46 protein-coding genes and 2 tRNA genes (1 of these 48 running past the window's edge) are annotated in these 57,671 nt (G+C 65.9%); 28 read left to right on the forward strand and 20 right to left on the reverse strand.

Going from position 1 to position 57,671, the window contains the following annotated elements; genetic code table 11:
• Both AAF604_15625 and AAF604_15630 read right to left on the reverse strand, forming a co-directional pair.
• The coding region (locus AAF604_15625) for a hypothetical protein (protein MEM7051099.1) at positions 1-360 on the reverse strand (360 nt) is incomplete at its 3' end.
• A complete protein-coding gene (locus tag AAF604_15630; GenBank protein MEM7051100.1) occupies positions 357-1,358 on the reverse strand; it encodes a hypothetical protein in 1,002 nt (333 codons plus the stop codon). The genes AAF604_15630 and AAF604_15625, both read right to left, overlap by 4 nt.
• A gap of 477 nt (positions 1,359-1,835) precedes the next feature.
• On the opposite strand from AAF604_15630, the gene AAF604_15635 reads away from it, so the two are divergent.
• On the forward strand, positions 1,836-3,629 hold the full coding sequence (locus AAF604_15635) for a carboxypeptidase-like regulatory domain-containing protein (protein ID MEM7051101.1): 1,794 nt from the start codon (positions 1,836-1,838) through the stop codon (positions 3,627-3,629).
• A gap of 294 nt (positions 3,630-3,923) precedes the next feature.
• Here the strand turns inward: AAF604_15635 and AAF604_15640 are convergent, their stop codons facing one another.
• Positions 3,924-5,348: a hypothetical protein gene (locus tag AAF604_15640; protein MEM7051102.1), complete on the reverse strand. Its 1,425-nt coding sequence runs from the start codon at positions 5,346-5,348 to the stop codon at positions 3,924-3,926.
• A gap of 158 nt (positions 5,349-5,506) precedes the next feature.
• Here AAF604_15640 and AAF604_15645 point away from each other — a divergent pair, with 158 nt between their 5' ends.
• Positions 5,507-5,959, forward strand: a complete 453-nt coding sequence (locus tag AAF604_15645; protein ID MEM7051103.1) for a hypothetical protein — start codon at positions 5,507-5,509, stop codon at positions 5,957-5,959.
• Positions 5,960-6,205: 246 nt separating this feature from the next.
• Here AAF604_15645 and AAF604_15650 read toward each other — a convergent pair whose 3' ends face one another.
• On the reverse strand, positions 6,206-6,514 hold the full coding sequence (locus AAF604_15650) for a hypothetical protein (protein ID MEM7051104.1): 309 nt from the start codon (positions 6,512-6,514) through the stop codon (positions 6,206-6,208).
• A 320-nt stretch (positions 6,515-6,834) separates the two neighbouring features.
• A tRNA-Ser gene (locus AAF604_15655) sits at positions 6,835-6,926 on the reverse strand.
• A 107-nt stretch (positions 6,927-7,033) separates the two neighbouring features.
• Between AAF604_15655 and tkt the strand changes: the two genes are divergently transcribed.
• The 3 genes from tkt to AAF604_15670 all read left to right on the forward strand — a co-directional run bounded on the left by tkt (position 7,034) and on the right by AAF604_15670 (position 12,146).
• Positions 7,034-9,073, forward strand: a complete 2,040-nt coding sequence (tkt, locus tag AAF604_15660) for a transketolase (protein MEM7051105.1) — start codon at positions 7,034-7,036, stop codon at positions 9,071-9,073.
• Between the two features lie 13 nt (positions 9,074-9,086).
• The gene (locus AAF604_15665) at positions 9,087-9,719 is read left to right on the forward strand and encodes an MOSC domain-containing protein (GenBank protein ID MEM7051106.1); all 633 of its coding nucleotides are present in this window, start codon (positions 9,087-9,089) and stop codon (positions 9,717-9,719) included.
• Between the two features lie 114 nt (positions 9,720-9,833).
• Positions 9,834-12,146 carry an acyl-CoA dehydrogenase gene (locus AAF604_15670; protein MEM7051107.1) on the forward strand — a complete coding sequence of 771 codons (2,313 nt, stop codon included), beginning with the start codon at positions 9,834-9,836 and terminating at the stop codon, positions 12,144-12,146.
• Between the two features lie 19 nt (positions 12,147-12,165).
• Here the strand turns inward: AAF604_15670 and AAF604_15675 are convergent, their stop codons facing one another.
• Positions 12,166-12,675 carry a DinB family protein gene (locus tag AAF604_15675; protein MEM7051108.1) on the reverse strand — a complete coding sequence of 170 codons (510 nt, stop codon included), beginning with the start codon at positions 12,673-12,675 and terminating at the stop codon, positions 12,166-12,168.
• 372 nt (positions 12,676-13,047) lie between these two features.
• On the opposite strand from AAF604_15675, the gene AAF604_15680 reads away from it, so the two are divergent.
• On the forward strand, positions 13,048-14,157 hold the full coding sequence (locus tag AAF604_15680) for a serine hydrolase domain-containing protein (GenBank protein ID MEM7051109.1): 1,110 nt from the start codon (positions 13,048-13,050) through the stop codon (positions 14,155-14,157).
• Positions 14,158-14,164: 7 nt separating this feature from the next.
• On the opposite strand, the gene AAF604_15685 is transcribed toward AAF604_15680, so the two are convergent.
• Positions 14,165-15,013 (reverse strand): hypothetical protein, encoded by an 849-nt coding sequence (locus AAF604_15685; GenBank protein ID MEM7051110.1) that lies wholly within the window; start codon positions 15,011-15,013, stop codon positions 14,165-14,167.
• Between the two features lie 358 nt (positions 15,014-15,371).
• On the opposite strand from AAF604_15685, the gene AAF604_15690 reads away from it, so the two are divergent.
• The 11 genes from AAF604_15690 to AAF604_15740 all read left to right on the forward strand — a co-directional run bounded on the left by AAF604_15690 (position 15,372) and on the right by AAF604_15740 (position 26,714).
• Positions 15,372-16,877, forward strand: coding sequence for a PAS domain-containing protein (locus AAF604_15690; protein MEM7051111.1), 1,506 nt, complete (start codon positions 15,372-15,374; stop codon positions 16,875-16,877).
• Between the two features lie 13 nt (positions 16,878-16,890).
• Positions 16,891-18,243 carry a sigma-54 dependent transcriptional regulator gene (locus AAF604_15695; protein ID MEM7051112.1) on the forward strand — a complete coding sequence of 451 codons (1,353 nt, stop codon included), beginning with the start codon at positions 16,891-16,893 and terminating at the stop codon, positions 18,241-18,243.
• Between the two features lie 148 nt (positions 18,244-18,391).
• Positions 18,392-19,555 (forward strand): response regulator, encoded by a 1,164-nt coding sequence (locus tag AAF604_15700; GenBank protein MEM7051113.1) that lies wholly within the window; start codon positions 18,392-18,394, stop codon positions 19,553-19,555.
• Position 19,556: 1 nt separating this feature from the next.
• Positions 19,557-20,018: a hypothetical protein gene (locus AAF604_15705; GenBank protein ID MEM7051114.1), complete on the forward strand. Its 462-nt coding sequence runs from the start codon at positions 19,557-19,559 to the stop codon at positions 20,016-20,018.
• A 27-nt stretch (positions 20,019-20,045) separates the two neighbouring features.
• A complete protein-coding gene (locus AAF604_15710) occupies positions 20,046-20,723 on the forward strand; it encodes a hypothetical protein (GenBank protein MEM7051115.1) in 678 nt (225 codons plus the stop codon).
• Between the two features lie 57 nt (positions 20,724-20,780).
• Positions 20,781-21,530, forward strand: a complete 750-nt coding sequence (locus AAF604_15715) for a bacteriorhodopsin (GenBank protein ID MEM7051116.1) — start codon at positions 20,781-20,783, stop codon at positions 21,528-21,530.
• Positions 21,531-21,646: 116 nt separating this feature from the next.
• Positions 21,647-23,116 carry a phytoene desaturase family protein gene (gene crtI / locus AAF604_15720; protein ID MEM7051117.1) on the forward strand — a complete coding sequence of 490 codons (1,470 nt, stop codon included), beginning with the start codon at positions 21,647-21,649 and terminating at the stop codon, positions 23,114-23,116.
• Positions 23,113-24,018, forward strand: coding sequence for a phytoene/squalene synthase family protein (locus tag AAF604_15725; GenBank protein ID MEM7051118.1), 906 nt, complete (start codon positions 23,113-23,115; stop codon positions 24,016-24,018). The genes crtI and AAF604_15725 overlap by 4 nt, the downstream gene beginning before the upstream one ends.
• Positions 24,015-25,187, forward strand: coding sequence for a lycopene cyclase family protein (locus AAF604_15730; GenBank protein MEM7051119.1), 1,173 nt, complete (start codon positions 24,015-24,017; stop codon positions 25,185-25,187). The genes AAF604_15725 and AAF604_15730 overlap by 4 nt, the downstream gene beginning before the upstream one ends.
• Entirely contained in the window at positions 25,180-26,115 is a 936-nt protein-coding gene (locus AAF604_15735; GenBank protein ID MEM7051120.1) for a Brp/Blh family beta-carotene 15,15'-dioxygenase, read from the forward strand. The genes AAF604_15730 and AAF604_15735 overlap by 8 nt, the downstream gene beginning before the upstream one ends.
• 59 nt (positions 26,116-26,174) lie before the next feature.
• Positions 26,175-26,714, forward strand: a complete 540-nt coding sequence (locus tag AAF604_15740; protein ID MEM7051121.1) for a hypothetical protein — start codon at positions 26,175-26,177, stop codon at positions 26,712-26,714.
• Positions 26,715-26,741: 27 nt separating this feature from the next.
• Here AAF604_15740 and AAF604_15745 read toward each other — a convergent pair whose 3' ends face one another.
• Both AAF604_15745 and AAF604_15750 read right to left on the reverse strand, forming a co-directional pair.
• Positions 26,742-27,224 (reverse strand): DinB family protein, encoded by a 483-nt coding sequence (locus tag AAF604_15745; GenBank protein MEM7051122.1) that lies wholly within the window; start codon positions 27,222-27,224, stop codon positions 26,742-26,744.
• 56 nt (positions 27,225-27,280) lie between these two features.
• Positions 27,281-30,112 carry a hypothetical protein gene (locus AAF604_15750; GenBank protein ID MEM7051123.1) on the reverse strand — a complete coding sequence of 944 codons (2,832 nt, stop codon included), beginning with the start codon at positions 30,110-30,112 and terminating at the stop codon, positions 27,281-27,283.
• Between the two features lie 168 nt (positions 30,113-30,280).
• Between AAF604_15750 and AAF604_15755 the strand changes: the two genes are divergently transcribed.
• Complete coding sequence (locus tag AAF604_15755) at positions 30,281-30,679, forward strand: VOC family protein (protein MEM7051124.1); 399 nt, start codon at positions 30,281-30,283, stop codon at positions 30,677-30,679.
• Between the two features lie 497 nt (positions 30,680-31,176).
• Entirely contained in the window at positions 31,177-34,920 is a 3,744-nt protein-coding gene (locus AAF604_15760; protein MEM7051125.1) for an IPTL-CTERM sorting domain-containing protein, read from the forward strand.
• A 98-nt stretch (positions 34,921-35,018) separates the two neighbouring features.
• On the opposite strand, the gene AAF604_15765 is transcribed toward AAF604_15760, so the two are convergent.
• Together AAF604_15765 and AAF604_15770 are read right to left on the reverse strand one after the other, a co-directional pair.
• Entirely contained in the window at positions 35,019-35,867 is an 849-nt protein-coding gene (locus AAF604_15765) for a class I SAM-dependent methyltransferase (GenBank protein MEM7051126.1), read from the reverse strand.
• A 52-nt stretch (positions 35,868-35,919) separates the two neighbouring features.
• The gene (locus AAF604_15770; GenBank protein MEM7051127.1) at positions 35,920-36,678 is read right to left on the reverse strand and encodes an AraC family transcriptional regulator; all 759 of its coding nucleotides are present in this window, start codon (positions 36,676-36,678) and stop codon (positions 35,920-35,922) included.
• A 131-nt stretch (positions 36,679-36,809) separates the two neighbouring features.
• Between AAF604_15770 and AAF604_15775 the strand changes: the two genes are divergently transcribed.
• From AAF604_15775 to AAF604_15790, 4 genes are read left to right on the forward strand one after another with little or no spacing between them, the layout of a single operon-like run.
• Positions 36,810-37,757, forward strand: a complete 948-nt coding sequence (locus AAF604_15775) for a dihydrodipicolinate synthase family protein (protein ID MEM7051128.1) — start codon at positions 36,810-36,812, stop codon at positions 37,755-37,757.
• 15 nt (positions 37,758-37,772) lie between these two features.
• A complete protein-coding gene (locus AAF604_15780) occupies positions 37,773-38,702 on the forward strand; it encodes a proline racemase family protein (GenBank protein ID MEM7051129.1) in 930 nt (309 codons plus the stop codon).
• Positions 38,703-38,704: 2 nt separating this feature from the next.
• Positions 38,705-39,958, forward strand: coding sequence for an FAD-dependent oxidoreductase (locus AAF604_15785; protein MEM7051130.1), 1,254 nt, complete (start codon positions 38,705-38,707; stop codon positions 39,956-39,958).
• 29 nt (positions 39,959-39,987) lie between these two features.
• Positions 39,988-41,502 carry an aldehyde dehydrogenase (NADP(+)) gene (locus AAF604_15790; protein ID MEM7051131.1) on the forward strand — a complete coding sequence of 505 codons (1,515 nt, stop codon included), beginning with the start codon at positions 39,988-39,990 and terminating at the stop codon, positions 41,500-41,502.
• A 70-nt stretch (positions 41,503-41,572) separates the two neighbouring features.
• Here AAF604_15790 and AAF604_15795 read toward each other — a convergent pair whose 3' ends face one another.
• Entirely contained in the window at positions 41,573-42,070 is a 498-nt protein-coding gene (locus AAF604_15795; protein MEM7051132.1) for a peptidylprolyl isomerase, read from the reverse strand.
• A 209-nt stretch (positions 42,071-42,279) separates the two neighbouring features.
• On the opposite strand from AAF604_15795, the gene AAF604_15800 reads away from it, so the two are divergent.
• On the forward strand, positions 42,280-43,896 hold the full coding sequence (locus AAF604_15800; GenBank protein ID MEM7051133.1) for a hypothetical protein: 1,617 nt from the start codon (positions 42,280-42,282) through the stop codon (positions 43,894-43,896).
• Positions 43,897-44,027: 131 nt separating this feature from the next.
• On the opposite strand, the gene AAF604_15805 is transcribed toward AAF604_15800, so the two are convergent.
• The 3 genes from AAF604_15805 to AAF604_15815 form a co-directional block, all read right to left on the reverse strand.
• On the reverse strand, positions 44,028-45,524 hold the full coding sequence (locus tag AAF604_15805; GenBank protein MEM7051134.1) for a reverse transcriptase domain-containing protein: 1,497 nt from the start codon (positions 45,522-45,524) through the stop codon (positions 44,028-44,030).
• Between the two features lie 423 nt (positions 45,525-45,947).
• Positions 45,948-46,037, reverse strand: a tRNA-Ser gene (locus AAF604_15810).
• 24 nt (positions 46,038-46,061) lie between these two features.
• A complete protein-coding gene (locus AAF604_15815; GenBank protein ID MEM7051135.1) occupies positions 46,062-47,549 on the reverse strand; it encodes a hypothetical protein in 1,488 nt (495 codons plus the stop codon).
• A gap of 87 nt (positions 47,550-47,636) precedes the next feature.
• Between AAF604_15815 and AAF604_15820 the strand changes: the two genes are divergently transcribed.
• The 4 genes from AAF604_15820 to AAF604_15835 all read left to right on the forward strand — a co-directional run bounded on the left by AAF604_15820 (position 47,637) and on the right by AAF604_15835 (position 51,824).
• Positions 47,637-48,806, forward strand: a complete 1,170-nt coding sequence (locus AAF604_15820) for a glycosyltransferase family 2 protein (protein ID MEM7051136.1) — start codon at positions 47,637-47,639, stop codon at positions 48,804-48,806.
• A gap of 108 nt (positions 48,807-48,914) precedes the next feature.
• Positions 48,915-49,880 (forward strand): lysylphosphatidylglycerol synthase domain-containing protein, encoded by a 966-nt coding sequence (locus AAF604_15825; protein ID MEM7051137.1) that lies wholly within the window; start codon positions 48,915-48,917, stop codon positions 49,878-49,880.
• A complete protein-coding gene (locus AAF604_15830) occupies positions 49,877-51,049 on the forward strand; it encodes a glycosyltransferase family 4 protein (protein ID MEM7051138.1) in 1,173 nt (390 codons plus the stop codon). The genes AAF604_15825 and AAF604_15830 overlap by 4 nt, the downstream gene beginning before the upstream one ends.
• Positions 51,042-51,824, forward strand: coding sequence for a class I SAM-dependent methyltransferase (locus AAF604_15835; protein ID MEM7051139.1), 783 nt, complete (start codon positions 51,042-51,044; stop codon positions 51,822-51,824). The genes AAF604_15830 and AAF604_15835 overlap by 8 nt, the downstream gene beginning before the upstream one ends.
• A 20-nt stretch (positions 51,825-51,844) precedes the next feature.
• Here the strand turns inward: AAF604_15835 and AAF604_15840 are convergent, their stop codons facing one another.
• The 5 genes from AAF604_15840 to AAF604_15860 form a co-directional block, all read right to left on the reverse strand.
• Positions 51,845-52,420, reverse strand: a complete 576-nt coding sequence (locus AAF604_15840) for a class I SAM-dependent methyltransferase (GenBank protein MEM7051140.1) — start codon at positions 52,418-52,420, stop codon at positions 51,845-51,847.
• Entirely contained in the window at positions 52,417-53,961 is a 1,545-nt protein-coding gene (locus AAF604_15845; protein ID MEM7051141.1) for a hypothetical protein, read from the reverse strand. Before AAF604_15845 ends, AAF604_15840 begins: the two co-directional genes overlap by 4 nt.
• Before the next feature lie 346 nt (positions 53,962-54,307).
• A complete protein-coding gene (locus tag AAF604_15850) occupies positions 54,308-54,805 on the reverse strand; it encodes an SRPBCC family protein (GenBank protein MEM7051142.1) in 498 nt (165 codons plus the stop codon).
• The gene (locus AAF604_15855) at positions 54,802-55,740 is read right to left on the reverse strand and encodes a SelL-related redox protein (GenBank protein ID MEM7051143.1); all 939 of its coding nucleotides are present in this window, start codon (positions 55,738-55,740) and stop codon (positions 54,802-54,804) included. Before AAF604_15855 ends, AAF604_15850 begins: the two co-directional genes overlap by 4 nt.
• Positions 55,741-55,808: 68 nt before the next feature.
• Positions 55,809-57,671, reverse strand: the 3' portion of a protein-coding gene (locus AAF604_15860; protein ID MEM7051144.1) for a VWA domain-containing protein. It continues 666 nt past the right edge of the window; the window shows 1,863 of its 2,529 coding nt (coding positions 667-2,529); its start codon lies off the right edge, out of view; it ends in the stop codon at positions 55,809-55,811.

The raw sequence follows: 57,671 nt of genomic DNA on the forward strand, positions 1-57,671 counted from the left end.
ATGTTTCACAATTTCCCAGTCAAAAGCTTCTACCTTCTTCCTGGCTGCCCTCGAAAGTGCTTCACCCTTTTCGGCCTGTGCACAAAGCGCTCTCACGGCACTCACGATCGCTTCTTTGTTATCGGGAGGTACCAATATACCTCCGCTCGCCATGCGGAGCCAACGCGGGACGTTGAATGGAAACCCCTTGATCTCCGCGGTATAGGCATTGTAAGTGGTCGCCGCGCCGTAGTCGTCTTCCAGTTGCTCATCGGCGGTGACCTTGATGGCGAGTGGTTTGACCTCGACATAGCTGGCCTGTGCCGCCGTGGCGATCAGAAAAAGAAGGGTCGAAAGGCGGGTCTTTGTTGAGCGCCTCATGGTGTATGACCTTCCCGGGCTGCGTTGACAAAAGCTCTCTTGAGTGCCGTTGCAGCCTCGATGCGCGCCGATCGGTTCATGACCAGGAGAGTGGTCGGGGATAGCGGGAGGAACTTCTCGACCACTGATTTCAGGAGCGCCTCGAAGGGCGTGAGGTCACCGGGATAGTCATAGCGCCATAGTCGTCGTCGAAGCTCGTCGATGGCCGCATTGAGGGCTGCGGTGTGTGCGATCTCGTCCGAGATCTCGAGCTCTTCGTAGGCGTCGAGGTCGAAGGTTGCCCCGTGGTTGAGGCCATGGGCCTGGAGGATGGGGACAACGATCTGATCGCGATGGGTTTCGAGAAGCCGCTCATAGTGCTCGAGCCCTGCTTCGACTTCCTGCAGGAACGCTGCCGCTGTCAAGGGGTTCTCTGGCTCCTGGAAGAGCGGACGGACCATCGCCGGAAAGAGCTCCAGGAACAGCCCGATGTCGGGCTCGCCGCTGTCGTTGGTCGCTTGGTAGAAGCTCTCCAAGAGGCTGAGAAGGGTCCTCTTGTAAGACACCAGGTCAGGTCGCATTCTCGGATCGAGCGAAAGGACGAGGGTGCGATTCTCGCCGCTGTCCGGGGCCTGGACTTCGACTCCGAAGAGCGCTGACGAGCTCCTGAGAGCGTTCTGGGTGGCGCCGAAATTGAAATGCAGACCGCTGAGTCGATAGATTTTGGCGGTGGTCTGCTGAGCCATCTGTTCGCGCGCCGGGTCTGTCCACCAGGTGAGGTCCGTCGTTCTCCAGTGGCGGGTGCGGTCGAGCTGCTCCTCGCTCAAGGCGAAGCCGAAGACCGCTTCGGCGGTGCGGCGGATGTCGTCCTCGCCTTGGGGGAGGAGTCCCCCGGGTTCGCCGGAGTCCGACAATGGGTGAGGGAACGAGACCTCGGTTTCGGCACTGATCGTTGCCGTGAGGAATGTCGTCGCGAAGAAAGCCGCGGCGATGGCGAGTCGCTTGCTTCGGAAACTCATACTGTTCTCCCAGGTTGACTTTCGATCCGGCGACCTTGAGAGGAAGGCGGATCCTCAGTGCGTTCTGTCGCGGGCGCCGAGCCCGCTGCGGAAACTCTAGGAGCGAAAAACGGGTGCGGAGCGGGTCTGGGAGACAGGCCATGGATGGCAAGTCTTGGCAAGCTGTCGAGGAGAGATGAGGACTAGATGATGAGATCGACTCATCTTCAGTTCGCGAGGCCAGGGCGTAGGAATGCCGATCGAGATGGCTCGTATGGTCTAGGGACGGCGCGTGCGGCTTGGCCTTGGCGAGTCGGTCGATAAAACGCTAGACGGAGGTGCTGAATGTTCGGTGACAAGTTGCCCCAATGGGGCATTTCGCTGACGACGGTCCTTGTGTCCTCGATGGTGTGCGCTGGCGCTGCGATGGGTGCGAGCGAGACCTCGCTCTCGGGGCGAGTTCTTTCACTCGCGGGAGATCCCGTTGAGGCCGCCGCCGTGGCAGTTTCGGTAGGCGACGCGGGGCCCGACTTCGCACTCGACCCACCCACGGTTCAGATCCATCGGCCCTTGATCGGCACCGATGCCGAGGGCCGGTTCATGCTCGAGGGCGTGCCCGAAGGCACCATCACCGTTTGGGCTGAGCACCCCGACTTCGGGGAAGCCGTCACGGTGCTCGACGCGGCGGCGCGGCTCGGCGGCGACCTGGAGCTGATCCTCGATCTCGATCGCCGAATCCGGGGCTACGTGAAGTCTCCGAACGGAGACCCGGCGATCGGCGTCAACGTCATCCTCGAGCGTCTCGACCCAGCGGGGAGCGCAACCCAGTGGGAAAAGCCGGGGCCGCGGGGAGGCTTCTCCTACCCCTGGCAGACCCCGGGCTCCTACCGTCTCTCGATTCGGAAGGAGGGCTATGAGCTGGTGGGCGGTCCGGTGACCTTCGAGTTCTCCGCTCGAGGCTCGCCGCTCTATGGCATGACGGTGCGGAAGTACCGCGGCGAAGAGCTCTTTGGTCGGATCCTCGGCTTGTCTTCGCCCGATCTGGAGAGGGCCGAGGTCCGAGCCGTACTGCTCGATGATTCGAGAAACCTGAGCTCCTCGTCGGTTGTCGAACCCCAGAAGGGGACCTTCCACCTGGAGGGCTTGATTCCCGGCAAATGGCGCATCGATGCTCGGGATCGTGCGACCGGCACCAGTTGGTCGCGCGAGCTCGAGGTGGTCGAGGGGGGAAGCCCCTATCGCGTGAACTTGAAGCTGGGTGGGGGATTCGAGCTGCGCGGCGTCGTGCGGGCCAACGGTCGTCCCTTCGCCGGGGCGACGGTTCGCCTCGACGGTTTGACCGTGGCGATGGCGCCGCAGGTCGAAGCCGGCCTCGATGGCTCCTTCCGGCTGCGTGGCCTCGAGCCTGGGCGGTACGTGTTGCGGGTCCAGTTCGGCATGCCCCTCGACTTCCACCAGCGGGAGATCACCGTGACCGGCGATCGCGAGATCGACCTCGATGTCGCTGCCGCCTTTCTCGAAGGCAAGATCTCGGAAGCTCCCTGGACCGGTCGGGCCGAGAGGGCGGTGCTGATGATTCATCCGCTCGACCGCGGGCAACGGGGGCGCCAATTCGGTGTCACCTACATCAGTCCTGAGGGAGAGTTCCTGATCACCCGGATTCCCCCCGGCGCCTACCGGATTGCGAGCCTCCGGAACGGCTTCCCGGCCGCCAGCGGAACAATCCAGCTCGCCGCTGGCGACAAACGACAGATCGAGCTTCAGCGTCCGGCCGGAATCGACTTCGAGATTCAGGTCGATCTCGCCGAGGTTCCGGACACCCGTGGTCTGCAACTGCTTCTTTTGGGCGAAAACGGTGAGACCGTCTACACGGCTCGGGTTGCGGTCTCTTCCGGGGGCAGAGTGCCCCTCGCCGACGTTCCGGCCGGAACCTGGACCCTCGCACTCTCTGGCGAATCCACCGCCTGGGCCGAAGCCCGGGTGGAAGTCCCCGGCCCGGCGCCCCGCATCAGCCTGCAGGCCGAATCCCGGCTGCAGATCGAAGCGCCGGCCCTCGCCAACACCGCCTACGCCCATGTCTTGGTCGAGCGCCTGGATGGTGAGACTCCCCAGACGATCACCACCGCCGGCCATCACCTTCTGCGTGGCAAGGCCACCCTCGGCAACCTGCCGTCGGGACGGTGGGAAGTGCGCACCGAGACTCCGAACGGAAAGGCGTTGGTCGGGCTCGTCGAGCTCGAGGGTGGCCAGCTTCGAACGCTGGAGATGAAAGCGTCCCGAGGGCACTTCTAGCCCGGCCTTCTCACGAGCTTTCCGCTGCGCGTCCGTATGTCCCCGAATCTGCTGCGTTATCCGTCGCCTGCTCTCCTCGCAGTACATCGAGTACGGCTGCGTCGTGGCAGCGACGGATGCCTTGCATCTTCAGGAACCTACGGCCTCTCGCCAGGAAACCTCGTGAGAAGGCCGGGCTAGTCCGGCCTTCTCACCAGATCTCCGCTTATCGTCCGCAAGCTACGAGCTGTCTCTCGAAGGTCTGGTGAGAAGGTCGGGTTGGATATGGGATTTGTTGATGTGTCCGAGGCCGCTTCAGGCGGCTCGGTTGCGCAGGGGCAGCGGGTTCTTCCGCAGGTCTTCGACGATGATCCGGGCGACCTCCCGTGCCAGTACTTCATTGCCTAGCTGATTGAAGTGGCAGCAGCTGTCGATGTAGAGAGGCTCCTGAACCTGTCGAAAGGCGAGGGTGAGGTCGAAGAAGGGAATGCCGTCGTCGCGGAGTCGGGCGCCTTCGGCCTGGAGGAGTGGGTAACCCGTCTGCGCTGGTTCCATGTAGAGATTTCGTGCATCGATGGCCGTTTGCCTTTCGGCGGCGGACATCGGTTTCGAATCCGCGACATATTGATTGGGTTGGAGCAAATGGTAGTAGCGACTGCCGGCGGAAGTCGCCAATCCGTGCATGACTTCGGAGGACTGGGCCCAGAATCCCACCGCGGCCCGTAGCGCATGGTCGCGGTTCGGGAACGAGTAGGCTGGACCCGAGGCGACGTATGAGCGATTGGCCTTCTGCAGTGCGAGAAGCTTCTGCTGAGCTTGGTAAGAGTCGCTCTGGATTCGCCGGTCGCGCCAGCGCCAGAGGAGATTGTGGCTGACGCTCCAGCGCAGCGGTGAGCTCGCCGTTCGTTCGGCGAGCCGCAGTCTTCGGTTGTGGTGGAAGGCTCTCTCGCCCGCCAAGGTTTGGCGTTCGAGATCGGGAACGCTGCGTACGAAGTGCTCCCAGGCGCGAGGGAAGAAAGGGTAGGTCCCGGCGGGGAGGTTCTCCGCCATCGGCAGGGCGACATCGTTGAAGCCATCGAGGTTGATGACGATGTCGGGAGTCTCGTCATGGCTCATCAGCCAGGCCAGGGTCATGAGCTGCTGGGGCTGCTTGAAGCCGGGTTGAGCATGGCTGCTGATCCGCACCTCCCGTCCGATCGCCCGAGACAGCTCCTGGGTCAGGATTTTACGCCCGCCGAAGCTGAATCCGAAGGCCACGGATCCGCCGAAGACACTCACCCGCACGGCGTGGTCCGGAATGTCCGTCTGGTGGCGATAGCGCCAGAAGCCGTCTTCTCCCACCACCACGTGGGAGTCCTGGCGCTCCGGCTCCTCGTTCAAATCGGTGCTGTAGACGAAGCCGAGAAAGGGATGGACCACCTGCCCACCCATCCGCATCTTGGCGAGCACTGGCGACCGTTCCTTGATCTCCACCTCGGGCGCCGGCTCGGCGCCGACGGCCGCTCGCAGGGCCGCGGCTCGACCGTAGGTGAAAGCGCTGCCTTCCATGACGGCCCAGCCGAGGAAGCTCGTGCCTTCGATCGTCAGAGCCAGGAAGGCCAAAGACAGCAGTGAGAGGATGATGCGGAAGCCTCGAGAGCGGGTTGGCCGAGGCGAGGCGCGGTCGGCATCCGACGAATCGAGGGCAGGCAAGGCGAGACCAGTGACGGAGAGGGATGTTTTGATGGCATGAAATTTCATGGCATTGGACCATATCACTGATGCTGATCTGACATTATGGGATCTGCAGACTCTTGCTTCGAGAGCTGGTCATCGACCGAGAATCCGCCGGCCCCGGGAGGTCAGTCGAGCTCCGGAACAGCCTCGGGAGCTGACTGCGACGACGAAGGTCCGAGCCAATGCACAGCAACAGAATCGAGATCAACGGACAGCCAGTTTCCGCCTCCGCGGTGGGCACCAACGACGGGCTCAACTTCGGCCGCTTCGACCACGGCGAGATCTCCGTCCATCCATACCAAGCCTGGATTTCCGGTCAGTCCGTTCTCAGCGCTCTCGAGGCCAGCTACGCTCGCCTCCTTCGCGAGCTCCAAGAGGACGATCCCTTCGAGCCCTCCAAGCTCAGCGAGATCGGGTACCCGGTCCTCGAAGAAGTCCTTCGGAGCTATCCAGGCCACCTCTCCGAGGTCATCGACCACCTCGGCCGCGAGCTCTTGTCGACCGTCTTCCCGTTCGGGGCCCAGAGTAGGTACGTGATCAACAGCCTCGACGGCTACGAGGTCGAGGCAAAAGGTTTGCGGATCCGGGGGCGGTGCTTCGAGTACTCAAGAGGGCACCGGAAGGTCCCTGGGTGATCGAGAGCTTGTTCTTCTCCGACCGGTCGACAAGGTGCCAGGACTGCTCGACAGGGGGCGATCGGATTCAGAGCGTGAAGATCCAGATCGGCCGCCAGGCCGGCGCGTGCCTCCCCCTGCTCGGTGGGAATGAGCCGGGACTGCATCGAGAGCCGCCCGCCGAAGCAGGCTTCGACGGGCTTGGCCCGAGTACGACACCCGCTGGGAGACAGCGGGTCACTTCATGGACTGGAAACCAGAGTTGCCCTAGCCCTCGTCCTCCGTCCGCTCACCATCTCCAAGGCCACCACCACCGCTGCACGGGCAGGTCACCGACTGGGTGGTGAAGTAAGGCGTTTGAACCTGATTCCCGTCGGGACCCACGTCCCACTCGTCCGGAAAACCGGGGCAGCTCACCTTCGTTCCGACCAGCACCACGCAAGCTGAGGTCGCGTAGAAGTCATAGAGAACACCGGTACAGCTCGAGGCACCGCTCTCAACAGCCAACGGCCCACCAGCCAACAGCGCCAAGGCCACCAACGCAGTCCATCCAAACAACCGAGTCCGAGAGGTCATAATCTTCCCCCAATGGCTAAAGATTTTTGATCCTGAAATTCACATAACCAAATATAATTGATATCTCTCATCGGGAACAGGCTAGCGAACACCAAGGCCAGCGATTCACCTAGCCATAGCTCGGGGAGAGATCTGGGAGAGCGTCAGCGATTCGCCCAGCCCAACTGGGGTAGAAGCTCCAGAGAGCGTCAGCGATTCGCCCAGCCCAACTGGGGTAGAAGCTCCAGAGAGCGTCAGCGATTCGCCCAGCCATAGTTCGGCTGCTTCAGCCGAACTATGGCTGACCGAATCCCGACCGAACCGACTTGAGCGAAGCGAAATGGCGGAGAGGGAGGGATTCGAACCCTCGGTCCAGGTTACCCCGGACAACTGCTTAGCAGGCAGCCCCGTTCGACCACTCCGGCACCTCTCCGCGGGGCAGGACGGGTATTCTACGCACCGGCCGGGGGCAGGTCAAAGGCTTCGGGATCGGGGTAGACTAGCGGCCGTCCATCCACCGACCCAGAGGACCCGAAGCCGATGAATGAAGCCTCCGCCGCGGCCCCGACCGCGTCCGTGGATCTTCTTGCGATCAACTCTCTCCGCTTCCTGGCCGTCGACATGGTCGAGGCCGCCGGCTGCGGTCACCCTGGGGCGCCGATGGGGCAGGCGGCGCTGGCCTATTGGCTGTGGACGCGCCACCTGCGGCACGATCCGGCGGAGCCGGAGTGGCTCAATCGCGACCGCTTCGTGCTCTCCTGTGGCCACGCCTCGGCGCTGCTCTACGGGTTGCTCCACCTGTCGGGCTACGACCTGCCGATGGCGGAGCTGAGGAACTTCCGCCAGCTCGGCTCGAAGACCGCCGGCCATCCGGAGTACGGCCACGCACCGGGTATCGAGACCACCACCGGACCCTTGGGACAGGGCTTCGCCAACGCCGTCGGCATGGCGCTGGCCGAGTCGCACCTGGCGGCGCGCTTCAATCGGCCCGATTTTCCGGTGTTCGATCACCGCACCTGGGTGCTGGCGAGCGATGGCGATCTGATGGAGGGCATCGCTTCGGAGGCGGCGTCGCTGGCCGGCCACTGGGGCCTCGGCAAGCTCAACGTCTTCTATGACGCCAACGAGATCACCATCGATGGCTCGACGAACCTGGCCTTCTCGGAGGACGTCGCCCAGCGCTTCGAGAGCTTTGGCTGGCACATCGAGCGGGTCGACGACGGCAATGACCTGGTGGCGATCGATCGCGCCATCAAGAGCGCTCGCGGCGAGGCCGAGCGGCCGACGCTGATCGTGACCCGCACCCGCATCGGCTTCGGCAGCCCGAACCGCGAGAACACTTCGAAGGCCCATGGCGAGGCCCTGGGGGCGGAGGAGGCGCGACTCACCAAGGAAGCACTCGGTTGGCCGCAGGAGCCGACCTTCCATGTTCCGGAGGAGGCCCGGCAGCCCTTCCGCGCCGCCGCCGAGAGGGGCGCCGGTCTGTCGGCCGAGTGGCGCAAGATGTTCGAGCGCTATCGCGCCGCCCATGGGGAGCCCGCCGCCGAGATCGAGGCGCGTCTGGCGGGCGAGTTTCCCGATGAGCTGTGGAAGGCGCTGCCCGAGTTCCACCCCGAGGACGGGCCGCTGGCGACGCGCAAGGCTTCCGGGGCGGTGCTCAATGCGTTGGCTCCGCAGGTGCCGCAGTTGATGGGCGGCTCGGCGGATCTCACCGGCTCGAACAACACCTGGATCAACGACGCTGCCGTCTACTCGCGCGACGATCGTGCCGGTCGCAACCTGCACTTCGGAGTCCGCGAGCACGCCATGGGCGCGATCATGAACGGCATGGCGCTGTCGAAGCTGTTCATCCCCTACGGCGGCACCTTCTTGATTTTCTCGGACTACATGCGACCGCCCACTCGGCTGGCGGCGCTGATGGGGATTCCCGGGGTCTTCGTGTTCACCCACGACTCGATCTTCCTCGGCGAGGACGGGCCGACCCACCAGCCGGTGGGCCAGCTCGCCGCCTTGCGGGCGATTCCCAACGTCAACGTCATCCGGCCGGCCGACGCCAACGAGACCGCCGGCGCCTGGCGCCTCGCCCTCGAGAAGCGAGACGGTCCGACGGTGCTGGCGCTGACCCGCCAGAAGCTGCCGATCTCCGACGAGCTGGTGGATCTGGGCCGCGACGGAGCGCTTCAGGGGGGCTACGTCTTGGCCGATCCGGAGCACGGCCAGGCACCGCGCGCGCTGCTGATCGCCACCGGTTCGGAGGTCAGCCTGGCGCTGGCTTCATACCGCGAGCTCGCCCGCGAGGGTATTCCGGTGCGGGTGGTCAGCCTGCCGTGCTGGGAGATCTTCGATCGCCAGGAGGCGAGCTATCGCGACAGCGTGTTGCCGCGGCAGATCACGGCACGGCTCGCCATCGAAGCCGCCAGCAGCCTGGGTTGGCACAAGTATGTCGGCATCGACGGAGACGTGCTGTCGGTCGACCGCTTCGGTGCTTCGGCGCCCGCCGGCGACCTGGCGGAGGCCTACGGCTTCACCGTCGCCGAGGTGGTCCGTCGAGTGCGCTTCCTGCTCGACCTCGCCGGCTAGAAGGAGACTCGTCGTGCGGGTTCGCTCGGTCAATGTCTCGCTGCCGCGGATGGTCGAAATGGGCGGGCGTACGGTGCGCACCGCCATCTTCAAGGAACCCGTGGCAGGGCCGGTGAGGGTGCATCCCCTGCACCTCGAAGGCGATGGCCAGGCCGACCTGCGGTACCACGGAGGACCGACCAAGGCGGTCTACGCCTACCCTTGGGAGCACTACGCCCACTGGCAGGAGTTTCTCGCAGTGGACGATCTGCCGCCGGGGTACTTCGGTGAGAACCTCACCACCGAGGGGCTCGACGAGCGGGAGGTCCGCATCGGTGACTCGTTTCGTATCGGGACGACCCTCCTGCAGGTGTCGGAGCCGCGCGAGCCGTGCTCGAAGCTGGCGGCGAAGACCGGTCGTCGCGACCTGTTGAAGCCGTTTCTCGCCAGTGGACGGGTGGGCTTCTACCTGCGGGTGCTGGAGGAAGGCGAGCTCGCCGCCGGCGACGTCATCGAGCCGGTGTCGGTCGATCCTGCCGGCCTGACCATCGTCGAGCTGTTGCGGGTCACTCATTTCGAGCGCGACGATCGCGCAGGCGCCCGTCGCGCCGTGGCCGTCGAGGCGCTGGCCGAAGGCTGGCGCCAACGCCTGCTGACGCGGCTCTGAGTCGGGGCCGCCGTTTGCGGCTCGCCGCCGGCTATGGCGACGCCGGTCCCGCGCCCCCGTTCTCGCGGCCCTGTGGGATGATTCGCAGGACCATCATGCCGAGAGGAGCACGCCATGGCCATCGACTCTCCGACGCTGTCCGATCCCGCCCTCGACGACCCCAAGCTGGTCGCCTTTCTGCCGCTGTTCTATGTCGCCTGGGCCGATGGTGAGCTGAGCTCCGAGGAGATCGCCTCGATCGGTCGCCAGGCGGTGGACGTGGCCGGCCTCGAGCGCTGCTGCCACGATGTCTTCGAGCGCTGGCTCAATCCCGATCAACCACCCACGGCGCAGGAGCTGCAACAGCTCCTGGGCGCCATCCGGCGGCAGGCGGCGTCGCTTTCTCGGAGTGAGCGTCGCTCCCTGGCGGAGCTCGGCGGCGACCTCGCCCGCCACAGCGGTCACGATCCGGTGCCGGCCGAGCGCGAAGCCCTCGAAAAGGTCGAGAAGGCCCTCGGCCTGCCCGGGGCCGAGGTCTCGCGCCACATCCTGATCGCCGAGCGGCCGGCGCCGGCGGCGGCCGAGCCGGCGGCGAGCTTCGACATCGCCGCCCTGACCCGTCGCCTCGACGGCGACCGTCACCGCCTGCGCGAGGAGGTTCGCGCGCTGCTGGCGACAGCGGAGATGAAGCCGCCGGTAGGAGCTCTCAAGGAGGACTACCGGGAGTGGATCCTGGAGCGCTGCCGCACCCTCGCCGGCCGCGGTTACGGCGCCCTCGGTTTGCCCGAGTCGGTGGGCGGAGCGGACGACATCCGGTCCTTCGTGGCAGTGTTCGAAACCCTCGCCACTCACGACCTCAGCCTGGTGGTCAAGTTTGGGGTGCAGTTCGGCCTCTTCGCCGGCTCGATTCACCAGCTCGGGACCGACCAGCATCACCAGCGCTATCTGCCGGAAGCCGCCAGCTTGGAGCTTCCCGGTTGTTTTGCGATGACCGAGACCGGCCATGGCTCGAACGTCGCCGATCTCGAAACGGTGGCGCGTTTCGATCGCGCCACGGACAGCTTCGACCTGCACAGCCCGACGCCGTCGGCGCGCAAGGACTACATCGGTAACGCCGCTGCCCACGGTCGCCTGGCGACGGTTTTCGCGCAGCTCGAGATCGACGGCGAAGGCTACGGGGTGCACGCCTTCGTGGTACCGATTCGGGACTCTGAAGGACGGCCGATGCCGGGCGTCACGATCAGCGACTGCGGCGAGAAGCTGGGCCTCAACGGCGTCGACAACGGTCGCCTGATGTTCGACCACGTGCGAGTGCCGCGGCAGGATCTCCTCGACCGCTTCGCCCAGGTGTCCGCCGCCGGCGAGTACACCAGTCCCATCGTCAGTCCGTCGAAGCGCTTTTTCACCATGCTCGGAACCCTCGTCGGGGGGCGGGTGAGCGTGGCGCGGGCGGCGCTCTCGGCGGCCAAGGTCGGCCTCGCCATCGCGGTGCGCTACGGCGAGCGTCGCCGCCAGTTCGGGGCGCCCGGGGAGGCCGAGATCAAGCTGCTCGACTACCGCACCCATCAGCGCCGCTTGATGCCGCTGCTCGCCACCGCCTATGCCTGCCACTTTGGACTCGACCATCTGGTCGAGGAGTTCGCCGACTCGGAAGTGGAAGACCGGCGCGCTGTCGAGTCGCTGGCGGCGGGTCTCAAGGCCTTCGCCACCTGGTATGCCACGGAGACGCTGCAGACCTGCCGCGAGGCCTGCGGTGGTCAGGGCTATCTGGCGGTCAACCGCTTCGCCGATCTGAAGGCCGATTCCGACATCTTCACCACCTTCGAGGGCGACAACACGGTGCTGCTGCAGCTCCTCGCCAAGAGCCTGCTCGGCGGCTATCGGCACATGTTCGGCAGCATGAACACCCTGGGTTTGGCGCGCTACCTGGTGGGACGGGTGGCGACCAACGTCGCCGAGCTCAACCCGGTGGTGACCCGCCTGACGGACGAGGACCACCTGCGCAATCGCGACTTCCAGCAGGGAGCTTTCCGTTGGCGCGAAGACCACCTGCTCTCGACGGTGGCAATGCGCCTCAAGAAGCGCCTCGACGGTGGCATGGAGAGCCAGCAGGCGTTGATCGAGTGCCAGGACCACCTGGTGTCGATGGCCAAGGCCCACACCGAGCGGGTGCTCTTGGAGCGCTTCGCCGCCGCCGTCGAGGCCACCGAAGACGAGCGCCAGCGGCAGGTGCTCGCCCTGCTCTGCGACCTCTTCGCGCTCTGTCGGCTGGAGGCGGATCGCGGTTGGTTCTTGGAGCAGGGCTACTTCGAGGCCGGCAAGGCGAAGGCGATTCGCAACCTGGTCAACCGGCTGTGCGCCGAGGCGCGCCAGCAGGCGGTGCCGCTGGTCGACGCTTTCGGTATTCCGGATGCGGTGCTGGCGGCGCCGATCGCCCTCGCCGACTGAGTCGATAGGGCTCCGCCTCCTATCCCATGGCTCCGGGGTCGTCCGCTGACGGGCCGTAGACGGAAGGCACCGGAATGCCGAGCAGCCGCAGGTAGACGCCGAGCTGAGCCCGATGGTGAACGATGTGATTGAGCACGAAGGAGCGCACCACACCGCCGCGGGGCGACTCGGAGACCACCTTGCCGCCCATCCGGAGCTGCCACAGCTGGGCCAGCATCTCGTCACTCACCCCCTGGGCGGAGCCGAGAAAGACGGCGACGGCCTTCTCGTGGCCGTCGAGGAGCTCGTCCTGGCTGCTCGGCACGAAGGCGTTGTAGCCATCGGGCGCCCCGAGGTCCCAATGGTCCGCCTGCAGGATGTCCGGTCCCCAGCCCGGAATCTCGGCGATGTGGCCGGCCAGGCGCCCCGCCTCCATCGACTTGTCGTGGGGCTTCCAGCCGAACTGCTCGGCCGGCAGGGATTCCAGAACTCGGCGGGTGGCGCTGGCCTCGTGTTGCAGCTCGACGATCAACAGGTCCATCATGGCCATCGGTGGGCTCCTATTCGGTTGGTACCAACTCTCGGGGTGCCGGTGCGGCGGCGGACGGCTCGCTGCCGTGGGCGGTGAGCCGATGGCGATTCTAAGGGACGATTCGGAGGTTTCTTCACGGCGCCACAATGTCCGCTGTGATCGCTGCGGTAGGCGCTTCCGCTGTGCCGTCACTGCCGGCGATGAGAGCTGCTGGTGTTTTGCCGAAGCGGTGCTCGAAGCGCCCGAGCCCACGGCGGGTTGTCTCTGCCGCCGGTGCTTGCGGCTGGCGACCGAGGACGGCCAGCCGGGAAACTCGACTCGCTCCGAGCCCGTAGGGTCGACTCAGCAGGAAGGGTCGAGGGGCCAGGGCAGCGATCGAGGAGGGATGGGATGAGGCAGTTTTGGGTGTGCGTGGGTCTCGTGCTGGCGGCTTGTGGCGGAGTGGTGGAGGAGCGGAATCCGGCACCGGAGGTGCTCTCCTTCGATGAGGAGTACCTGACGGGGCTACTCGAAGAGCATGCGACGGCGACCCTCGGGCTCGGCGTCCTGCGAGGCGGCGAGCTGGTGTGGAGCGGATACTTCGGTGAGCAGGCGCCGGGGGTGCCGGCGTCTCGCCAGTCGATGTTCAACACCGCCTCGGTGTCGAAGGCGGTCACGGCGGAGACGGTGCTGGCGCTGGTGGCGGCGGGCGAGATCGACCTCGACGAAGCGCTGGCGCCGACCTGGGTCGATCCGGACGTCGCCGACGATCCGCGCCATCGAACGCTCACGCCCCGGCTGGTGCTCACTCACCGCACCGGCTTCCCCAACTGGCGCTACCAGGCCGAGGACGGCAAGCTGGCCTTCGACCAGGATCCCGGATCAGTCTTCGGGTACTCCGGCGAGGGCTTCCAGTACCTGCGCCGCTTCGTCGAGGCGAAGCTCGGCCGCCCCTTCGAGGAGCAGGTGCGCGAGCACGTCTTCGAGCCTCTGGGTATGACGGCCTCGCTGGTGGTGGCGCGGCCGGAGCTCGAGGATCGACTGGTGGTGCCGCGGCCGGCCGATGGCTCCGTCGTCGAGCCCAATGTCCAAGCGCCGGGGGCGGCGAATGCCGCCGACGACTTCTTCACCACCATCGAGGACTACGCCAAGCTCCTCGCGACGCTGGTCGAGCCGGCCACCGGCCTCGAGCGCGACAAGCAGAGCCTGCAATCGGACGCCTCCGGCCATCCCCACTGGCAGTGTGTCCCGACGGCGGTCTGGAGCTGCCCGACGAGTCATGGCTTCGGCCTCGGCTGGCTGGTCTTCGAGTGGCCTGATCGCAAGCTGGTCTGGCACGGTGGCAACGACGCCGAGGAGCACGCCATCGGCTACATCGATCCGCGGACCGGTGACGGCGCCATCGCCTTCGCCAACGGGGCCAGCGGCATGCTGGCGATGCTCGACGCCCTCGACCTGATCGACGACCGGCCACCGATCGTCGAGTTCTACCGCGCGCTGTTGGCCGCCCACGCCGGTTGATTCGGTTCTATCGCTTCACCTCGTAGAACCACTCGATCGAGCAGACGTCGCCCTGGTAGCGGGCCTTGTCGACGGTCAGCTTGCCCTCCATCCAGTCGTCGTCGACGAGGTTGATCTCGTACTTGGCGCGGATCGCCGGGCCGCCCTCGCCGAGCAGGCGGGACATGTTCTGGTAGCCCTCGAAGTGCGGCAGATAGGTGCTTCCGACTTTGACGTCCGCTTCGCGGAGCAGGACGAGCTGCTCGCCGCTGCGCGAGCCGGTGACCTCCATGCGCAGGCCGTCGTTGCTCACCGCCACCGGCTCCGAGAAGCCCGGCAGGGCCACCGGAAAGGGCAGCTTCTGGCATTTCAGGACCCCCGCCTTGAAAGTCCAGGTCCAGTCGCCGGCGCATTCGGTGGGACGCTCTTCGAACTCGGTCACCTCGCGGTCGATGGCCCAGCGAATCTCGCTGGTTTGCCCGGCGTAGCGGTGGGCGGCGTCGCCCGCCGGGGCTCCGGCGGTGTCGATCTTGGCGGTGACGTTGTAGACCTCGTGGAAGGCCTCTTTGGGCTTCTGGCAGTTGATCCACTTGCCGGCCTCGGCTACCGCGGGAATGGTGAAGCAGGTCTGGGTCGTGCCATCGGCGAAGCCGGGCTGGCCGCCGAGCTCCTTGCCGTTGCGGTTGAAGCTCCAGTAGATCGTCGGATCGCCGGAGAGCACGGCGCCGACGAAGCACAGGCGCACCGATTGGTGGGCCGAAGCGCGCCGGGGGGTGTCCTCGGCATCGACGAGCTCGAGAACCGGCTGGGCCGCGAGGGGAGCCACCAAGACGAGACTGAGGCCGACGACGGCCAGGGTGAAGAGAGGGTGTTTCATCAGCATTCCTCCAGAAATCGAGTCGCCATCCTTGGGACAGGAGGCTTCATCAGAGAGAACGGAGCGCCCGCCCGCAGCCGGACAAGGGCTCTCCCTCGGACAGGAGACCGTTGCGACGATCAGGCGTTGGAGTCGGGAAAGAAGTTTCACCGAGCAAGGGCGTCGCGAGTCCTACAGGAGTCGAGCTCGGCAGGGATCGAACCGCGGACTTCGGCGGCTACCGCTACAATCGCCGGGATGGACGTCGGCAGGCCGCCGTCGCTTTCGGACCTGCGACGTTTTCGGCCCGGTCCGCGCCTTGGTATGTGAGTCGCTGCGCTCAAGTGACCATGATTCTATGAATATCGAGGAGGGCGGCTTGGATTCACAGTCGTTCCTGGCCCTGGTGGCTCCGGTTCTCGATGATGTCGGCAGCGGCATCACGGTCGCCGATGCTCGCCAACCGGACCTACCGCTGATCTACGCCAATGGCGCCTTCGAGCGCATCACCGGCTACGGTGCCACCGAGGTGGTGGGCCGGAACTGCCGTTTCCTGCAGGGGCCCGAAACCGATCCGCGCCAGATCGCGGCGCTGCGTTCGGCGCTGCGCGAGGGTCGGGCCCTGACCACCACCCTGGTCAATTACCGCAAGCAGGGTGGGCTGTTCTGGAACGAGCTGCGATTGACCCCGATTCGCGATCCGGCCGGTGAGGTGACCCACTTCATCGGAGTTCAGAAGGACGTCACCGCCGAGGTGCGCTCGCGCGAGCTCGAGGTGCGGGCCGACCGCCTCGAGGAGGAGCTCGCCCAGGGCCGCAGCCGCCACGATTCCCTGCGCAGCATGGTCGAGCCGATGGAGACCATCCTCGGCGAGGTGCGCTTCGGGGTGGTGCTGACCGATCAGCGAGGGGTCATCTCCTATCTCAACCGAACCGCCTGTGAGCTCCTCAGGGTGAGCTTCGAAGCCGTCCGTGGGCGCCGTTTCTCGGACCTCTACACCGGTGGCGAAGCGTTGCGCGCCGCCTTTCCGCTGCGTGCCGACAGCCGCGAGCAACGCCTCGATAGCTGCCTGGTGCTCGAAGACGGCAGTCTGCTCAATGCCGGGTTTTCGCTCCAGCGGGCGCAAGGGGGGCCGGGAGACAGGTCATTCCAGCTCCTGCTGTTCCGCGAGCTCGAGAGCCTCAAGAAGGTCGAAGGGGAGATGCGCGAGCTCAAACGGCTCTCGTCCCTCGGCCAGATGGCGGCCGGCTTCGCGCACCAGGTGCGCAATCCCCTCGCCGCCATTCGTTCTTTGGCCGAGGCGTTGATCGAAGAGCTCGATCCCGACGACTCGCGGCGCGAGTACGGTGAACGCACGGTAGCCCTGGTGGAGCGCGTCGAGGGCCTGGTGCGGCGGTCCCTTCGCTTCACCCATGACGAAGGCACCAGCCGCCGGCCGGTGTCGGTGGCGCGCCTCCTCGACGATCTGATGGGAGTCCTCGAGCCGCGTTGGGGCGACTCCGGTGGGCGGCCGGCCCTGGTGATCGGTCGAGAGCTGCCCGCGGTGCTGGTGGATCCGGCTCAAATCGTCGAGGTGCTGGTCATCTTGGTCGAGAACGCCCTCGACGTGGTGCGCGATCCGTCGCTGGTGCGAATCGAGTCGTCGCGTGCCAAGGAGGAGTCCGCCATGGTGGCCGTGGAGGTGGTCGACCGCGGTGCCGGCATGGCGCCCGAAATCCTCGAGAAGATCTTCGATCCCTTCTTCTCCACCAAGCCGCGGGGCGCCGGATTGGGGCTCGCCATCGCCTTGCGCCTGACCCACGAGAACCGGGGCGATCTGCTGGTGGAGTCCCATCCCGGTCAGGGCACTCGTTTCCGCCTTCTGTTACCGGAGGCGCCGGCTTGAGCGGCGGGCTGCCATGAGTCTGGTTCTGCTGGTCGAGGACGACACGGATCTGGCCTTTGCCGTCGAGCGCTTGCTGGTCAAGGCCGGTCACCGGCTGCAGTGGGCCGCCGACGGCACCGAGGCCTTGGCGATGGCTTCCTCGAGTTTGGTCGATCTGGTGTTGCTCGACCTCGGGCTGCCGGATCTCGACGGCTTCGAGGTTCTCGAGCGCCTGCTGGCCCTCGATTCGACCCTGCAGGTGGTGGTCTTCACCGGTCGGGACGATGCCGAGACCGCCGTGCGGGCTTTGCGCCTGGGGGCCGCCGACTACCTCACCAAGCCGGTGTCGGCGGAGATGCTGCGCCACGCCGTGGCGCGGGCCGACGAGCGCGGCTCGCTGCGCCGGCGAGTGGAGACCCTCGACCGCGGTTCCGGGGAGGGGGAGCGCGCCTTGGGCGACGCGCCGGCCTTTGTCCAGGCGCTGGATGCCCTGCGGGCGGCGGCCCGGGCGCCGAAGACGCCGGTCTTGCTCACCGGCGAGTCGGGCACCGGCAAAGAGCTCGCCGCGCGTCTGCTGCATTCCTGGGGCGAGCGCGCCGATGGGCCGATGATCTCGGTCAACGCCGGCGCCTTTCCGGGCAGCCTCTTGGAGTCCGAGCTCTACGGTCACGAGGCCGGCGCCTTCACCGGCGCCCGAGGCGTGCGGCGCGGACTCTTCGAGCTCGCCACCGGCGGCAGCCTGTTCCTCGACGAGATCGGCGAGCTGTCGGCGGAGCTGCAGCCCAAGCTGCTGCGGGTGCTGGAGGGCCATCCCTTCCGTCGTTTGGGTGGCGAGCGCGAGGTGCGCTGCGATTTTCGTCTGATCTCGGCGACCCATCGCGATCTCGCCGTCGAGGTCGAGCGCGGCAGCTTTCGGCAGGATCTCTACCATCGCCTTCGCATCCTCGAGATTCGCCTACCGCCGCTGCGCGAGCGGCTCGAAGACATTCCGCTCTTGGCCGTTGCTTTCGCGACTCGCCTGGGTCGCGAGCTGGGTCGCGGCGAGGTGCGTATCGGCGACGAGGCGATGGCTTGTCTGAAGGCCTATCCCTGGCCGGGCAACGTACGCGAGCTGCGCAATGTCATCGAGCGCGCCATCGTGCTGTCGCCGGACGGTGAGTTGGTGGCCGGCAATCTGCCCTTGGAGGTGGCCAGCGCCTTGACGACCCCGGCACAGCAGCCCACGCTGCCGAACTTGCCTCCTGGAGTCGAGCGCCTCGACGAGGTGGTGCGGGCCCACGTGCGCGCCGTCTTCGAGCAGGCCGGTGGAAATCTCACCCATGCGGCGGAACGCCTCGGAATCACCCGCGGCACCCTGCGCCGTCACCTCAAAAGCACCGATTCCTAGCCCGGGCGGGTCTCCCTGGCGTCCAACTGGTTCAGAATCGACCGGTCGAAAATCGACCAGTGAACCTCTTCTGACCGGCGAGAGCTGCGAAAAGCCCCGGAATATGGGCGCTCCTGGGTTGGCACCTACCTTGCTCTAAAGGGTTGCCATGAGCGCCCGTGTCGTCATGGTGGACGACGAAGCCGATCTGGTCTGGACGACCTCGCGACATTTTCGCCGCGAGCGGCCGGAGGTGGATTTCCTCGGTTTTTCGGATCCCGTGGAGGCCCTGCAGGCGATCAACGCCAATCCTCCCGACCTCTTGATCACCGATGTCCGCATGCCGTCGATCAACGGTCTGGAAATGGTGATGCTGGCGCGCGAGCGATCCCCGGAGATGAAAATCCTGGTGGTCTCCGCCTACGGTGCCGATCCGGTGCGCAAGCTCGCCGGCGGCCAGGGATCGGTCGAGTTTCTCGAAAAGCCTTTCGATTACCGCCAGCTTCTCGATCACGTCGACTCGGTGCTGGCCGCCGAGCAGCGCTTCTTCGGCGAAGTGTCGCTGCCGCTGTTCAGCGACCTGATTCAGATCGTCGCCCTGTCGCGGGAGACCGGAGCGATCTCGGTCCTGCACGGGGAAACCAGTGGCACCGTGTGGTTCGAAGGCGGACAGCTGGTGCACTGTGTGCTCGGCGAGCTCTCCGGTGCGGAGGCCTTCCGGGAGATCCTCAGTTGGCAGCGCGGCGAGTTCCGCATGCGTCTGGGAGAGCAGGCACCGGTCCGCACCATCGAGGAGCCCATCGACCGGCTGGTGCTCGACAGCCTCACCAGTCTCGACGAGCAGTCCGCCGGCCTGAAAGCGAGCCCGCAGGCTGGGACGGAAGAGGGTGCTGCCGCGGAGGCGGCCGCCTCGGAAGGGCCGCAGGACGAGCTCGCCGAGGGGCCGACCGACGATTCGCGAGTTTCGACACCCAATCTGCTGGCCGCCGGGCGTTGGCAACGCTGTGTGGTGGCGCGCCAGCTACCCCCGGCCTGTTGGCTGCTGGCGGTGTCGACCATCGATGGCAGCTCCTCCGTTCTCCATGGCGAGGGATCGGCGGCGGAGGGCTTCGGTGACTGGGCCCTCGATCTCGTCCACGCCGCCGCCCAGGTCGATCCGGAAGCCCGCAGCGGCTCCCTCGAAGGGGTCGAGCCGGATCTCGGGTGGGTTCTCGGCTGGGATCTCGACCAGAGTCTGGCGGTGGTCTTCGCTCAGCGAGCCGGGGGACCCACCGGCTTGCTGTCTTTCCGTGCCAATGGCGCCGCTGTGCGGCAGGCCTTGCTGGAGGTCTGAGATGACTTCTCTCAACGAGCTCTGTCGATTGCTCCAGGCCGAAGTCCCGGGTTCGCGGGCGGTCGGCATGCTCGAACCCGCCACGGGAACGCTGTTGGCCCACGCCGAACGACGCTCGAGCGCCGGCGAGGCCAGCACCGTCGAAACCGCGGCCCTCGCCATCGACCTGTTGCTCAAGGTCGGTAAATCGCTGTTGCTGGCCCACGTGCGGCAGGAGCTCGATACCCGGCGCGATCGCCAGGAATCGGTGCGCAAGCTGGTGACCTCGGTCGGAGGGCGTCGGCTCTTCCTGCGCAGCATGGGCTCCGGGCGGCGAGTGATTTTCTTGGTGACCGACGGCCGCGGGCGGGCCGAAGAAGTTTGGGAGCAGATCGAGCGTACGTCGACCCTGGCGGTGGCCCTCAGCGGCCCCCCCGGGCAGCGCTCCATCGCTTCGTCTGATCGTTTCGAGCCCTCGCCGTAGGGGCAGGGTTTTCGAGGAGGGAACGCCATGGATGCGTCCGTCGTTTTTCGCAAGACCGGGAAGGGTATGGCCGAGCTCGAACAGGATGTTCGGCGCTTGGGAACTCAGGTACGCCAGCTCCTCCTGCTGATCGATGGCAACCGCACGGTGGGAGATCTGGGGTTGCTGATGCCGACCCTGGGGGACGTGCGTCCGACCCTGAGAGATCTGCTCTTCGAGGGTTTGATCACGACCAACTCGCCGCAGGCGATGGCCGAGCCGGAGCGACCTGCCGCGGCCGATGGAGAGGAGCTCTTCCCCTATCTGGAGGACGTTCTGACCGGCGGTGAAGGTCGTAGCGCGGCCGCGTCGGCCCCGGCTCCGACTCCACCGCCGACGCCGACCCCACCGCCAGTGGCCGCGACGCCGGCCCCGCCCCCTGCGTCAGCCCCGGCTGCCGCCGCTGCCAGTGCGCCGGAGGCCGCTTCGAAGGCTAGTGCGGAACGCATCAAGAATTTGCAGAGCCGCATGATGGGAGAGGTTCGAGACTTCTTCGGTCGCGATGCCGATCTGATCTCTCCCAAAGTCAGAGCGTGCAAGTCGGTCGCCGAGCTGACGATGCTGGCGAGTCGCTTGCGCAGTGTGGCCGATTCCTACGGTGGAGCGGCGGAGGCCGATCGCTTCTTGGAGACATTGATGACGATCCTTGCGGAAGGCAGTGATTAAGCCGATTCAAGGGTCGACGGGTGCGATTTTTTCGAGGGAAGACGAGAAGGAGGAAATGTGAATACTCTCGCCCTAATTACGCAGTACTTTTATTGGATTTCTTTTCTGTGTTTGGCGTCCGGAACGATCTACTTCTTCATGGAGCGCAGCTCGCTCTTGGAGGAGTACCGCTCGACGGCGACCACGGCCGGCATCGTCTGCTTTATCGCGGCGCTGAACTACTGGGTGATGCAGGACATGGTGGGGCGCGACGGTTCGATCGAGTCGATTCTCAATTTCCCGACCGAGTTTCGCTACCTCGACTGGTTGATCACGACACCGTTGATCCTGACCAAGTTCCCGACTTTGCTGGGCTTCGATGAGGATCGCCGGCCGCTGCTGGTGACTTTGATCTTCGCCGACCTGGTGATGATCATCTGCGGCTATGCCGGTGAGCAGGCGATCAACCAGGCCGGTGGCAACTTCTCCGGCATGGGCGTTGGCATGTTCATCGCTTCGTCGGCGGCCTTCGCCTTCATCGTCTACTTGCTCTACTCGGTGGTGACCACCGCCGCGCGCGACAAGCTGAAGCCGATTCAGGACGGCCTCTCGCGCCTCAAGCTCTTCATCGCCATCGGTTGGTCGATCTACCCGATCGGTTACCTGATGTCGATGTTCGGCATCGGCCCCGAGGGCCAGATGCTGCGCGAGCTGATCTACAACGTCGCCGACGTCGTCACCAAGGTGGGCTTCGGTCTGGTGGCCGTCTTCGCCGTGCGCCAGGTGTCCCGCGACCAGTCCATCCGTAAGGCGATCGCTGACCTGTGAGGGTCTTTGATGGAGGAGCTTCGGCTCCCTGTTCGGAAGGCGCGGCGATTGAGAGCCGCCGCGCCTTCCGGTCTTCTTTTCGCTCCGCCTCGGCGGCGGGCGAAGAGCGGCCCTCGGTGGTCATCGGTGGTGGCTTCGGCGGCATGGCGGCGGCTCTTCGCCTGCGTGCCGCCGGCCATGCCGTCGTCCTGATCGAGCGCCTCGACCAGCTCGGCGGCCGGGCGCGGGTGTTCGAGCGCGACGGCTTCACGTTCGATGCCGGGCCGACGGTGATCACGGCCCCCTTTCTCTTCGAAGAGCTCTTCGAGCTGTTCGACAAGCGGATCGAGGATTACGTCGAGATGGTGCCTGTCGAGCCTTGGTACCGCATGCTGTTTCCGGACGGTCGCCATTTCGACTATGGCGGGACCTTGGAGGACACCCTCGCCGAGATCGCTCGCTTCGAGCCTGCCGACCAAGACGGCTACCGGCGCTTGCTGGCGCACTCCCGGCGTCTCTTCGACAAAGGATTCACGGAGCTCGCCGACCAACCCTTCGGCTCGCCCTGGGACATGCTGCGGGTCGTGCCCGACCTGATGCGCCTGCGGGCCGATCGCTCGGTCTCGGCGCTGGTCGCCAAGCACCTCCGGCACCCTCTGTTGCGTCAAGCCTTCAGCCTTCACCCGTTGCTGGTCGGAGGCAATCCCTTCACCACCACCAGCATCTACAGTCTGATCCACTACCTCGAGCGGCAGTGGGGTGTGCACTTCCCCATCGGCGGTACCGGAGCCCTGGTGGCGGCCCTCGGCCGGTTGCTCGCCGAGGTCGGCGTCGAGGTGCGGCTGGCCACCACCGTCGACGAGATCGAGGTGACGGACGGCCGGGCCCAGGGCGTGCGATTGGCTTCCGGCGAGCGCATCGCGGCGGCGCGAGTGATCTCGGCCGGCGATCCGGCCTTCGTTTACAAGCATCTCTTGGGCCCCGAAGTCCGCCGCCGCTGGAGCGATCGTCGACTCGAGCGCTTGCAGTACTCGATGGGTCTCTTCGTGCTCTACTTCGGCACCGATCGGGTCTACCCGGAGGTCGCGCACCACACCATTCTGTTCGGACCGCGCTTCGAGGGTCTGCTGGCGGACATCTTCGAGCGCCGCACCCTGGCTTCCGATTTCAGCCTTTATCTGCACCGTCCGACGGCGACCGATCCGGGATTGGCGCCGGCCGGTCAGGACGGTTTCTATGTGCTCTCGCCGGTACCCAATCTCAGTGCCGACATCGATTGGCAAACGGTCGGCCCGCAGTACCAGGAGAGCATCCTGCGGCATCTCGAAGCTCGACTGTTGCCGGATCTCCGGCGACACCTGGTGACCGCCTTCCACGTCACGCCGCGCTACTTCCGCGACGAGCTGCTGAGCGTGCGCGGTGCCGGTTTCTCGGCCCAGCCGGTGCTGCGGCAATCGGCCTGGTTCCGCTTTCACAACCGCTGCGCCGACATTCGGGATCTCTACTTCGTCGGCGCCGGCACCCATCCCGGCGCGGGAGTGCCGGGAGTGCTGTCGTCGGCCAAGGTGCTCAGCAACGTGTTGGCGCGGGAGGGAGTGGCGGCATGACGACGACGATGCAGAGCCTGACGGCCCAGCAGCTCATGCGGCGACGGGGATCGACCTTCGCCTGGGCCGGCATGCTGCTGCCGGCGGAGCAGCAGCGCGATATCGCGCGCCTCTATGGCTTCTGTCGCACGGTCGACGATTGGGCCGATGAAGGAGGGGATCCGGCGGCGGCCGGGTTCCGCCTCGAGGCTTTGCGGCGGGCCCTGCGGCGGGGCGATGACGGTCATCCGGAAGGAGCGGTCCTGCTGGCGCTGGCCGAGCGCTACGGATTCGGCGTCGAGCCGGCGATTGCCCTCCTCGATGGCATGCTCGAAGACTTGGGGTCGGTGCGGGTGCGGACTCGCGGCGAGCTGGTGCGCTACGCCTATCGCGTGGCCGGCACCGTCGGCGAGATGATGTGCCCCATCCTCGGCTGCCGCAACGCCCGCGCGGTGCCCTTCGCCATCGATCTCGGCATTGCGATGCAGCTCACCAACATCGCTCGCGACGTGCTCGAGGATGCCGAGCGTGGTCGCATTTACCTGCCGCTGCCGCCGGGAGTCGAGGCCGGCGACCTGCTGGCCGGCCGCCCGGCGGCTCGCGAGGCGGCCTACGAGCAGGTGTTGGCGGCCCTGGCGCTGGCGGATCAGCACTATCGCAGCGCCGATCGGGGTGTGGCGCTGCTGCCGGCACGCAGTCGGCCGGCGGTGCTGGTGGCGAGCCGGGTCTACGAGGCGATTGGAAACGAGATTCGTCTGGGCGGCCGGCGGGCCTACTGGCGCCGGCGCGCGCGGGTCGGGAAGGGTCGCCGCCTGTGGCACTCGGCCCGAGCCCTGGCGGCACTGCCTCGCCTGCCCGCCGGCGGCCGTCACGAAGCGTGCCTCCATGCGCCCCTGGCGCGCCTCTCCGGCGGGCTGCCATGAACCCGGTGCAGGCCACCGGCGAGAGGTTCGACATCGTCATCCTCGGCGGTGGCTTGGCCGGTCTCAGCCTGGCCTGGCGCCTCGTCGATGGTCTCGGTCCGACGCGGCGGATCGCCATCGTCGAGCCGCGGGAGACCTATCGCGCCGACCGCACCTGGTGCTTCTGGAATCTCGAGTCGCACCGCTTCGAGCACCTGGTGGATCGCCGCTGGCACCGCTGGCGGGTTGCCGGCTCCTGGGGAGAGCTCGAGCGCGGCTCCCAAAGGCAGCCCTACGAGCGGGTGCCGGCGGAAGCGTTCTACGGCGCGGCCCTCGACCTGCTCGCTGACAGCTCGAATGTCGAGCTCGTTCTGGGGGCGCGGGCCGAACGGGTGGCTGAGCAGGACGGCGAGGTTAGCGTCACCACTTCCGCTGGCGAGCTGACGGCGTCGCTGGTCTTCGACAGCCGTCCGCCGTCGTCGCGATCGGGCGCCCTCGAGCAACGCTTCGCGGGCTGGCAGGTGCGTTCCGAGAACCCTTGTTTCGATCCCCGGGCGGTGACGTTGATGGACTTCCAGGAGGATCCTCGGGCGGAGGGTCTGCACTTCTTCTACGTTCTGCCCGACTCCCTCTTCGAAGCCCTGGTCGAAGACACCTGGATCGCGCCCGAGGGCGCTCCGGAGCCGATCCACGAGGATCACCTGCGGCGCTATCTCGAGGTCCGCTATGGATTGACCGAGTTCGAGATCGTGCGCCGCGAGTCGGGAGCGATCCCGATGGATCCGGGCCTCGCGCGGCGGCCGGTGCGGGGGCGGGTGTTGCCGCTCGGGACCCGCGGCGGCGCGGTGCGTCCCGCCACCGGCTACGCCTTCCTTCAGATTCAGCGCCAGTGCGACCGCCTCGCCCAGCAGCTCCTGCGCCGTTCGGACGAGCTGCCGGAGATCTCGATGCCATCGCCCATCTCCGGCCTCGACCGCTGGATGGACACGCTCTTCCTGGCCTACCTGCGGCGTCACCCTCGCCGTATGCCGCAGCTCTTCCGGGCGCTCTTCGAGCACACCCGGCCGGACGCCCTCAGTCGGTTCCTCGCCGGCGGCGGTTCCTTCGCCGATCGCTGGGCGGCGATGCGAGCCTTGCCGAAGCGACCGATGCTCGGCCAAGCCCTGCGCTGGGTGACCCACCATGGCTGATGCCACGGTCCTCGGGACTCACCGGCAGTTCTCGGCCTTGTTGCCCTGGGGGATGGCCTTTGCGGTGCCGACGGTGCCGGAGAACGTGCAGGTCGCCGTGCTGGCGATCGGGGTGGTTTGCCTCGGCTTGCCCCACGGTGCGCTCGATCATCTGGTCGCTCGGCCCGCCCTCGTGCCGCGCTGGGGGCGGGCTTGGCTACCGCTCTTTCTGCTCGCCTACCTCGGCCTCGCGGCGGTGGCCCTCGCGGCATGGATCTGGTTGCCGGCAGTGACCCTGCTGGCCTTTCTGGCGCTATCCGTCGTCCACTTCGGAGGCGATGCGTCCGACGGCGAGAAGCCTTCCCCGGCGGCCGTGATGGCCTGGGGCGGGGCGCCGGTGATTTTGCCCTGCTGGTTCCATCCCGCGGAGGTGGCGGCGGTTTTCGATTTGCTCGTGGTTGGAGGTGATGAGGGAGGTTTGGAGTCGATCGTGCGGGGAGCGGCGCTCCCCGCACTGCTTCTCTGGTCCGCGGCCGTTCTTTGGCACCACCGGGGCCTGCTGTACCGGATCGATCGCGCCCAGGGCCTCTCCTTGGCGACTCTCGTCGGGCTGGTGGTGCTGTTTGCCCGGCTTCCGCCCCTGATGGCCTTCGCGATCTACTTCTGTGGCATCCACTCGTTGCGACACCTTCTCGAGCTGCGTTCCGAGGTGCCGGCGGCGCAGGCGGCTCGTCCCGGCCGCTGGTTGGTCTTCCAAGCGGCGCCCCTGACCCTCGCCACGGTGGGTCTGGCCTTGCTGGCCGGGCCGGCCCTGACGGCTGACCTGCAGCTCTCGGAAGCGGTTCTGCGGCTGGTCTTCTGGGGCCTGGCGGCGCTCACCGTGCCCCACATGCTCCTCCTCCTCTGGTGGCATGCGGACCGCGCTTCCGGGCGCGAGGCGGCGGGATGAGCCGCGCCTCGAATCGCCATCGTCTTGCTGTCTGATTTCGAAGGATTTAGGAGAACGTCATGAATCGAGCTTTGTTGTGGGTTTGCGTGCTTTCTTTGCTGGCCGTGCCGGTGGCGGCTCAAGACTTCACCTGTCAGTCGGGCGAAGCCCCGGCCCCGGGCGGCGACGGCGTGTGGAGAATCTTCAAGCCGGTGGTGATGGCGAAAGAGTTCCAGCAGTCGATGCGTCCGCGGCGCTATCACCAGCCGTGGAAGAAACTGCAATACGTGGTGCCCTCGGAGACATCCTTGATCGAAGGTTTCGGCTCGCCCACCGGTGGCTCCGCCGATCAGTCGGAAGTCTTCCGCAGCGCCGATGTGCTGCCCCTCGGCATGGCCGAGCAAGAGGCCTGCGAGCGCTTCCGCAAGGCCAGCTTCTCGGTCTACTCGAAAGAGCGAGTCGACCGTGAGTTCGCGCGCCAGGACAGCGTCGAGACCCTGCTTTCCGAGGTCGAGAAGAAGATCGCCCGCCTGACCTCCGAGCTCACCAAGGCACAGCGCGCCAACCGGGCGCTCGCCAAGCGAGTGGGTGAGCTCGAGGCTCAGCAGGCGGCCGAGTAGGCGCTGCCGGGTTGAGGCCGGTCGACCTCAGCCCATCGCGCCGGGGTGTCCGGCGAGGCGGCGCAGGATGCCGAGCTGCCCGGCGTGGTAGGCCTGGTGAAAGGCCAACAGGACGGCGAAGGAGCCGACCGTCTCCGAAACGTCCCGGCGCGGCGAGATCGGTGACGGCGCCGCCAGCTCCTCGGGACTAATCTCCTGCAGACGGGCGATGATCCGCTGGTGGCTGCGCTCTAGGTCGGCCAGCAGCTCGGCGAGGGGCCGGGCGTCCTCCGCAGTCAACGGCCCCGCGCCGCGGTGGTAGGGCGCCATCGCCTCGCGGGAGGTGACGCGCTCGCCACCGAGCACCTGCAGCAGGCTGTCGCCGGTGTGGAGCAGATGGCCGAGCACCCAATTGGCGCAGGAGCCGCCGCCGGCAGGAAGCTGCAGGCTCTCCTCGTGGCGCAGGTCGGCGAGGTTCTGCCGCACCGCCCACATCGTCGTTTCGAGCTGCTGGATGACCGTGTCTCGCATGGTGCTCTCCCCTTTTCGTCGACGACGAAGTCGTCGCGGCGAGCGCAGTTCGAGACTCAGCTCGCGCTGCGCGGGTAGCGGCGCTTCATCTGGTACCGCCAGTCGAGATAGATCCCATGGTAACTCTCGCCGTGGGCATCTTTCTCGACTTCTTTGAGGAGCTCGATCTCCCGGGCCGTCAGCAGGCCGAAGCGGCGACGGGCGGTCAGCCGTGCGTGAACCGCCCACAGGATGGCGAGGGGGGTCTGTAGGCGGATGCGTCCGACGTCGTGGGGGCGAATCTCGACATTGATTCCGCCGGCGGCGCGCTGGCGTTTCTCGAGATCCTTGTTGAGCGCCTTGGCCTGTTGGACGACCTGAGTCTCGAGGCCTTGGCGGTGCTTCTCCTTGCCGCGCCGCCACCAGGACAGGTCCCGAGACATGCGCTTGAGCTCGGCATCCATGCACTCGCGGGCGCCGGATTGGAGCCTGCTCCAGTAGTCGATCAGGGCCTCCAGGAGCTTGCTGCCGTTCAGCGACTCGAGGTCCTCGCCGAGGTCCTCCTTGACCGCCTGGACGATGCCGGTGGCGGTGTCGATGGCGTGGTTCAGGTGCGGTGTCGGAACTTGCTCCGGCACCAGATCGCGCTTTTCGATGCTGTGAAACATAAAACCCATCAGCTCCGATTCGAGTCCTTCTTCCTGAGGTGGCGGCTGATCGAAGGGAATCGCCTGATCGAACCAGCGCTTCATTTCCGCTGGGTCCATGGCGGAGTCGACCACCGCATCGACGTAGTAGGTGAAAAGGGTGAGCTCGCACATGTCGAGGCCTTTACGCTTCTTGCGCTCGGCATCGACTCCCTTCTCCTCCTCGTCCGATACCTCGTCGAAGATCGGGTCCGTTTCGGTCTCGTCGCCGAGGGGGAAGTCTTCGTCCTCTCTGCCGAGCGGCTGCAGCAGCGTGAAGCGCGCCGACGGGTCGACGTGATCGCCGGTCTTCTTGCTCTTCCGCCGCTGCGCTTCTTTCTGCTGCTCTTCCTTGCGCCTTTCCTCGGCCAGCCAGCCTCTGAAGTCCTCGTAGGTGCCCGGGATGATGTCCTCGACCACGCCTTGCAGCGCGAAGGAGGCCGAAGATTCATTGTCGACCCGGCCATCGAAGGAGGTCTCCTTTTTGTGGTCGGCGCTCAATGTGAGGATCTTGATCGGCACCGACTCCGGAGGCATCGCGATCGGGTGCCAGCCCTTCTCGCTGTCTTTCCACAGGGCGATGGTCGAGACGGCGTCGAGGGCCTCTTTTCTTTTCTCGGCATTCAGGGGGCCGCTGGGCATCGAACGTTGGCTCATGCCGAGAGCGGTGATGGTCAGGACCGAGCTTCCCGGGTCGTCGGCGAAAACGCTGGCGTAGCGTGCCGACCAGCGCTCGCGCAGCTGCGGGCCATCGAGGAGGATGGCGGTCAGCAGGCTCGGACCGATGCCCCGAATCAGCTCCGAGACCGGGTCGAGGCGGGCCAAGTCTTCGCAGATCAGCGGGCAGATGGTGAGCCAGGAGTTGGCCGCCAGCACCGAAAGGCGGCGACGCACCACCTGGATGGCCTCCCACCAGGTGCGCCCGGCGGTGAGGAATCCACCCAGGCTGTACTGCTCGATCTGGCCGCCGTCGAGGCGCCAGCGATGGTGCTTGTCCTGCACCACGTCGTGCCAGCGGCCGGCGTAGTAGAGGGACAGGAAGACGCGGTTCGAAGCCCGGGTCTGATGCTCCACCTGCCAGTGGCGCTCGACCTCCGGGTCCTCCGACCTGCCGTTGCTCTCGTCCCGAAACTGCCCGCTGACGCCGGTGACGATCATCGGCATTTCGGAGGGGTGGAAGTGGGCTTCGAGCTTGCGCTTGAGGCGGGTGAGATCGCGCCGCGTCATGGCGCATTCCGGAAACACCATGACGTGGACCCGCCGTACCTCGTTGCGGACCCGGCGCAGCGCTTCGAGCAAGAGGTCGACGTCGAGGGTCTCGCCGGTCGGAGGCTTGTAGTGGAAGTAGCGCGCCCGACCGGAGATGGCGCCGGCCATCGGGTCGGTGGGTTGAAAGGCGGTGGCGTCGATCTCGAAGGGCCAAGGAACCACCATGATGTTGACGATGTTCTCGTCGGTGTTTTGCCACGGGAAGGCCCGCCAGGCGACGTCGACCTCGGTCTGATGGAAGGTCAGGTTGTTGGAGAAGACCCGCGGCGTGAGCCCGATCTGCGGGGTGCGCGATTTCGGCAACACGATGCCGGCGTACTTCGGTAGACGGCTGAGGGAGCCGCGCAAGGTCAGCAGGCAGTTGGCCTGCAGGAAGAACTTGGCGTTGCCGCGGCACTCGAGGTTCGAGGACTGGGGCTTGACCTGGTCGGCGCTCGCCCAGGGCGAGAACCCCAAACCGACGCCGCACATGGCCTCGTCGGCAATGCCGACCAAGCTCAGAAGCAGGCGGCAGAGCTCCCAGGAATTCGAGGTTCTGCAATCGTAGAGATCGTCGAGCTTTTCTTTGCGCAGCGCCCACAGGCGACCGATGTAATCCTTCTGCAGCGGGTGGGGGCTGCCGTCCTTGCAGACGATCCAATGCACCCATTGGTTGGCGAGATCGCGAGCCTGGGTCGGCCACTTGGGAGGCGGCCACGGGACTTCCTCGGCGCTGGCCGCCGGACTGTCCAGGGGAAGGTCGCCGTTCTTCCGGGTCGGTGGCGACGTCGCCCTTCGGTAAGAGCCGGTGGAGCGCAGGATCAAGGTGGCGAGAGCGAAAATGTCCGGCGGCCACTCGAACCAACGACCGAGAAGCATCTCGCTGCGGGTATTCCAGGCGAGGGGCTGACACTGGGCGACGAAGCCTTCGAGGGTCGTCGAATGCGGATCTCTGCTGGGCTTTGTGGCCATCATCCCTTCCCCTGAAAACACTTGAGACAAATCGAAAGAAAAATCTTGTCGTAATACTACCGTCGATGACCTGGCCGCTGGACGACTCCTGCCTCTTGGTGGATCGTGGTTTCGAGTGACGGCCTGCGGTGGTACCTTGACCACTCGACAGACTCCGGGAGCTGAAATCCGATGACCCGCCAGCAGTCCCTCCTCCACGTCGCCTTGGTGGTCGCCGATTACGACGAAGCCATCGCTTTCTATACGCGCAAGCTCGGTTTTTCCCTGGTCGAGGACACCTACCAGCCAGAGCAAGACAAGCGTTGGGTGGTGGTGGCACCGCCCGGGGCCCGCGAGTCGACCTTGCTACTGGCTCGCGCGGCGACCCCCGAGCAGGAGAAGTTCATCGGCAACCAGTCCGGTGGCAGGGTCTTTCTCTTTCTGCGCACCGACGACTTCTGGCGCGACTACGAGGCCTTTCGGGCTCGCGGAATCCGCTTCGTCCGCGAGCCCAAAACCGAGTCCTACGGCACCGTCGCCGTCTTCGAAGATCTCTACGGCAATCGCTGGGACCTGATCGAGCCGAGCTGAAGCTCGACAGCCGACTCTTGTCGAACCTCAACGCTGAGGTTCGAAGCACCTCTCAGACGCCGCAGCTTCGGCCTCGAGCTGCGCTCCGCCTCGGGAGCCGGCTGCAATCGAGCGAAGGCGGGGCCCCAGCAGGAGCCGCCTTCCTGCCCTTCTCCGGAGTCCTCCCTCCTCGGGTGTCGCCCGTAGTGCTTCATCTCCCTTAGCCGCGAGAGGTACGCGCGGAGGGGCACTGTATCCGGCGGATAGCTCGGGTTGAGAAATCCCCTTGATCAAATCGCGAGATTTCCTGCGCATGTCTCACGAAGTGGGGCGAACCTCGTCCTCCCACGCTGTCTTCGCGAGAAGAGTCGGGCAATCTGCTTTCAATCGACCAAGGGAAGATCATGACCGTTCACCAAGAAAATGGGCCAGTCAGTTCTTTTTGTGCCAGTTCGAAATCCTTGCCGGTTTCTCATCCGCCTCAGGGCCTTGGCGCGCTGCTCGTGGCGGTTTTGGTGATGGCCTGGCTCTTGGCCCCGGGAGTCCTTTCGGCAGCGACCTTCACGGTCGACAGCGTCGGAGACGCACCGGATATCGTGATCGATGGAGTCTGCGCGACGGCTGGCGGGGACTGCACGTTGCGGGCGGCAATCCTGGAAGCCAATGCGACTCCGGGCGCCGACGACATCGAGTTCTCGATTCCGGGAGCGGGGGTTCAAACCATCACTCCGGGAGGGCAGTTGCCTCCTTTGACGGAGGCCGTCACCGTCGATGGCTACACCCAGCCCGGCGCCTCTGCCAACTCTCTCGCCACGGGGTCCGATGCGGTCCTGCTGATTGAGCTCGAGGGCAGCGGGGCCGGTGCCGCTGCCGGCCTTCGGGTCCTGGCCTCCAATTGCACGGTTCGGGGTTTGGTCATCAACCGGTGGTCCGGGGCGGGAATCCTCTCTTTCGGGACGGTTTCCGGAGCGCTCTTCGAAGGGAACTTCCTGGGTATCAATGCGGCGGGAACAGCGGCTTTGGGCAACGCCGCCGGCATCTCCTTGACCGGCGCCGCCGTCACCGGTAACACCATCGGCGGCTCGACCCCAGCGGCCAGAAATGTCATTTCCGGCAACGGGTTGGGAGTCGCCCTCTCGAACGGTGCTGCTTCCAACGTGGTTGCTGGAAACTACATCGGCCTCAACGCCGCAGGGGACGCGGCATTGGGCAACGGCACCCAGGGTGTCGTGATCCAGGGAGCGGCGAGTGACAACACGGTCGGAGGTGGGGTCGGATTCGGCAATGTGATTTCCGGCAATGGCGCCTTCGGCGTTTGGCTTCGGGAAGCCGGCACCACCGGCAACAGCATCCAAAGCAACCTCATCGGCACCAATCCAGAGGGTCTCATCGCGCTGGGCAACCAGGGTGCGGGGGTGTCGATCTCCGATGGAGCCAGCGGCAACACCGTCGGTGGCGGCGGCAACAACGGCAATGTGATCTCCGGCAACGGCGCCCACGGAGTTCAAATTCGCTCCGCCGGCACGTCCGGTAACGTCGTCGCCGGCAACCTCATCGGCCCCGACGGCTCCGGTGCCGGTGCTTTGCCGAACAGCCTCGATGGTGTCTCGATTCTCGAAGGCGCCGCAGACAACACGATTGGTGGTACGGCCGGCGGTGCCGGCAACGTGATCTCCGGCAATACCCTGGCTGGAGTCGCCATTCTGGACCCGGCGACTACCGGCAACCTCGTTCAAGGAAACCTCATCGGCGTCGCGAGCACCGGCGCCGCCGCGCTTCCCAACGGCGACGACGGAGTGCGCATCGTGGCCGCGCCGTCCAACGTCGTGGGCGGCACGGCCGCTGGCGCTCGGAACGTCATCTCCGGAAACGGCGACAGAGGTGTCGAAATCTCCGACACGGCAGCGGTGCCCACTGCGACGGGCAACCGAGTGGAAGGCAACTTCATCGGCACCGATCTCGCCGGGACGGCGGCCCTTGCCAACGCCACGTCCGGTGTGATCGTGGTCAACGCGGGCCCCAACGCCATCGGTGGCACGGCCGCCGGTGCCGGCAACCTCATCTCCGGCAATACTCTCTCCGGCGTGCGCCTGTTCGGTGCGTTGACCACCGGCAATTCGATCGAAGGCAATCTGATCGGTACCGACGCTGCCGGCACGGCAGACCTGGGAAATGGGGCCTATGGGGTCCAGGCGGGCTCCTCGGCTGCCGCGAACCGCATTGGCGGTTCCTCGGCGGCAGCCCGCAACGTGATCTCAGGCAACGAGCTCGACGGTGTGTTCTTCTCTGAAAACTCCTTCGGCCACGTCCTGCAAGGCAACTTCATCGGCACGGATTTCAGCGGTGCGCTGCCCCTTCCCAACAGCGGCCACGGGATCCTCATCCTCGACTCGGCGGACAACGTCATTGGCGGGTTGGTCCTCGGGGCGGGCAACGTGATCTCCGCCAATCTGGGGAACGGCCTCACCATTCAAGGTGGGGGGGCCTCGGGGACGATCGTGCAGGGCAACAGGATCGGCACCACAGTCTCTGGATTGCTTCCCTTGGGGAACGCCTCGCGGGGCATCGCGGTCGGTGTGGGCTCGGCATCTACCCAGATTGGCGGCCTGGTGGTGGGCGCCGCCAATTTGATTTCCGCCAACGGGCAGGCGGGCATCCGCATGGTCGGCACGACCGCACCCACGGTCGAAGGGAATTGGATCGGCCCGGATGCCACGGGCACTGTGAGTCTGGGCAACGGGGATCAGGGGATTCAAGTGCTCGGTGGCACCGCCGGTGCGACCATCGGGGGGACCGCTACCGGAGCCCTAAATCTGATCTCGGGGAATTCCGGCGGCGGAATCTCCGTCACCGGAGGCTCCATCGCCACGGTGATCGAGGGCAATTGGATCGGTACGCAGGTGTCCGGCAGCGGTGCGTTGGCCAACTTGGCCTATGGCGTCAACGTCTCCGACGGCTCTTCTGGGACGGCCGTTGGTGGCCCCGACCCTGGCGCCGGGAACTTGATCTCCGGTAATTCGAGCGAGGGTGTGCGGATCGCGGGAGCGGGAACCTCCGGCACTCTCGTTCAGGGCAACTTCATCGGGACGAACGTCGCCGGGACAGCGGTCGTTCCCAATGGCGCCGGAATCTTCGTCACTGCCGGCAATGAAGTGTCTGTCCAAGACAACGTGATTCTGAACAATCCCCAGGGAATTCGGCTGGCCGGCGGCGCCACCTTCGCCGCCGGTTCGAGCCGAAACTGTGTCGTTTTCAACGGCGATGGCGTGTTGAACACGGCCGGGCCGGAGACGGCTTTCACCAACAACTGGTGGGGCTCCGCGGACGGCCCCTCGGGCGTGGGGCCGGGCAGTGGGGACACCGTCAGCGTCGACATTGCTTTCGCCCCGTTCCTGGCCGCCCCGCCGTCGGCTGCTTGTCCCACCAAGATGGCCGATCTGAGCATTGCCAAGACCGACTCTCCGGACCCGGTGGTGGCCGGCAACAGCTTGACCTACAGCCTCGAGGTCACCAACAACGGTCCCGACGATGCTTTCAACGTGGTGGTGAGCGACACGCTCCCGGCCGGTGTGACGCTGGTGAGCACGGCGGGTTGTAGTGAGGATCCCAACGGGGCTCCAACCTGCACCCTTGGTGCGATTGCCGCCGGGGCCAGCGCCGTGTACACCATCGAGGTCGACGTGGCCGTGGCCGCCGTCGGGCAGATCACCAACGTCGCGACGGTCTCCGCCACCACCGCCGATCCGGTCTCCGCGAACGACACCGCCAGCGAGGACACCACGGTGGAGGCGCCGGTGGCGGACCTCGCGATCACCAAGGTGGCGACTCCGGACCCGGTGTCAGCGGGAGAGATCTTGACTTACGACATCGAGGTCTCCAACGCCGGACCGGACCCGGCGACCAACGTGGTCGTCACGGAGACGTTGCCACCGGAGGTGACCTTCGTGAGGACCGCGGGCTGCGCCGAGGATCCCGACGGAGTGCCCACCTGTACTTTGGAAACGATCGCTGCGGGGGCGAGCGCCTCCTATGCCGTCGAGGTTGCCGTAGACCTCGATGCGTCGGGGACGATCTTCAATCAAGTGATGGTCTCTTCGGACGCAACGGATCCGAATCCGGGCGACGAGATCTTCACCGAGTCCGTGGAGGTGACGAGCCCCCTTGAGGAGATTCCCACCCTGAGCCCGGTGGGCTTGCTGGCCATCGTCCTGCTCCTCGGCCTGGCGGCGATGGCGGCCATGCGTCGGCGAGGCGTGGAGTAGGCAGCGGGCTTCACCGTCAGCCAAGGCCTCGGTCGATTGGGGGGGCCTTGGCTGACCCTGCCCCCGGGCGCGCGCGCCGGTGGGCTCCTGCGATGGGGTCAAGTTCGGTGCGACGGAGCTCCCGAGACGAGGTTCACGGCGGCCCTCATGCGAACCACTCCGTCCTCGAGGTGACGCGAGAATTTCTCGATCAGGATGCGCCGCACCGCCGCGCGGGCTTCGTCGCCGGCGGCGGTGATCAGCTCGCCGATGGAGAAGGAGTCGAGGGCGAAGTCCGCCGCTTCGGCGGCTGGGAGGCCGCCGCCGGTGGCGAGCTTCTCGCGCCATGGAGTGGTCTCGACGTCACGGAACCCTGCGGCTTCGAGAAGCGCGACGAAGCGCTCGGCCTGGGCATAACGGAAGGGACCAGGCTGGTCGTCTTCGGCTTCCGGAAGATCGACGATGCCGACCGCCGCCTCGCGCACGGTCGACATCCACGGGTTGTCGGTCGGCGGACCCCAGACGGCGAAGGTGAACCGGCCGTCCGGCGACAGCCAGCGTCGGAGATTGGAAAAGGCCGCCATGGGGTCGTCGAAGAACATCACTCCGAAGCGCGACGTCAGCCGGTCGTAGAGCTGCGACGGCGGCGGTTCGGTGGCGGCGTCTGCGAGCTTGAACTCGATGCTCTTGTCCGCGAGGGGAATCCTCGCCTTCGCCGCCTCGACCAGGTCCGAGGAGATGTCGAAGCCGTGCACGACGCTGCCCTCGGGGGCCCGCCGCCGCAACTCCAGAGTCGTGGCGCCCCCGCCGCAGCCGATCTCGGCGATGCGGCAGGCGGTCTCCATGCGCAGGACTTGAATCAGAGACCCATCGAGGGGCGCGAAGGTCGCCTCCATGCCGGCGGCGTAATCGCGCCAGTGAGCGCCGCGGGACGTGGCCCAGTCGGAGTTGGAGTGGGTGTTGCTCATCGATTGATCGAATCCTTGGGCAGAGGTCGGGTTTTCAGTGGATGCCTGCGGCTCACGGGGCGCCCCAACGTCGGAAGTCGGACGGCGTTCGCCCGGTGGTGCGGCGAAACTGGCGCGTGAAGGCGCTCTGGTCAGCATAGCCGCAGTCGAGGGCAATCTGGGCGATCGGCCGGTGGGAGTCGACCAGTTCCTGGCAGGCGTGCTCGATGCGCGTCTTGAGCAGCCATTGCCCCGTCGACAACCCGAAGATGCGCTTCATCCGCCGATCGAGCTGATATACCGAGAGGGATGCACTGACGGCCAGTTCCCGGACTGAAGGAGGTTTGTCCAGTTGCTCCTTGGCGGTCGCCAGAGCTGCCGCGAATTGACCGAAGTCCCAGTCTTTGAGGTCCGGTGCGGCGAGGTCGCGGGAGACCCCGACCAGGCCGATGACGCTGCCGTCCTTGCCTCGCAGGGGTAGCTTGTGGGTCAGGCACCAGCCCTTGCGGCGGGGCTGGTAGACGTGCAGCTCGAGCCGGCCGAGGAGCTGTCGGCCCGAGCGCAGGACTTCGCGGTCTTGCGCTTCGTAGCTGCGCCCCAGCTCACCGCCGAAGATCTCCGATGGGGTGCGCCCCAGCAGTTGTGACTTGTGCCGTTTGCCGCATCGACGGACCAGGGTCTCGTTGACGCAGATGTACTGGCCGACGTCGTTTTTGATGAAGAACACCGTCTCGGGCATGAGGTCGAACAGGGCTTCGGCGGTGAAGGGCTCCGCTAGTTGCTCGAGAATATGTTCCACGAAGGAGCTGTCCTTGCCAGCCGTCTTGTTCATGGCCGGATTGTGCCAGAAATCAAGTCGAGCGTCGGATCCGGGTCAAGACGGTGGAGTCCTCGGGAACTAGACTTTGGGAAGTTCGGGCGAAGAGCCGTTCTGCCGAATCCCGTCTTTCGTAGGAGGCCGCGATGAGCCGAGGTGCGAAGGTCTTTACCGGCTGTATGCCGGCGTTGATGACGCCCTGCGACGCCCAGGGCGTCGTCGACTTCGAGGCGCTGGCTCGCAAGGGGCGAGAGCTGGTCGATGCCGGCATGAGTGCGGTGGTGTATTGCGGCTCGATGGGTGACTGGCCTTTGCTCGACGACGAGCAGCGCATGCAGGGCGTCGAGCATCTGGTCGCCGCGGGGGTTCCCACGGTGGTCGGGACCGGCGCTCAGAACTCGCGTCGCGCCGTCGCCCTGGCGACCCATGCCGGCGAGGTTGGCGCGGCCGGCTTGATGGTGATTCCGCGAGTGCTCTCCCGCGGCACGTCTCCCGCTGCCCAGCGGGCTCACTTCGCCGGCATTCTGGAAGCGGCGCCGGGGCTTCCCGCCGTCATCTACAACAGCCCTTACTACGGATTCGAGACTCGCGCCGAGCTGTTCTTCGACCTGCGAGAGAAGTACTCGAATCTGGTCGGTTTCAAGGAGTTCGGTGGGGCCCCGTCTCTGAGCTACGCTGCCGAGCACATCACCAGCGGAGACCCGAATCTCATCCTGATGGTGGGGGTCGACACTCAGGTGGTGCATGGCTATGTCCACTGCGGTGCCGGGGGCGCGATCACCGGCATCGGCAACGCGCTGCCGAAGGAGGTGCTGCGTCTGGTCGCACTCTGCGAGCGGGCAGCCGAGGGGGATGCCGAGGCCCTGCGCCTCGCCCAGGAGCTCGACGAAGCCTTGAGTGTCTTGGCGACCTTCGACGAGGGGCCGGACCTGGTGCTTTACTACAAGCACCTGATGGTGCTCGAAGGCTGCCCCGAGTACGAGCATCAGCTCAACTCCGCGGATGCCTTGAGCCCGCAGCAGCGGGCCTTCCTCGAGACGCACTGGCGGCAGTTTCGCCGTTGGTGGGAGCGCTGGCCCGGTGCGGCGGCCTGAGGGGCGAGGCGAGCCATGCGCGTGATCGATTCCCATACCGAAGGCGAGCCGACCCGGGTGATCGTCGAAGGCGGTCCGGCGCTCGGATTCGGCTCCCTCGCCGAGCGCCGAGAGCGCTTCGAGCGCGAGTTCGATCACGTGCGGCGGGCGGTGATTCTCGAGCCGAGAGGCTCGGACGCCTTGGTGGGGGCTCTCCTCTGTCCGCCCACCAACAGCCGCTATGCGACCGGGGCGATCTTCTTCAACAACGAGGGGTACCTCGGTATGTGCGGCCACGCCACCATTGGGGTCGCCGTGACTCTGGCCTATCTGAGTCGCTCTGGGCTGGGGCAGATCGCCATCGAAACGCCGGTCGGTGGGGTTCAGGTCGAGCTCACCGATCCCAACCAGGCGACGGTCGAGAACGTGCCGAGCTACTGCTATCGACGCGAGGTCGTCGTCGAAGTCGAGGGCCTCGGTGAGGTCACCGGTGCGGTGGCCTGGGGCGGCAACTGGTTCTTTCTAGTGAACGGGACGCCTTGCGAGATCGTGCGGCGTCATGAAGGCAGGCTCACCCAGGCGGCGATTCGGATCAAGGCTGCCCTCGAAGAGCGCGGCATCACCGGCCGCGATGGTCAGGTGATCGATCACATCGAGTTCTTCGAACCGCCGCGCTCGGCCGGTGCCGACTCCCGCAACTTCGTCCTCTGCCCCGGAAACGTCTACGATCGCTCGCCCTGCGGCACGGGTACCAGCGCCAAGCTCGCCTGCCTGGCCGAGAGCGGCGAGCTCGCCGCCGGCGAGACCTGGGTCCAGGAGTCGATGATCGGCAGCCGCTTCGTCGCCAGCTACCGGCGCAACGAGGTGGGCGAGATCATCACCCGGGTGACCGGGCGGGCCTACGTTTGCAGCGAGGCGGAGCTCCACTTCCATCCCGACGACCCCTTCGTTCACGGGATCGCTTGACGGTGACCACGCGTAGCGAAAGCGTCGTGGTGGTGGGCGGCGGCATCGTGGGCATCGCCTGCGCTCACTATCTTCAGAGGGCTGGCTACGGGGTGACGGTGATCGATCGCTCCGGCATCGGGCAGGCCTGCTCCCACGGCAACTGCGGCTACATCTGCCCCAGCCACGTGCTGCCCCTCAACGAGCCGGGAGCGCTGCGCGAGGGCCTTGTTTCGCTGGTGAATCCGAGCGCGCCGCTGCGCATTCGGCCTCAGATGCGGCTCAGCCTCTATCGCTGGCTGCTGCAGTTCGCGCGTCGCTGTACGCACCGGCAAATGCTCGAGGCTGGTCGCTGCCTGCTGCCGATTCTGGAGTCGTCCATGGACGAGTACCGAAAGCTCTTTACTGAGCTGCCGGCGGCGGGGGAGTGGAAGGAGAACGGCCTCGCCTATGTCTTCCAGGAAGAGGCTGCCTTCGAGGCCTTTGCCCGCACCGATCGCCTACTTTCCGAGACCTATGGCGTCACGGCGCAGCGAGTGGAGGGTGACGATTTGAGCGCCTTCGATCCCGCCCTCAAGCCGGGGTTGGCGGGCGCCTACTTCTATGACGACGACGGCTCCGTACGGCCGGATCGACTGGTGCGCGATTGGTCTGGGCACCTGTCCCGAAGTGGCGTCGAGCTGATCGAGGACTGTCGCCTCGAAGGGGTTTCCAGGTCGGGTGGCGCGATCGTCTCTCTCTCGACCTCCCGTGGAGACATGACTGCCGACCACTTCGTGTTTGCCCTCGGCTCGTGGTCCAGCAAGTGGTCCAGCGAGCTGCGCTGCGCGCTGCCGGTCGAGCCCGGCAAGGGATACTCCGTCACCATGAGTCGGCCGCAGGTCTGCCCGCGACACCCGATGCTCTTCCCCGAGCAACGCATCGGCGTGACGCCCTTCGACCATGGCTTTCGAATCGGCTCGATGATGGAGTTCGTCGGTTGGGACACGAGCATTCCCGAGCGCCGTATCGAGCAGCTCCAGGAGTCGGCGCGCCCGTACCTCGTTCATCCGGTGGGCGAGGAGGTACGCGAAACCTGGTACGGCTGGCGGCCGATGACCTGGGACAGCCTGCCGATCATCGGGCGAGCGCCGCGTCTCGACAATGCCTTTCTGGCCACCGGCCACAACATGCTCGGCCTCACCATGGCGGCGGCGACCGGGCGGTTGATCGCCGAGCTGGTCGCGGAGCAGCCGACGCACATCGATATCGAAGCGTTCTCACCGCAGCGCTTCTGAAACGCTCACCAACTCATGGATCGAAAACGATGACCAAGCCGACGGGAAAGCACCTGATTGCAGGAGAGTGGGTCGATGGCACCGGCACCTTCTACTCGACGCCCGCCACCGGGGAGCCCTTCGCGTTCTCGAACGGTACGGCCGACCTCGCCGACCGCGCAGCGCGGGCGGCGGCCGAGGCCTTCGTCACCTATGGCCAGAGCTCGCGTCAGCGGCGGGCCGAGCTTCTTGACGCCATCGCGTCACAGCTCGAGAAGAGCGGCGAGGAGATCACTCACCTCGCGCAATGCGAATCCGGACTGCCGGCCGCCCGGCTCCAGGGTGAGCTGGGGCGGACCACTGGACAGCTCCGCCTGTTCGCCGAGCACATCCTGGCCGGTGACTACCTCGAGCGGCAAACCACCGCGGCGTTGCCCGATCGCGCGCCCTTGCCGCGTCCCGAGCTGCGTCTCCTGATGCGGCCCGTGGGACCAGTGGTCGTCTTCGGCGCCTCCAACTTTCCCCTCGCTTTCTCGACCGCCGGTGGCGACACCGCCTCCGCCTTGGCGGCTGGCTGCCCGGTCATCGTCAAAGGGCATCCCGCTCACCCGGCCACCGGCGAAGCGGTCGCCCAGGCGATCCTCGCGGCCCTTCAGGAGACCGGGACGCCCTTGGGAACCTTCGGCTATCTGCTGGATTCCGGGTACCAGGTCGCCCGTACCCTGGTGCAGCACCCGGCGGTCAAGGCGGTCGGATTCACCGGTTCCCTCAAGGCCGGGCGCACCCTGTTCGACCTGTGCGCGGCGCGGCCCGAGCCGATTCCCTTCTTCGGAGAGATGGGGTCGATCAACCCCAACTTCGTGCTGCCCGCGGCCCTTGCCAATCGGACGACCGAGCTGGCCCAGGGCTGGGCTGGCTCCTTGACCCTCGGCGCCGGCCAGTTCTGCACCAACCCGGGCGTGGTCTTCCTGCAGGACGGAGAGGCCGCCGAGCAGTTCGTCCAGCAGGCGACCGCGGCCCTTTCAGAGGCCGAGCCCCAGACCATGCTGACCGACGGCATTGCGCGATCCTTCAGGGCGAGCGCTGAACGGCTCGGCGAGATCGAAGGCGTCGCCAAGCGCTTCGGCAGCTCCGCAGAAGGACGAGCCGCGACCCCTTTTCTCAACGAAACCAATGGCGCCACCTGGCGGTCGACGCCCGAGCTCGCGGAAGAAGTCTTCGGCCCCCTGGGCCTCGTCGTCCGGGTCTCCTCCGCCGAAGAGCTCCTCGACATTGCCTCCTCCCTCCACGGGCAGCTCACCGCCACCCTCCATCTCGAAGAGGCCGACCATCAGGTCGCCGCCCGCCTGCTGCCGGTTCTCGAGCAAAAGGCCGGCAGAATCCTCGCCAACGGCTTTCCCACCGGCGTCGAAGTCGACGCCGCCATGATGCACGGCGGCCCTTATCCAGCGAGCACCAACGCCAGCACCACCTCCGTGGGCACTCTGGCCATCCGGAGATTCCTCCGGCCGGTCTGTTACCAGAACCTGCCGGAGGGGTTGCTGCCGTTGGATCTGCAGGGGTAGCGCCCGCAGCGGGCGACTCGGAACCGAAGTGGCCCGGCCGAGGCCTCGCTGAGATGGAGGGGAGGAGGGCCTAACTGAGCTCGCCGCAGTCGGCGATCACGACCTTCTTGCTGGTCTGACCGCTACCGCTACCCAGCGCCTCGACGGCGCTGACCACGTCCATGCCCTCGACCACCTTCCCGAACACCACGTGCTTGCCGTCCAGCCACGCGGTCTGCACCGTGGTCAGGAAAAACTGCGAACCGTTGGTGTTGGGTCCGGCATTGGCCATCGACAGGATGCCGGGGCCCTCGTGCTTCAGCTCGAAGTTCTCGTCCTCGAACTTCTCGCCGTAGATCGACTTGCCACCCATGCCATTGCCGTGGGTGAAATCCCCTCCCTGGCACATGAACTGGGTGATCACGCGGTGAAACGTGCTGCCCTTGTAGCCAAAGCCCTTCTCGCCGGTACAAAGAGCGCGGAAATTCTCCGCGGTCTTCGGAACCACGTCATTGGCCAGCTCCATCACGATGCGGCCCATACGGTCACCGCCAGCTTCGATGTCGAAAAATACGCGTGTTCTCTCCATGGCCGGGAGGCTACCACCTCTTGGTCCTCTGGCACCGCGGGAGCCTTAGGGACCGCTCGGTGCCTGTCTGAGCTTGTTCCAGATCAGGGCGTGGCTTACCCTTGGTTCAGTTATCGCTGCATTTGTACGCTCCATGACGATTTTCGCCGCCTCGAGGAGAATTTCTGGCCAAGGTCCGTCTACCTCCCCGAGGCCTGAAAGGAGGTGGCATGCCCGAGCTGTCCCAGCCGGAACGATCGTGCGATCTGGTGATGAAAGGTGGCATCACCAGCGGTGTGGTGTACCCCCATGCGGTACTCGAGATCGCGAAGAACTTTCGCCTGGCGAATGTGGGCGGAACCTCTGCCGGAGCAATTGCCGCGGGGCTTTCTGCGGCGGCGGAATATGGACGTGACCAAGGAGGCTTCAAAAAGCTCGGCAGGCTCTCCGACTTCTTGAAAGACCATCTGCTGGATCTCTTTCAGCCTCACCCTCGCCATCGCAAGGCCTTCAAGCGGCTCCTCGCCCTGATGGACAAGCAAAAGCGCCGCAAGGCGAGAGGTCGAGACCTCGTGGAAGGCTTGGGGGATGTTGTGAAGCTGGTGCCTACGGCCTGGCGCGTCGTCCAGAGCTATCGCTGTCTGGATACGACCTACTATGGGCTTTGTCCCGGGACGACTCAGGCGGGAAGGGTGCCAGCGCTCACGGACTGGCTTACCGAGATGGTCGAACAGATCGCGGGCCGTATGGACGGAGACGAGCTGCCGGCCACGCCCTTGACTTTTGGTGATCTCGAGAAGAAGGGCATCCTGCTGCGGACTCTGACGACGGACTTGGGGGGTAAGCGGCCGGTAGTCTTACCGCTGATCGATGAGTCATGGATGTTTCGAGAAGACGAGTTCCGGGCGCTGTTCCCGGGACACATCGTGGACTGGATGGTGGAGAAGGGCGAGGCGGACGAAAAGGCGAAGGGCTTCTTCAAGCTTCCCCGGTCGCAGGATCTGCCGGTTCTGTTCGGGATGCGCCTGAGTCTTAGCTTTCCCTTCCTCCTGGCCGCCATTCCTCTCTACCGGCGGGATTTCTCGCTCAGGCTCGACAAGGACGAGCAGTGGAAGCCCCGCTGCTGCTGGATGTCCGATGGAGGTCTGAGCAGTAATTTTCCGATTCACCTCTTCGATAGTCCCATGCCGCAGCGGCCGACGTTCGGAATTTCTCTTACCGAATTCAGCCCCCATCGCCATGACCGTGACCCGACGAGTGTGTCGGGACGGGTGTTCTTGCCCAAGGATGACAACCCGAACGCCGGGCGGCTGCGCCCGATCGGAACCGTCGGCAGCCCCATCGGTTTTCTTGGAGCGATGTTCGACACGGCGCGAAACTGGCAGGACTCGCTTCAAACGGTGCTGCCGGGCTATCGAGAGCGAATCGTCCAAATTGCCTTGACTAAAGAGGAGGGTGGGCTGAACCTCGACATGGATCCAGATGTCGTGGCCAGGCTTTTGAAGTATGGACAGCGCGCGGGCCAGGAGCTCAGTGGGTTCAACTTGCAAGAGCACCAGTGGCGGAGATTTCTCGCCTCGTATGGCGCCTTCGAAGCGGCCTTCGAGGGTATGGCCGAGACCTACGACGAGTTTCGGTCCGCCGTCGCATCACACAAGCCTCTCGGATATGAAGCCCTCCTGCCGGGTCGAGAAGAACTGCTCGGAAGGCTGGACTCCCTCATGGCGGTTGCCAAGGCCTGGGCAAAAGAGCCTCGACGCAACAATGTTGCCAATGGTCGCGGCGTGCCCAAGCCCCGCGCCCGGCTGAAATTCGCCCCCAAAGACCAAGGAGCCAGTGCGGACTGAAGGGGCAATGAGCTGTCAAGGAAGAGTTCATGATTGCACCGGTTTCACGGTAGCTCCAGAGCTGGGCAGTTTTGGTGCTAGATTCGAGCTGGTTCTACCCCCGTACTGTGTTGCTCCCTGAAGGTCGGAGGTTAGTAGCGCAGCGCGTTTCGCCTGAAGAGTTCGACCTCTTCCGGTTGGATGATCTCGGAAGCCTCTGACGCTGATCCGATTCGGATCCTTGAGACGCCGAGTGCTTTCTTGAGCTCTATGCTCGAAATCCAGCTATTGTTCCAGATTTGAGCATCTTCTCCATCGATGATTTGGCAAAGGGGTTCCTCGCTCTTGAAGGAGATTGTGTCAGAGAGCGGTTGTGCGATTCTTTGTAGCCAGATCTGAAGATATCCATTATAGGGGACGCGCTTCAGGCGACTCTGAACCTTCTTCCAGAGCGCCGCTTTTTTTTGGTTGGGTGAAAAGGAGATTAGACGACTCAAGATCCCGGCCACAGCAGGGAAGGTTGCTGGTGAGACGACTGCGATGTCAGTGGCAATGGCAGCTAACACGTCTAGGTCTCTGACATTGTCTTTCGTCTTGTCGAGGTTGGAGTGGAATTCTGAGACTAGTCGACGAAGACTTCCGCTGTTCGGAAATCGCCTGCCAAACGAGTGAAGTCTCAAGAGTTGCTTTTGAGCGGTCTTTGCATTTGTAGTGCCGAGGTCTTGGAGGTCAATGCCGGCAAGTTTGTCTCTCTTGATAGATCCTTCTATGACATTGTCGTGAGTCGTCGTTTTTGCTGTGCCGAGCTTCATGCCGGCTCTTCGCAGGCTGTGGCTTACTACTTTGAGTATGAACTCGCCCTTGGAGTCGTCGTTGGTGAATATTCTGTAGTCATCTCGATATCTCAAGATTTTAAAATTGCCAACCCCTTTGAGGCTCTCCGTGATGAGGCTGTCGACATAGACGAGGACAATCTCCGCTACTAGGTCCATTAGGGTTGAACCTTGTGGGATCCCATTGGTCTGTCCATAACGGCTTGCCTGAATATGCTTATCGATTCTGTTTCCTAGTAGCGATGGGTCTCTCTTTCGATTCTTCGATTCTTCAAGGCCGTGAAGGGCCCATGGGATGCTATGGGTGTAAAGGGATCCGTAGCAGTCGGATACGTCGGTCTGAAGTAAGTGGTTGAATTCTAGTGACAGTTCCAGGGAACGTTGCTCGACCTGTTGCCACCAGTTTCGGATCTGTATCGCCTGATCTTTCTGGTGATCGGTCGACATCAAGGGGGGACTGCACCACTCGACCGCGCTCTGATTGGATGACCGCAGGTGATTGCAGATTGTGTTCCAATTCTCTGGTAAACAGATCAAGTTCACGAGCGAGACGTAGAGGGCTGGATGAATTAGTTCGTATGGCCGCCATGAGAATCTTCCATCCTTATTCGTGTCGAGGCTGTAGTTGACATCCGGAAGCGACTCCGGTGGCTCTTTCTTGAAGGTGGGGTAGCTTCGGCTATTCATGATTCCGTCAACGCTGGTCAGAATCGGCTCAAAGCTCATATAGCTTGGTAGGTCGCTAGTGAGGTAGCTGCTTCCCTTGAGGAAATATTTCTTCGCCTTTGCTGCTGCGATGTCGACTAGGTTCAGCATTCTTCTGTATAGGGTGCAAGCAGAATTTATTCTGATCAGATGAAAGAAGGCGGCCCAATTGGATAGTTACTGGATGTTGATGTTCAGAGAACTCTAATCGATGCGAGCGGGATGTACAACGATGGTAGGTGAAGTTCGACACGCTCCCGGATGTAGGCGGGAACCAGTTTCCCCACCCGCAGAGGTATAGTCCGCGGTTCCAGGGCTACTGTGACCTCCTTGCCCAAGGCTGTACGCCTTGTGATTCTCTGAGGCGTGATGCCGAGCCACCGAAATCCCAGCCCCTGCTTCGTCAGAGGCGCACTTGGTGGATCGTCCGGATAGGGTGGGATTCGCTTCGAAAGTCCGCTCTCCGAAGGCGTGCGGGCGAACCCCCGAGATCCCACGCCTCTCCGTCAGATCCCGGCCTGGTGGCCGGGATTCTGGCGGAGGGGGTGGGATTCGAACCCACGGTCGGCGTGAACCGACGCCGGTTTTCAAGACCGGTGCATTCGACCACTCTGCCACCCCTCCGCTGGGGTGGATGCTATCGGATTCCTAGGGCTCGGAGGGGGTGGTTCGGTAGAGGCGCCAGCGGCCTTCGGTGGTGATCGGAGCGATCTCGGGTTTGCTGCCGAGGGTGGCGTGGCCGGGGTCGTCGGCGCTGAGGAGGAGGTGGCTGAAGTGGGCGAAGTCTCCGGGCTGGACGTAGGCCGGGAACCACTCGAGGCCGTTGGTCCATGGGGTCTCGCGGGGTGGGTCGTAGACCACCAGGCTGGGGGCGAATTCGGCGAAGGAGAAGTTGAGCTCGCCGCCGCGGGCGACCTGGGCGTAGGCGAAGGTCTGGATAAATGGGGAGCCTTCGAGAAAGCGGCTCGGGGGACCGAGGTCGAGGCCGAGGACGCGGGGCTCGTCGGGGAGGGCTTCGAGGCTTGCGGCGAGGCCAGAGAGCTCTTGGTGCTCGATGGCGGTCCACAGCAGGCTGGTGGCGGCGACGAAGAGAACGAGCAAGGTGGCGGCGAGGGGTAGGCGGATGAGCTTGGGGAGCCGCGGCGCCGGCAGGGCGAGAAGGGCGCAGACGAGGGCCAAGGGCAGCCAGCGGTCGTCGAGGAAGATGGTGTTGGTGTACTTGTCCGGCAGGAGCAGGTAGAGGCCGAAGAAGAAGCCGGCGGCGAGGGCTAAGGGGCGGTCGGTTCGCTCGGCGAGCTGGCGGCGGTTGCTGAGCACGGCGACAACCAGCCAGAGGAGAAGGACGGCGAGGGCTAACGGCTCGAGGGGGCTCTTGAGGCCTCCGAAGGCGGCATCGCGCAGGGCGTCGGGGCCGAGGCGCTGCCACGGCGGGACGACCCACAGGGCCGGGGTGGAGAAGGTGGTGTCGCGCAGCCCCGCGAACCAGACGGCGGCGCCCATGGCGATCGGGGCGATGGCGGCGAAGCGTGGCCAGTTGCGCAGCAGCTCGCGCGGCCGGGTGATGCTCCACAGGGCGAGCCAGAGGCCGCCGGCGGCGAGCCACAGGGCATGGCCCATGTAGAGCAGGATGGCGGCGGCGAGGAAGCGCAGGAGGTCTTTCCAAGGCTTGGGATCCGGCGGCTCGAGGGTGAGCATCAGCCAAAGGACGAAGGCGGGCCAGCCGATCAAGAAGCTGAAGAAACCCCAATAGAGGGCGTGGCTGAAGAACAGCATGGCGGCGAGGACAGCGCCGGCGGTGGCGCGGTCTCTGCGCGCCGCCAGGAGGTGGACGGCGCCGACCCACAGCAGCCCGATGAGCAGCATGCCGAGGCGGCCGGCGGCGAGCGGTCCGCCGAGCAACCAGCCGAGGCCGATAGCGCCATAGCTCAGGCTGTACGGGGTGAGCCATTGGATGCGGTATGGGCTCTCGGGGTCGGCGAGGGCCTCGCTCAGCAGGCGAATCTGGGCAGTCTGCTGGGGCAGGTCGGTGATTGGCGGAAAGTCGACCAGCAGGAAGGGCAGGGCGAGGGCTGCGGAGGCCAGCAGCCAGCCGAAGAGGCGTCCGATGGGCGAGGCGTTGGAGGCGGTGCGGGGCATCTTTTGGCCCCGCGAAGGGGGCAGATCCTTCTGCTATGCTGACGTTCTTGCAAGAACGTCAAATGATCGTAAACGGCGGGGGGGTTCGTGGGCAATAACGCGCAAGAAGAGTCGCGGCAGCCGGAAGTCGACATTTCAGTAGTGATGCCTTGCCTCGACGAGGCCGAGGGGGTCGGAATTTGTGTCGAGAAGGCCCTCAAGGCGATCGAAGAGACCGGCATGACGGGCGAGGTGGTGGTGTCCGACAACGGCTCGACGGACGGCTCGCCGGAAATCGCCACGGCGGCCGGAGCGCGGGTGGTGTACGAATCCCGCAAGGGCTATGGCTCGGCCTATCTGAACGGCTTCGAGGCGGCTCGCGGTCGCTACATGGTGATGGGCGATGCCGACGACACCTACCCGTTCGAGAACCTCGAGCCCTTCATCGAGCCGCTGCGCGATCGCGGCTTCGACCTGGTGATGGGCACGCGCCTGAAGGGCAAGATCCTGCCCGGCGCGATGTCCTGGAGCCACCGCTGGATCGGCAACCCGATCCTCTCCGGCATGCTCAAGCTGCTGTTCCGCACCAAGATCTCCGACTCCCACTGCGGCATGCGCTCCTTCACCCGCGACGCCTACGAGCGCATGGGCCTGCGCACCACCGGCATGGAGTTCGCTTCGGAGATGGTGGTCAACTCGCTGCGCGAGAACCTCAAGATCGAGGAGATTCCGATCACCTATCGGCCGCGCATCGGCGAGTCGAAGCTGGTCGGCATGCGCGACGCCTGGCGCCACGTGCGCTTCATGCTGCAGTTCTCGCCGACCTACCTGTTCCAGCTCCCGGGCATCGTGCTGATGCTGATCGGCCTCGCCCTGGTGCTGCTGTTGGGTGGCGGCCCACGGGAGATCTTCGGCCAGACCTGGGACTACCACCCGCTGCTCTTCGGCGTGGCGGCGGCCATCCTGGGCTACAACCTGCTGCTCTTCGATGTCCTCGCCAAAGCCTTTTCGATGGGCGCCGGCTTCGCGCGCAAAGGGCAGTGGTTACCGTGGTTGGGGAAGGTTTTCACCCTCGACCGCGGCCTGTTCATCGGAGCGCTGGTCTTCCTGGTAGGCCTCGGCCTCGAGATCAAGATCGTCCTCGACTGGATCGCTTCCGGCTATGGCGAGCTGATGGCGGTGCGCGGCGTGGTGATCGGCATGGCGGCGATGGTGCTGGGTCTGCAGACCTTCTTCGCCTCGTTCTTGATCAGCCTGTTGACCATCGAGCGTCGCTGAGTCGCGGCGCCGAGCCCGTTCTTCGCCGCGGTTGGCGCCCATGACTTGCGAACCGCGGTGCCTTCCCCGTTGGGTGAGCCCTCGGCAGCGGCCGGAACGGTGCAGGCCGTGAACGAGCCCGCCTCGCCGGACGGCGGTCGCCGTTGGCTCTTCGTTCTGGCTCGCTGGCTGGTGCCGGTCCTCTTGCTGGCGGTTTTGCTGTGGCGCATTCCCCTCGCCGAGTTGCGACAGCACTTCGGAGCCGGGCCGGTGGCCTGGATCGCCCTCTACGTCCTGGTGCAGGTCGGCGTCACCCTGCTGGCCGATGGCTGGGCGACCCAGGTGGCGCTGATCGCTGCCGGTATACGGCGATCCTTCGGCGCGGTGCTGTTGGTGCGCGGAGCTTCCTACCTCCTGTCGGTGCTCAACTTCCTGCTCGGTCAGGGCGGTATCGGAATCTATCTGGTGAAGACCGGGGTGTCGGCAGCTCGCTCGACGGGGGTGGCGCTGCTGGTTTCGGTGGTGGCGCTGAGCAATCTCCTGGTGGTCGGCTTTCTGGCGCTGGTTGCGTACCGGGGCACCCTTTTCGTGCCGGGTTTGCTGCCGGCGGTTGGTTTCGCGATGGCGGCCTGGCTGGCCTATCTCGTGGTGGTGGCGAAGCCGCCGGCCTGGCTGCGGCGGCGAGACTGGCTGGGCCCGCTCACCGGCATCGGTCTCGGGCCGCATCTCAAGGCCTTCGCCGGGCGCTTGCCGCACACCTTTCTGCTGTTGCTCGGGCACTGGGGCGGTCTGCGTTTGTGGGGCGTCGAGGTGCCGCTGGGCGAAGGCATGGCGCTGATCGCGATTGTTCTCCTGATCACCGCCCTGCCGATCGCGCCGGCGGGCCTCGGGACTTTCCAGGCGGCCCAGGTGTGGCTGCTCAGCCCCTACGTGGTGGATGGCAGCGGCGAGGCCGGCATTCTGGCCTTCAGCCTGACCTACCACGCCTGCGGCATGCTGACCCAGGTGCTCTACGGCGCCCTTTGCCTCGGTCCGGCGATGCGGGTGACGGCGCGGTACGCCGCCTTGGTGCAGGACGGAGATCCCGGGCCGTGACCCCTCTTCGGATCGGCGTCGTCACCCACTACATGCCGCCTCACCAAGGCGGCATCGAGCGGGTGGCCGAGTCCCTCTTCCAGGCCTATCGGCAAGAGGGCTGGGAGGTGCGCTGGCTGGCGAGCGATGATCCGGCGAAGGCCGGCGAGGAAGGTGGCCGGGTGCGGGTGCCGACCTGGAATGTGCTCGAACGGCGTTTGGGGGTGCCGATTCCAGTCTGGGGACCGGCCGCCTGGCGGCGGCTGTCGGAGCTGGTCCGCTGGGCTGATGTGGTGCACGTCCACGATTGTCTCTATCCGGGCAGCTATTTCGCCGTGCGCTGGTCGCGGCGACGCGGAGTGCCGGTTTTTCTGACTCAGCACATCGGCTTTGTGGAGTACGGCCTGCGGCTGCTCAACGGCATCGAGAGCGTCGCCTACCGGACGTTGGGGCGTCGCACCCTGCGTGGGGTCGATCGCATCGTCCTGGCGACGCCCAGCGCCGAGACCTGGCTCGCGGACCTGCTGCCCGCCGGGCCGGCGGTGCCGCCGCGGCAAAAGATTTACAACGGCATCGATCTCGAGCGTTTCCGGCCGCCGACTCCAGAGGAGCGCCGGGCGGAGCGCGAGCACCTCGGGCTGGATCCCGGGGGTGGGCCGGTGGTGCTGTTCGTCGGCCGATTGGTGGAAAAGAAGGGCATTCCGGTGGTGGTGGAAACGGTGCGCCGCTGTCCCGAGGTGCGCTTCGTGTTGGTCGGCGACGGTCCCCTCGACGGCATGGTGCGCGAGCTGGTGACCGAGCTCGGCTCGGCGGTAGTGCATCGGCCCTCGGTGGCGCCGGAGGAGATGCAGCGCCTCTACTGGGCTGCCGATGCCTTCTTCTTGCCCTCCTACGGTGAGGGCTTGCCGCTGGTGGTGCAGGAGGCGATGGCCTGCGGGCTGCCGGCGCTGGTCTCCGAAGACGAGCCCTTCAGCCGCGAGGTGGTGGCGGCGGCCGATGGCGGCTGCCTGTCGGCCGAGCGCACCGCCGAGGCGATGGCGGCGGCGTTGCCGGCGCTCTTCGCCGAGGAGCGCAGCGTCGCCGCCCGCCGTCACGCCGAGGCCCATTGGGGATTTGCGGCGATGGCAGGTTTCTACGGCGATATCGTACGGGGCCTGACCGGCGATGGGAGAGGACGACGGCATGGCTGAGCGTAGGGCGTGGACCGCCGACGACATCGTGGAGCTGGATCTCGCCACCTGGGAGAAGATGCCGCTTCTGGCCTCGCTGCTCGAAGGTCGCTGCGAGGGTCCAGCCCTCGATATCGGTGCCGGCCTGGGCTACTACTCGCGCAAGCTGCTGGCGCCGCGGATCGAGCCCACCGTCTCCCTCGACATTGTGCTCTCGTCGCTGCTCGCTGGCGGCTTGCTGCCCTGCTGCGGCAGCGCCGACGGCCTGCCTTTCCCGACCGATACCTTCGGCACCATCCTGCTGACGGATGTCCTCGAGCACTGCCCGGACGACCGCGTCGTGCTCGACGAGGTCTGCCGGGTGCTGCGCCCCGGCGGCCACCTGATCGTCACCGTGCCCTCCCTCGAATGGGGTTTCCCGGACTTCCTCGACCTGATCGGCGTCGAGTCGGTGCACGAGCAGGAGGGCCCGGAGCGCCACTTCACCGCCGGGTACCAGGTGAAGGATCTCGAGGAGCGGCTGCAGCGGGCCGGCCTCGAGCCGGTCGAGGTGCGCTCGCTGATGCGCCTGGGCTCGAAGCTGATGCTCGACGCAATCGCCTTGGTGCATCTCTGGCTCGAGCGCGGCATCCGCAAGCGCGACTCCTGGACCTGGGGGGACCTGGTGGCGTCACCGCCGCCGGGGCTGCGTTTCTACGAGAAGGTCTTCCCGCTGGTGCGCCGAGTCCACTGGCTGCTCGGCAAGCTGCCGCCGCGCACCGGCTTCGAGCTCGCGGTGGTCGCCCGCAAGGGCTGAGCTCGCCCGACCTGCTTGGGCTAGGCCCGCGTCCAGCGGCCGATGAACTGGAACTTGTTGACGAACAGCGACAGGCCGGGGCGCTCTTCGCAGACGATCTTCGAATCCAGCTCGTCCTGGTGAAAGCCCGCTTCTGCGATCACCGGCAGCCAGTCCCAGCGCCGCTGGTAGTGGTAGAGGGAGGGCACGCCGAAGCGGCGATTGCCGGCCTCGTCGAGCAACGAGAGGGTGAGCTTGCCGAGCCAGCTCTGGTGGTTGTGGTCTTTCAACACGAAGGCGGAACGACTGCAGCGCAGCAAGTCGCGCAGGCTGGTCGGTGGGTCCGGCGTGTGGTGCAGGACGTCGACGGCATAGACGAGGTCGAAGGAGCGGTCTTCGAAGGGCAGGCGCTCGCCGTCGTAGAGCTGGGGCTCGACGAAGTGTTGGCTGCGTCGCTGAACGTCGACCGGAACGACCTCGGTGATCAGGCCTTCGGCCGTGAGCTGCTGGGCGAACCAGCCGTCGCCGCTGCCGAAGTCGAGGGCGCGAGGGACCGGGGCGATCGGGCCTAGGACGCGGCGAAGATGTTCGAGAACCCTCTGCCGGTAGGCGTTCAAGGGACGGCCTCCGGCTCGAGGAGCCCACGACGCAGCAGAAGGCCACCTCCGGCACCGAGGGCGAGGAGCAGCGCGACGCTCGGCAGGTAGGGCACCGGTCGGTCCTGGCGAGGCACGCTGAGGCTCCAGAAGGTCCAGGGCCGGAAGCGGTAGAAGACCTCGAACTGGCGCATCCAGGTGGGGGCCATGTGCGATGGGTTGGACCCGGCGATGAAGTAGGTGCGCAGCCTCGGGTGCGGCGTCGGCGAGAACTGCTCCGTGTCGTCGGGCACCCCTTCAGTGAGAATCTGCCAGACCTCACCCGGGCGGGCCAGCAGCGGCGAGTGCTCGAGGTAGAAGCCCTGCTGCGGCCACCAGAAGAAGGGCGGCAAGCCCCGTTCGAAGAAGTAGCGCTCGTGGACCGTGGTCAAGCCGAGGAGCTGGATGACCAGGCCGACGCCGATCAAACCGGTGGCCAGGGGTTTGCGCCAGGCGCTGTAGTCGCCGAAGGCCATCGCCAAGCCGAAGAGCGGCAGGGTGACGGCCAGGTAGCGTGGCCCCCAGCACCAGTCGCCGTGGAAGAAAGCCAGGCAGGAGGTGAAGAGAAGCTGCACCCCCATGACCGCGGCCGCGCACCAAGCGACCATCGGCCAGCGGCGTCGCAGGGCGTTCCAACCGAGCAGCGCCAGAAGGACCACCGGGCTGTACAGGAAGATGCTCTTGCCGGGACTGACCAGGAGGCCGATGAGCCCTTCGATCGGCGAGCCGAAGAGTGGCGGCTGGTTGACCCCGATGTCGAGCTTGTCGAAGTAGAACGGGGTGCCGAAGCGAATCTCGTTGTAGTAGAAGCTCCAGCCCAAGCCCATGGGGGCCGCCAGCAGGATCAGGCCGGCGATCTGCCAGCGCGGTCTCGCGGTCTCGGCGGTGGAGGCGGTCCAGGCGATCAGCGCCAGGGGGGCGATCAGGAGGGTGAAGTGGGGCTGGTAGTTGATCAGCACGGCGCCGGCGATGCAGGCGCCGGCGCCATAGGGAATGGCGTGGCTGAGGGCTCCCCGGGCGGCGCGAAAGCCGAGCCAGGCGGCGAGCAGCACCCAGAAGCCGTGCTGGACCTGATCGAGCACCGAGGTGGCGGCGGGCCACGCGATGGTGGCGAAAGAGTGGACGCCGGTCCACAGGGTCGCCTTGCGCAGGGGCACCGCCAAGTCGGTGAGGAAAATCAGCATGACGGCGGCGGTGGCGGCGCCGAAGAAGGCGGTCGTCAGGGAGAACAGAAACCGTCGCCGCTCGGCCAGGGGATCGTCGGTCAGCCCGCCGGCCCACACCAGCGGAATCGCGACCAGGGAAGGCGCCGCGTTGTAGTAGGAGTAGAGCTTGTCGTCGAGGCCCGGCACACCCCACAACCAGGGATCCCGAATCACCGTCTCGCCGACCGAGATCAAGCTCTGGGTGACGTCGTAGCGGAACTGTCCATCGATGCTGTCGATCCGTCCCGGCGCCGTCAGAATGTAGACGGCGGCCGTCAGCAGGAAGAAGCCGAGGGCAATTTTCGCGCGTGCGGACATGGTGAGAAGCGGCGCGAGACTAACATGGCGCCGGCTTCTCCCCGGAGCGCGCCAGCGGGGTTGGCGAGCAGGTCGCTGAAGTCCAGGATCGCTGAGTTTCGGTCCGCAAGGGGCTCCCAGCCCAGCCTGCTAGCAGGCTGCTCAAAACTATCGACTCTTGGCATCGTTGGTCCTCAAGGGCTTCCGAGCCCAAGGGGCGAGGCAGCGGCAGAGCCGCTGAGGACGGGGGTGAAGGCGCACGACATGTGCGTGCGCCTGAGGGGGACGCCTTTAGCCCCCCTGGCCGGGCGCCCCTGAAACAAACAGCAGGCGCTGGATAAGGCGCCGCGCGACTTTTTCAGCGGCCTCAGGCGGCGGCGTCTCGGCCGAAGATCTCGGCCAGGGCCTGGCTGCGGAAGGCGAAGATGCGGCGCACGTCGCGGCCGACGATCAGGGGATGGGCGAGGCGCCCGAAGAGCATGCGGTAGTCCACCTGGTCGCGCACCAGGGTGCCGCCGTCGCGCTCCTCAAAGGTGTGCTGGTGGTACCACAGGCGATACGGTCCGCGAATCTGCTCGTCGAAGAAGCGGTAGGGCGGCTCCCAGGCGGCGATGCGGGTGCGCCAGCGGATCGGCAGGCCGCGCAGCCGCAGGCGGTAGTCGATCAGGGCACCGGCCTTCATCTCGATCGGCCGCGGCGTGATCACTCGGAAGCGCAGGATGGGCGGCGTGATGCGCTCGAGGTTGTAGGCGTCGGCGTAGAACGGAAAGAGCTCGTCGAGGGAACGCGGTAGCCACTGCTCGGTGGTGAGGGTGTAGGTGCTGCCGTGACGTTCGATCTCGATCGGCGGGGCGTTGAAGGTCATTTCGCGGGCCTGTGTTTCTCGGTGAAAGTCAGGAGGTCGGGGCGGTCGGCGGCGGAATGGTACCGCTGCATGGCGGTGACTTGGCCGCGGTGGACGAGGAAGGCGCCGGGCATCTGAAAGCCGTCGCCCTCGAGTCGGCCGATGCCGTGGCCGCCGAAGATGGCGGCGCGGAATCCCTGCCACCAGACGCGCCTGCCGAAGAGCTGCCCGAAGGTGCCGCGGGGCAGGCGGGCGGCGCGGTAGAAGGAGCAGTCCGGGTCGCTGATGCGCGGCAGGTCGTCGAGCTGGTAGCGAGCGAAGTGCTCGGCGGCGCGGTTGTCCGTCGATTGGTGCACCAGAACGATGGTCACGCCGCCGCCGTCGAGGGCGGCGCGGCGCTCTGCGAGGTCGGCCAGGGTCTGGCGGCAGAAGGTGCAGCCGAAGTGGCGCAGCAGCACCATCAGCACCGGCCGTTGGTGCGACAGCTCGGCGGTGGTCGGACCGTGGGAGGTGCGCGACACGGCGAGGAGCTCGTCGAGGTCGAGGGTGGCGCCGGTGCGGCGCTGGCCGTGGCGGAAGGCAGACCACAGGATGATCGCGAAGGGCGCCCACCACACCAGGTCGTTGGTCGGCAGGGTGAGCCCGAAGGCCCAGGGCAGCTCGCCTTCGAGGGCGGCGGCGAGAAAACCGATCGGGCCGAAGATCTTGCCGAGGAAGCCGACCAAGACGATCGGCCAGTGACGGAAAGGATCGCGGGCGGCGATGCCGTAGCCGATGCCGTAGACGCCGACGATCATGCCGACGCACTGCCAGATGCCGGGGTAGAGCGGCGGCTCCATCGACAGCCACTGGAAGAGCTGCTGCGGCCACAGCACCACCCACGCGCCCCAGAGCAGGTTGTAGGCGGCGGCCAGCAGCAGGACCCGGCGCATCCATGTTGGGTTGGAAGAAGGCATGACTTGGCGGGCGTCCTTCGGGAGGCCCTCGTCAGCTGTCTTCGTCGGCCTGCGGCGATTGGATGTCTTTAGGGGTAGTACCCCTGAATCGTCTTGGCCTCGAGGCCGCGCGGCGTCACCTTCAGCTCGACGCTGCGGAAGTCGCGGCTGTCGCTGGTGTTGTTGGACTGATAGGCGATCAGGTACTTCGAGCGCAGCTCCTGCTGGATGATGTCGTAGACCCCTTCGAGCTCGCTGATGTCCGAGATCAGGAAGCTCTGGCCGCCGGTCGCCTGGGAGAGCTTGACCAGCTTCTTGTGGGCGGCGTCGTCGCGCAGGGCGATGGTGTAGATGGTGACGCCAGCGCGGCGGGTGAAGTCGAGGGTGTCCTCGAAGGAGAAGCGGCTGGCCTCGTCCTTGCCGTCGGAGAACACCAGCAGGGCGCGCTGGCCGCGGATGCCGTTGAAGTAGTAGAGGCTGAAGATGACGCTGTCGTAAAGCGCCGTGCCGCGCTCCGCCTTGAGGCCGGCCAAGCCGCCGGCGAGGTTGTTGACGTCGTTCGAGAACTTGACCCGCAGCTCGGGGCGGTCGTTGAAGGTGATGAAGGCGGCGCGGTCCTTGGGCTGGATGGCCTGCTCGAAGAAGCCGAGGGCGGCACCCTTGGCGTCTTCCAGGCTCTCGTCCATGGACTGCGAGATGTCGAGCAGCAGGGTGGCGTGAATCGGCAGGTTCTCGACCTTCTCGAAGCGCGCGATCTGCTGCGCCTGGCCGTCCTCGGTGACGCTGAACTGCTCCTGGGTGAGGCCTTCGACGGGTCGGCCGTTGCGGTCGAGGACGGTGGTGTAGAGCTCGACGAACTGGACGTCGATCTCCTCCAGGTACTCGGGAGCGTTGACGAACACCAGATCCTCGGTGGAGTTGCCGTCGGGGAGGAAGGCGACGGCCCGCACGTAGGCCAGGGCCTCGCTCTCGGGGAGCACGATGTTGACCTCGAAGGGCTCCTGGTAGAGGGTCGCGAGGCGGGTCTCGTTGAGGAAGAACTCGACCCGCTCGGCCTCCAGGCCTTCGGGGATCGAGATCGCCGCGATGGCACGCAGGCTCTGGCTGTAGGTCTTGCCCTTGCGCGGCTCCACCAGGTCGACGGCGAAGCGATTGTCGTTGGCGTTGATCAGGATCTCGTCGCGCGCCAGCTCTTCGCCGTTGTCGTCGAGGCCCATGGCCACCAGGGTGCGCGAGCGCGGCAGCTGGCCGAGGTCGAGGTCGACGCTGAAGGGCGGACGCTTCTTGGTCAGCACCACCTGGCCGTCGAGGGCGAAGGAGACGGCGGCGAAGGTGTCGCCGGTGGCGAGGGTGTCGAAGCGCACGTAGCCGGTGACCAGGTCGCCCTGCGGCGGCACCAGCTTCAAGGTGGTCTCGCCGGCGGCGATGGCGGCGTTGGCCTCGGCCAGCAGGCGGGCGGTCTCGGGATCGCTCGGCGGTGGCGGCGGCAGGCCCTTCTCGATGCGCGGCACCGTCAACGGTTGGTCGGTGCGGAAGAAGCGCTTGCCGTTGACGTCCTCGAGCTTGAGGATCATGCGGTACTCGCCGGGCCGCAGAAAGCGCTCGAGGACGATCGGGATGTTCTCCGTCGCCACCTCGCCGACCGGGAAGTCGAACTTGTAGCGGAAGTTGTCGAAGAGTTGCTCCCCCTGCAGCACCTCGCCGGTGACCAGGAAGTTGTAGGAGCGGTAGTCGGCGAGCTCCGAGGTGCCGGCGTCCTGGCGGGCGATGGTCATCGCCGCCTGCACCGCGGTGCGACTCTGGCGCCGGCCGGGGTAGGCGAAATCGAGCTTCACCGGAAGGGTCTCGGCGCCTTCCGGAACGTCCGTCGAGTAAGTGTTGAAGGTGGCGATCCACTCGTCGCTCGGACCGGTGGAGTCGACGGTCATCTTGGCGACCAGCTGCTCGAAGCC

This window comes from Acidobacteriota bacterium, assembly GCA_039028635.1.
GTDB lineage: Bacteria > Acidobacteriota > Thermoanaerobaculia > Multivoradales > JBCCEF01 > JBCCEF01.

Coding starts and splice junctions, on each gene's coding strand:
- AAF604_15765 (MEM7051126.1), bottom strand. CDS start 35,867: ATGAGCAACACCCACTCCAACTCCGACTGGGCCACGTCCCGCGGCGCT.
- AAF604_15700 (MEM7051113.1), top strand. CDS start 18,392: ATGAGCGCCCGTGTCGTCATGGTGGACGACGAAGCCGATCTGGTCTGG.
- AAF604_15750 (MEM7051123.1), bottom strand. CDS start 30,112: ATGATGGCCACAAAGCCCAGCAGAGATCCGCATTCGACGACCCTCGAA.
- AAF604_15670 (MEM7051107.1), top strand. CDS start 9,834: ATGGCCATCGACTCTCCGACGCTGTCCGATCCCGCCCTCGACGACCCC.
- AAF604_15695 (MEM7051112.1), top strand. CDS start 16,891: ATGAGTCTGGTTCTGCTGGTCGAGGACGACACGGATCTGGCCTTTGCC.
- AAF604_15770 (MEM7051127.1), bottom strand. CDS start 36,678: ATGAACAAGACGGCTGGCAAGGACAGCTCCTTCGTGGAACATATTCTC.
- AAF604_15645 (MEM7051103.1), top strand. CDS start 5,507: ATGCACAGCAACAGAATCGAGATCAACGGACAGCCAGTTTCCGCCTCC.
- AAF604_15745 (MEM7051122.1), bottom strand. CDS start 27,224: ATGCGAGACACGGTCATCCAGCAGCTCGAAACGACGATGTGGGCGGTG.
- AAF604_15780 (MEM7051129.1), top strand. CDS start 37,773: ATGCGCGTGATCGATTCCCATACCGAAGGCGAGCCGACCCGGGTGATC.
- AAF604_15850 (MEM7051142.1), bottom strand. CDS start 54,805: ATGACCTTCAACGCCCCGCCGATCGAGATCGAACGTCACGGCAGCACC.
- tkt (MEM7051105.1), top strand. CDS start 7,034: ATGAATGAAGCCTCCGCCGCGGCCCCGACCGCGTCCGTGGATCTTCTT.
- AAF604_15805 (MEM7051134.1), bottom strand. CDS start 45,524: ATGCTGAACCTAGTCGACATCGCAGCAGCAAAGGCGAAGAAATATTTC.
- AAF604_15790 (MEM7051131.1), top strand. CDS start 39,988: ATGACCAAGCCGACGGGAAAGCACCTGATTGCAGGAGAGTGGGTCGAT.
- AAF604_15815 (MEM7051135.1), bottom strand. CDS start 47,549: ATGCCCCGCACCGCCTCCAACGCCTCGCCCATCGGACGCCTCTTCGGC.
- AAF604_15760 (MEM7051125.1), top strand. CDS start 31,177: ATGGCCTGGCTCTTGGCCCCGGGAGTCCTTTCGGCAGCGACCTTCACG.
- AAF604_15710 (MEM7051115.1), top strand. CDS start 20,046: ATGGATGCGTCCGTCGTTTTTCGCAAGACCGGGAAGGGTATGGCCGAG.
- AAF604_15775 (MEM7051128.1), top strand. CDS start 36,810: ATGAGCCGAGGTGCGAAGGTCTTTACCGGCTGTATGCCGGCGTTGATG.
- AAF604_15725 (MEM7051118.1), top strand. CDS start 23,113: ATGACGACGACGATGCAGAGCCTGACGGCCCAGCAGCTCATGCGGCGA.
- AAF604_15685 (MEM7051110.1), bottom strand. CDS start 15,013: ATGAAACACCCTCTCTTCACCCTGGCCGTCGTCGGCCTCAGTCTCGTC.
- AAF604_15835 (MEM7051139.1), top strand. CDS start 51,042: ATGGCTGAGCGTAGGGCGTGGACCGCCGACGACATCGTGGAGCTGGAT.
- AAF604_15730 (MEM7051119.1), top strand. CDS start 24,015: ATGAACCCGGTGCAGGCCACCGGCGAGAGGTTCGACATCGTCATCCTC.
- AAF604_15800 (MEM7051133.1), top strand. CDS start 42,280: ATGCCCGAGCTGTCCCAGCCGGAACGATCGTGCGATCTGGTGATGAAA.
- AAF604_15735 (MEM7051120.1), top strand. CDS start 25,180: ATGGCTGATGCCACGGTCCTCGGGACTCACCGGCAGTTCTCGGCCTTG.
- AAF604_15675 (MEM7051108.1), bottom strand. CDS start 12,675: ATGGCCATGATGGACCTGTTGATCGTCGAGCTGCAACACGAGGCCAGC.
- AAF604_15845 (MEM7051141.1), bottom strand. CDS start 53,961: ATGTCCGCACGCGCGAAAATTGCCCTCGGCTTCTTCCTGCTGACGGCC.
- AAF604_15705 (MEM7051114.1), top strand. CDS start 19,557: ATGACTTCTCTCAACGAGCTCTGTCGATTGCTCCAGGCCGAAGTCCCG.
- AAF604_15650 (MEM7051104.1), bottom strand. CDS start 6,514: ATGACCTCTCGGACTCGGTTGTTTGGATGGACTGCGTTGGTGGCCTTG.
- AAF604_15755 (MEM7051124.1), top strand. CDS start 30,281: ATGACCCGCCAGCAGTCCCTCCTCCACGTCGCCTTGGTGGTCGCCGAT.
- AAF604_15630 (MEM7051100.1), bottom strand. CDS start 1,358: ATGAGTTTCCGAAGCAAGCGACTCGCCATCGCCGCGGCTTTCTTCGCG.
- AAF604_15855 (MEM7051143.1), bottom strand. CDS start 55,740: ATGCCTTCTTCCAACCCAACATGGATGCGCCGGGTCCTGCTGCTGGCC.
- AAF604_15640 (MEM7051102.1), bottom strand. CDS start 5,348: ATGAAATTTCATGCCATCAAAACATCCCTCTCCGTCACTGGTCTCGCC.
- AAF604_15680 (MEM7051109.1), top strand. CDS start 13,048: ATGAGGCAGTTTTGGGTGTGCGTGGGTCTCGTGCTGGCGGCTTGTGGC.
- AAF604_15740 (MEM7051121.1), top strand. CDS start 26,175: ATGAATCGAGCTTTGTTGTGGGTTTGCGTGCTTTCTTTGCTGGCCGTG.
- AAF604_15795 (MEM7051132.1), bottom strand. CDS start 42,070: ATGGAGAGAACACGCGTATTTTTCGACATCGAAGCTGGCGGTGACCGT.